The following is a 56464-nucleotide window of genomic DNA, read 5'->3' on the forward strand; positions in this document are numbered from 1 at the left end:
TCCCTGGCCCGGACGAGCTGGAACGGGCCGCTGCGGGCCGGCCGGTCTTCCTGTCCCGCGTCGATGCGCATTCGGCGCTTGTCTCGCCGGCCCTGGCAGCCACGGCACGGCTCGACGAACTCGACGGCTTCGCCGCCAGCGGTCATGTCAAGCGGCAGGCACACGCCGCGGCCCGGCAAGCGGCCCGGAGTCTTCCCGCTGCGGCCCTTCGGGGACATCAGCGGCGTGCATTGAAAGAGGCTGCCGCGAACGGCTATGTCGCACTGGCGGAGATGGGCGCCCCGCACATCGGAAGCGTGCTGGACCTGCAGCTTGCAGCCGGGTGGAATATTGCCGCTGAATCCGACACGCCAATGCCGGAGGTTCTGCCGTATTGGGGGCAGCTGGTCTCATCGAAGGCGGAAGCCGAGGCGCTGCTGGCTGAGCTCGGGGTTCCGGTCCGCGGGCTGGCAGGCGACCTGAACATCGATGGGTCAATCGGCTCTCGCACCGCCTCCCTCCGGGAGCCGTATGCGGATGCACCGGGGGAAAGAGGAACGGCGTACCTCTCCACGGATGAGGCGGCTGCCCATCTGGCGGCCTGTTCCGTTCTGGGGATCCAGGGCGGGTTCCATGTGATCGGCGACGCCGGCCTCGATGCCGCCCTGGACGCGCTGGAGCAGGCCGCCGCGGAGGTAGGAGAACAGCGAATCCGCGCGGCGGGACACCGATTTGAACACGTCGAAATGGCTGACGCGGAGGCAATCGCGAGGCTCGGCAAGTACGCGGTCACAGTGAGCGTCCAGCCCGCCTTCGACGCTGCCTGGGGCGGTCCGGGCAAGCTCTATGAGCAGCGCCTTGGGGCCAGAAGGCGGCATATGAACCCATTCGCGTCCTTCTACTCGGCTGGCGTCCCTGTCTGTTTCGGCAGCGACAGCCCCGTCACCCCGCTGCGGCCCTGGGCCACGGTGAGAGCTTGCCTGGAGCACAACAACCCTGCCGAGCGGATCTCGGCCCGGGCAGCTTTCCTTGGCCACACACGCGCCGGCTGGCGGGCAGCCAGGCACGCCAATCCGATGGCGGGACAGTTAGTGCCAGGCGCACCTGCCACTTTTGCGGTCTGGGATGTCGAGGAGCTCATGGTCCAGGTCGCCGACGGCAGGGTCCAGTCCTGGAGCACCGATCCGCGTGCCCGCACACCCTTGCTTCCGGCCCTCGACACCGGTTCCGATCCGCGCTGCCTCCAGACCGTCCGGGACGGACTGGAACTGCACTCCTCGGCGGGCTTCCGCGGCTGAGGGCTGCAGCGGCGGACGGCACTGCAACAAAGCGCCACGGAGCCGTGAATTTGCGGAGGATTGCCCGCAGTGAAACCGGCCCTGACCTGCGGCTATACATTAAGGGGCAGGTCAGGTGCCGGTTGACAGGGCATCGGCAGTCCGTAGCATTGAGGGTCAACGGACGGATGCATTTGGAGCGGTGTCTGTCTGGCCACCAGCGAGACAAATCGGACGCGCAAGCCACCGGGCGACACGCGGCGGTGGCACCCCGTGGGCGGGTCCATAACGCATCAGAAAACAGTTCCCTTACCGGCAACCGCGTAAACCGGAACTGGCCCGAGGCGTGTGTGGACCTGCCCGTGGCATGTCCGGCACAGGGCGGGCATGGCTGGGCACACTCAGAATAGTTGCAGCGGAGTCCCGGCTGAGGACAAGGTGTGCAGAGAGCGGCGGAAAGACGGTCTGCGTATCGCCCGTATAATGGAGAGTTGCGCTTTGCGAGTCGGCGGCCCCGCCACACTCCACGCGTGCTGACCGCTCCCATCCAGGAAAGGCCTCCCCTGTGCGTGTCCTCACCATCATTCCCACCTACAACGAGCTGGAGTCGCTCCCAATCACCCTGGGACGCCTGCGTGCGGCGGTGCCGGCAGCCGACGTCCTCGTTGTGGACGACAACAGCCCGGACGGCACCGGACAGCTGGCGGACGGTATCGCTGCCGAAGACAACCAGGTCCACGTCCTGCACCGCAAGGGCAAGGAAGGGCTGGGCGCAGCCTACATTGCCGGGTTCAAGTGGGGTCTCGAGGCCGGCTATGACGTCCTGGTCGAAATGGACGCGGACGGATCGCACCAGCCGGAGCAGCTGCCCCTGCTGCTGGACGCTGTGGAACAGGGTGCCGACCTCGCGATGGGCTCACGCTGGGTACGCGGCGGAAGCGTCGTTAACTGGCCGCTGTACCGGCAGGCGATATCCCGCATCGGCAGCACCTATTCCCGGATCATGCTGGGAGTCAAGATCAGGGACGTGACGGGCGGCTACCGCGCCTTCCGACGCACCACCCTGGAGAAGCTGAACCTGGACCAGATCGAGTCTGTGGGCTACGGCTTCCAGGTGGACCTGGCGTGGCGCGTCGCCAAAATGGGCCTGAAAATCGTCGAGTGCCCCATCACGTTCGTGGAGCGTGAACTGGGCGCCTCGAAGATGAGCGGAAACATCGTGGTCGAAGCCATGATCAATGTGACGAAGTGGGGCCTGACGGCCCGCTGGAACAAACTGACGGGAAGGCGGCCGGCGTCCAGCCGGGCATAGCCGCTCCGCCCGGCTGAACCGGCTAAGCTTTCGCCGGCAACACAAAAGGCCGGATCCGCTGCATGTGCGCAGCGGATCCGGCCTTTTGGCGCTTCACTGGGGGCTAGGCTGAGCGCCTTTCGCCCCGCCGTTCACGCAGAATGGTGAGGCGGTCTTCGAGGATCTGCTCAAGTTCGGGAAGCGACCGGCGCTCCAGCAGCATGTCCCAGTGTGTGCGGACAGCCTTTTCATTGCTGGTGTCCGGGCGTTCGCCATCAACGAGCAGCGCTTCTTTGCCGGTTTTGGAAACCCAGACAGGGGGGATCTCGGCTTCGGAGGAGAAGGTTACAAAGACCTGCTCGCCGTCCTCGCACCGGTACTCAACCCGCTGACGCGGAGCCGGCTCCACGCCGGATTCGGTCTCCATGCTTTGGGCGCCAAGACGCATGCCCCGCAGGCTGCGATCGCTCATGATTTCTCCCTCTGGTCGGTTCGCGGAGCGGGCTCCGCGCTAGCCGGAGGTTTCAAAGCTGCCTCCGGACTACGTTGTGCTCTACGTAGCATCACTAATTGAAACGCTCTGCCAAGCAATGTTGTTCCGAACGGAGTGAACCGACCGGACAAATATCCCATTATACGGATTTGCTGCCTCTCCAGCAACGCGGAGGCGGCTCCAAGGGCCTGCCCCCTCTACGCCATGGAAGAGGGAGGCCCGCCCGGCGGCGTGCCTCCCTCGTATTCCGCAATCTAGGATGCAGGCTGTTTGTCGGCGTCGTCACCCGCGCCGAACAGGTCGCCGGAGCGCGGGTCGGGATTGGTGCCGCCCAGCGCGTTGCCGATTCCCTTGAGGGCTTCGCCCACCTCGCTGGGGATGATCCACAGCTTGTTGGAAGAACCTTCGGCGAGTTTGGGAAGCGTCTGCAGGTACTGGTAGGCGAGGAGCTTTTGGTCCGGATTGCCCTTGTGGATGGCATCAAACACCTTTTGGATCGCCTGGGCTTCACCGTCGGCGCGGAGGATGGCCGCCTTGGCGTCACCCTCCGCTTTGAGGATGGCCGCCTGCCGCTGGCCTTCCGCCGTCAGGATGGCCGACTGCTTGGTGCCCTCGGCCGTCAAGATCGCGGCACGGCGGTCACGTTCAGCCCGCATCTGCTTCTCCATCGAATCCTGGATGGAGTGGGGCGGATCGATCGCCTTCAGCTCCACCCGGGAAACCCGGATGCCCCAGCGGCCCGTGGCCTCGTCCAGCACACCGCGGAGCTGGCCGTTGATCTGGTCGCGGGACGTCAGCGCCTCTTCGAGGTTCAGGCCGCCCACCACATTCCGGAGCGTCGTGGTGGTCAGCTGCTCCACAGCCTGGATGTAGTTCGCGATTTCGTACGTTGCAGCGCGGGGGTCCGTCACCTGGAAGTAGACCACGGTGTCGATGGACACCACCAGGTTGTCCTCCGTGATCACGGGCTGGGGCGGGAACGAAACCACCTGCTCGCGAAGATCCAGCAGCGGCAGCAACCGGTCAACGAACGGGATCAGGATGGTCAGGCCAGGGTTCAGGGTCCGCTGGTACTTTCCCAGACGTTCAACAACACCGGCCCGGGCCTGTGGCACGATCCGCACTGAACGAACCAGCACGATGACGACAAAGACGATCAGGACCAGCATCACGATCGTGACGGCGAATCCTCCTGGACTATCCATACTTCTCCTTCATTCCCCAATTTTTCAGTGAAGCTGTACGTTGACGGCTCAGCCGCCATATCTGCTGCCGCCTGCTTGGAAACAGCAGAAATCTTGATGTGTCCGGCGGTTACTGGATGGCGGTTTCCGACTGTGGTGCCACGACCGCCGTCGCGCCTTCAATGGCGGCAACGATCACGCGCTGGCCTTCCGCCAGCACACCGGAGTCGGAGCGTGCACTCCAAATATCGCCGCCGATCTTGACCAGGCCCCCGGTGGAGGACACGGCCTCCATGACAAGCGCCGTCTCGCCGATCAGGCGGTCAATGTTCGTGCGCTGTTCAGCGGGTCCTTTGTGAAGGTGCTTGAGCGTGACCGGCCGGACGAAGGCGATCATCAGCAGGGACACTACGCAGAAGACTACGATTTGAAGCCACAGGTCAGCCCCGGTGAAATCGGCCACAAGCGCGGCCAGGGCGCCTCCGCCAAGCATGATGAAAAACAAATCAAGGGTCAGCATCTCCACGGCTGCGAACGCGAGAAATACCGTGAGCCAGAGTGCCCACCAGTTTTCGCCTAGCCATTCGAACATTCGGTTCCCCCTTGATCCCGGGGGCTGCGGGGCAGACCCTCAGTAACTTTCTTCCATCCTAGATCGAACCGGCAACGCCGGGCAGGTGACCGGCGAGCCCGCGCCAGAACGTGGCCAAGCCGTTATTTATCGGCCGCCCCCGCGGGGAGAAAGACACTGATCCGGAACTTACAGCTGACACCGGTCAGAGCTGGGAAGCGGGCCAGCCGGGCCGCCAATTCGCCGCGGTCGGTGTGGTGGCCGGCAGGGCCCATGAGGGCCAGGTTGGCAACGTCAGCCGGGGAGAGCTCAAGATTTAGGTCGAGGTCCTGCGCGGACAGCAGTTCAAAATGGGCCGCGAGAGCGTCGGCCAGCCGTTCATCCTTTCCAGGCTCTATCCCGAGCATTCCCGTCTGGCTGGCGATTTCGCCGAGGTGCCCACGCCGGGGCGTCACCACAACCAGCCGGCCGGAGGGCTTAAGTACGCGGGAGAATTCAGCGGCGTTGCGCGGCGCAAACACCACCGTCACGACGTCGACGGCGGCGTCCGCCACCGGAAACGGCTGCCACACGTCGCTCACCAGGTTTACGGCCTCGGGGTTGAGCCGTGCCGCGCGCCGGAGCGCGAACTTTGAGATGTCCAGTCCGACGGCGGCAATAGGCACCGCTGTGCCCACGCGGTCGAGTACCGCCCGCAGGTAGTGGCCGGTTCCGGTGCCGGAATCAAGGACTGTTGGTTCCGGGCCGCGCAGGGCAGGTACGGCCGCGGCAGCCACCGAATCTGCAAGCGGCCGATAATGTCCGGCGTCGAGAAAGGCGGTGCGTGCGGCCACCATGTCAGCAGTGTCCGCCTCGAATGCAGTTCCCTTGCCGACCAGCAGGTTGAAGTAGCCCTGTCTGGCGGCGTCGAAGCTGTGGCCGGCTTGGCAGGTGAGGGCACGGGCGAGGGAGGCCGTGCCTCCATCCGCCCCGGCCGGGACGGGAGCGAGGCCGGCGCGGCAGACAGGACACAGCAGGGCAGGCAGGCGGGATGGCATGGGGACAATCCTAGGGCTGTTGACCGGGTGCGCCAGAAGGTAAAGCCGTGGGGAAAGGGAACCGTGAGGTGTTTCACACGCCTCGGCCGAGACGCTAGGCTCACGTGGGTGAAGCCTGAACACCTGCCGCTGCTCAAGTCCGTCTCCGCCCCTGCCGCCCACCCTGACGGCTCACGCGCCGTTGTGTCGGTCACCCGCCCCGACTTCGATGCCGACGCTTACGTGGGCCAACTGTGGAGCGTCCCCCAGGATCCCGAAAAACCGGCGCGCCGAATAACACGCGGCTTCCGGGACACCGCTCCGGCCTTTTCCCCTGACGGCCGGGTCCTAGCCTTCCTGCGGGCCACCCCCGGCGGCAAGCCGCAGCTGCACGTGGTGGAAGCCGCCGGGGGAGAGCCCCAGCTCCTGACGGACAGGCCCCTCGGGGTCTCCTCCTACGCCTGGTCACCGGACTCGCAGCGCATAGTCTTTGGCTCAAGGGAGCCTGACGACGGCCGCTATGGCACCATCGAGGGCGTCAGCGCAGGCGGTGAAGATGCCCGCCTCATCACCGGCTTCAAGTACAGGATGAACGGCGTTGGCTACACGGGCGACAAGCCGTTGCAGCTCTTCATTCTGGATGTTCCGGAACTTGGCGGGGAGCCCGAAATTAGGCCCGCGGGCCGCGCGCTCAGGGACGGTGCGCGCACCGCTGGGGACCGGCCCGGGCAGTCCGCCGGCAACGCAGGAGCGGCCATCGGCCTTCCGGACGCGAGGCAACTCACGACGGCGGCAACGGACCACACCGGTGAATCCTTCAGCAGCGACGGATCATCGGTCTACTTTGTGGCCGAACTGCACGAGGCGAGCGATCAGGACCTGGTCAGCGGCATCTACCGCCTTCCCGCCGGCGGCGGTGATCCGGTGCCGGTCAAGGCCCCAAACGTTGGGCCCCAGACCGTTCTTGACGTCCGCGAGTCGCAGGACGGGAAGTGGCTGTTTTTCACCGCCCAGGACCTTGGCGGCTCCAGCCGGGACTTCGTCGCAAAGAACACCGTTCTCCACGTCATGCCCGCGGCGGGCGGAGAAGCCCGGGCGCTCAGTGACGCCGAAAACATGGACGTTGCCGCCCCTGGTGCTCGGATCGAGCTCCGCGGCAGCGACGCTGCCCTGGCCCTGAACAACGCCCAAGGCACGGTGGAACTGCTTGAGTTCAGCGCCACGGGTAGCCATGCCCTGCTGGTCCACGGCGACAGGGTGGTCACCGGCGCCGGCGCCGCCGGCGCGTCACTGTTCATCAGCTTCACGGACTCCGCCACGGAAGGCGACGTCGCCTTCTTCGGCAACGGCCAGCTGCGGCTACTGACGGATTTCTCGGCCGCCCTGCGGACGGAGGCCGGCATCATCGAGCCCCGGGAGCTGGTCTTCCCGTCGCCGGATGGGTACGAAGTCCACGGCTGGGTGCTGATGCCGCCGGGCAAGGGCCCGCACCCGGTGCTGCTCAACATCCACGGCGGTCCGTTCGCGCAATACACCGTGGCTCTCTTTGACGAAGCGCAGGTCTACGCGGAGGCCGGCTACGCGGTGGTGATGTGCAACCCGCGCGGTTCGGCAGGCTACGGGCAAGCGCACGGCAGGGCCATCAAGGAGCGGATGGGCACTGTGGACATGCAGGACGTTCTCGCCTTCCTGGAGGGTACCCTGGACAAATTCTCCGCGCTGGACGCCAAGGCCCTCGGGATCATGGGAGGTTCCTACGGCGGATATCTCACCGCATGGACCATCAGCCAGGACCACCGCTTCAAGGCCGCGATCGTGGAGCGGGGTTTCCTGGATCCGGTCAGCTTCGCCGGCTCATCCGATATCGGCTGGTTCTTCGGCGGCGAATACACCGGGGAATCACCCGAGCAGGTGGCGGCCCAAAGCCCCATGGCCACGATCGCCGGCGTCCGGACGCCCACCCTGGTCATCCACAGCGAGGACGATCTCCGTTGCCCGGTGGAACAGGGCCAGCGGTATTTCACTGCGTTGAAGCAGCAAGGCGTGGAATCGGCGTTCCTGGTATTCCCCGGCGAAGACCATGAACTGTCCCGGTCCGGCACGCCTCATCACCGCCGTCAGCGCTTTGAGCACATCCTGGCGTGGTGGGCACGGTACCTGCCAACGGAGTCCAACCGTGGTGCGGAAGGCCAAGAGGCGCGGAACGAGGAGGCCGCGGACTAGCGGGTGGGGGACTAGGGGCCGTCCGGGTGGCCCGCACTTGGGAGCCCGGGTATTGAGGAACCCTGCAGAAATCCAAGCTCCTGGCGGGACTTCCCAATGCCCGGTTCGGCCCAGCGCGCCGCGTACTCACTGTTGGTACTGAGCGAGCGGAGCTGGGCCCTGTCGATATACAGCGTTCCGTGGAGGTGGTCAGTCTCGTGCTGGACGATCCTCGCCTGCCAGCCGCTGAAGTCCCGGCTCATCGGATCTCCTGCCGGCGTCAGGTAGTCCAGCCGGACACTTTCCGGCCGTTCCACCACGGCCTGCAGCCCGGAAAGGGACAGGCAGCCTTCGAAAAAGGCAGCAGTCCGGTCTCCCAGCGGCTGGTAGGCCGGGTTGAGGACGGCGAAGAACTCAAGCGGTATCCGGCCCCTCGCTGCCGCCAAGTCGTCATCGACCTCAAACCGGTCTTCGAGAACGGCAAGCTGAAGCGGAATCCCCAGCTGGGGCGCCGCCAGGCCCACACCGGGTGCCGCGTGCATGACCTTCCTCATCACCTCAACCAGCTGATCAAGTTCGGCCGCGCTTAACTGCCCCTCGAACGGAGCGGAGCGTTGCCTCAGGACAGGATGTCCTGCCTGGACTATGGGCGGCAGCGTTTCCAGCGCGAGCAGTTCCTGCACGGTCTCCCGGATGCGGTCAGGGGTGTAGGAGGTTGGCGGAGATGCTTGGTTCATGGGGAAAGCCTAATGGGGCGCGCAGGCCGCCGTGACGAAGTCGTAGATCTTGCCCCTCAAGGCGGTCCCGGCGGCGACTTTCACGAGGCCTGTGCGGTCACCCACGGCAACGCGGAGCGGAACGAGCGTGCCCACCTTGTCCTCGGCAACCGCGTGCGGATCGCAGCGGGCGGGACGGACTCCCAGGTCCAAATTGACGGCCGGGCCGCCGGCTTTCACCATGATGTCCCGAGGCCAGGGTCTGGCGGGATCCTCGGCCAACAGCGTTGTGGTCTCAATGCGCTCGATGACCAGGCTCGTGGCGGCCCCGCCGCGGCCGGGGGCCGGTGCGCCCTCTGCCGGAGAACCGGGAGCCGGCCCGCTGGCGGTTCCGGAGGACTTCGGAACGCCGGGCCGGATGAACAGATGAAGCGCGGCACGCTCGCCGTCGGCGGACACAGTGAGTTCCGGTCCGAGGACGATCCCGGCGACGGCACGTACCTCACTGGCCAGGCACTGCTCCGAATTGTTGCGGGCCAGCACGCCGAAGGGGTCTGTGGCAGGAACGTTCCGCTGTGCGGGGCCCGGCGCAGAGCCGGGCACCAGCGTGACGGTCACGACCGGCAGCGGAATGTCGGCCCCAGGGCTTTTGCTGCCATCCGGAGCAGGGCCGGGGCTGCAGCTGGCAGGCGTCAACTTCGCAGGCAGACTCTTGCCCTGGCCGGGCGGGAGGTCGACTCCGTCCGGGGAGCCGTGCCAGTCAATCCCCGCTGCGAACAACGGGCTGGCGACGCCCGCTGACTGCACCGTCACAGTGTCTTTGCCGTTGTTGGTCAACTGGATCTCGATGATTTGGTTCCCGTAGTTGTCACGGAACTGATTCACCATCGCGGTGAGCGGCGCAGCAGCGGAGGAACCCGCGACTGGGCTCGGTTGCCCGTCGGGCTCAACAGGTTGCGGGGTGCACGCGCCGGCACCGAGCAGCGCAGCAATGGCGAGAACACAGCCGACTGCGGCACTTACCGAGTGGGAAGTCCGGGACATGGGAGCCATGCGGGCGCTCCCCGCCAAGTGGAATTTGTATTGCACGGTCATGGGTCTCTCATTGCATGGTGAACCGTCTGGCCACGTGGGCGTTCAGCGCCGGCGCCGCTCCTATCCGCGCGATCGCGGCGTTCCGCATCCGCAGCAGTCCGTCCGGGAGCGGCCTGCCCAGCGCCATGTTCACCTCGGCCTGGCGTTTCGCCCCTGCGGCGGCCCGGCGCCTCGACGCGTTGAACCGGCGAAGGTCCGCCCCGGATGGCCGGCTGTGCAAGGCGGCCAGGATGACCGGCGCCAGGGATTCCGCGTCCAGCCAGCCAAGGTTCATGCCCTGGCCGCCGATGGGGCTGATCTCGTGGGCGGCATCTCCGATAAGGGCTGTCCTCCCGGCCACCATGCGCGCCGCCAGGCGGGAACGGACGCCGAAGCTGCTGAGCATGCTGTTGCTGCCGGCGTCCAGGGCAATACCGGTTCTGTCGCCCACGAGGCCGGCCAGCAGATGAGGGTCGGGACGGTCCGGCGGCCGGGAAAGCCTGACAACCCAGCGGCGGACTCCGCCCGGCAGCGGAAAGGATTCGACGATCCCGCCGGCCTCGAGAAACAGGGCAGCGTCCTCCCCGTACGGGCTCGAGTCAGGGAAGTCGCCCATCAGATAGTGGTCCGGGTATCGCCGCTCCGCAGCGGGCACGCACAGCAGCCGCCGCACTGTGGAATTTGCGCCGTCCGCCCCCACCGCCAGCGAGGCGGAGAACCTCCGCCGGGTGCCGGCGACCGTGGCGTCGGCAGTGACCCTGCCGCCGTCGTCGTGCATGTCCGTCACCTGCGCTCCGCGAACCAGGGCACCGCCGTCCAATTCCAGGAGCCGGGCCTCGAGGACGGCCTCAGTGACCGGCTGCGGGACGGCCAGGACGAACGGGTAGCGCTCCGACACCGGCGCGAACGGCATGTGCGCGATTTCCTGGCCCAGCCATACGGCGCGTCCACGGCGGATGGGGATCCCCCGGGCGATCAGCGGAGAGGCTGCGCCGATGCGGTCCAGGGCGGACAGGGCCGGGGGATGGATGCCGATGGCCCGTGTATGCGGGTTCCGCCCGGTCCGCTTTTCAAGGATGCGGACGGCCACTCCATGCTGCAGCAGCAGCGCGCCGAGATAGAGGCCCACCGGGCCGCCGCCAACGATCAGGACATCAGTCACGGCCGGCATCCCGCATGTAGGTGAGCAGGCAGTGGAAAGGGGAGTGGGGCTCCGCTGACCACCCAAAAGGCACGACGGCGGCAAGTTCCGTCACGGTGTAGCTGCGCCTGATGGAGGTCAGGCCGTCGCGGCGGATGTACGAGCCGGCCAGTGGCAGCGCGCCCGCCGCAAACAAAGCGTAGGCCAGGGCGCTGCGCCGGAGATCGTTGTGGAGCACGATGCGCCGGGACAGCACCGCGGAATCGCTGAGCAGGTTCTGCAGTTCGGCCGGGGTGAGGTGGTGCAGCACGTGGTTGGAAATGACGATGTCGTAGGCCCTGCCCTCCGCGACGAGCTCGGCACTCGTGGCCTGGCGGAACTGAACCCCCCGCACGGGTTCCCGGCTCGCTGCAAACCGGTAGGCGCGGGCGTCGGGATCTATGCCCGTGATGTTGAGCTGAATCCCGTCCCTGGCCGCCCACTTGGCCAGCATCAGCGCCAGGTCCCCGCCGCCGCAACCGATGTCCAGCAGGGTGGACGGTGCGGCGGGCGTGAGGAGCGGCCGGAGCCTGCTGCGGTACAGGAGGTGCCAGCCCGAGACGGCGCGGTTGACGAGTGCAAACTGGCTGTACGTGCGGTTAAGGCGTTCCGGATCGCAGTCCGGCCGGTCCATGTCCTCGATGGCCTCGGCGTCGCGCGCGCCCAGTAGTCCCATGGCGCGGTCAGGCCAGGGAGGATTCGGCCTCGTCCGCCAGCCGTGGGTCTTGGAGCGGTTGGTTTATCTTCGTGAAAAGTCCGGTTTCGACCGTCAGCCCGGGTCCGAAGGCCATGGAGCAGATGCGTTCGTCGCCTTCCTGCGCCGGAAGATCGAGGATGTGCCTAAGGACGAAGAGCACTGTGGCGCTGCTCATGTTGCCGAAGTTCCGGAGGGTCTCACGGGCCGGGACCAGTTGCTCGTCGGTGAGGTCCAGCCGGGACTGCACCTTGTCCAGGATGCTGCGTCCACCCGGATGGATGGCCCAGTGGGTGATGTCCCGGTAGGGGAGTCCGGTGAGCGAACTTTCGCGGGCCAGCAGCGGTTCCAGGGCGCCCACAATGTGGTCGTCGATGATGTGCGGAACGTAGTTGCCGAGGACCATTTCAAAGCCCTCATCACCGATGTTCCAGGCCATTGAGTCTTCACCTACCGGCGTGAGGACAGTTTCGAAGTGGTCCAGCTGCAGCAGCGGCGTTGATTCGGGTACTTCGCGCGCTGTGACGACGGCGGCTGCCGCGCCGTCCGCAAAGAGAGCTGAGCCCATGATGGCGTCCGGATCGTTGGAGGTGCGGACGTGGAGCGAGCAGAGTTCGGCGCAGACGACGAGGACGACCGCCTCCGGGTCCGCCTCGCAGAAGGACTTCGCGGCCCGGAGCGCCGGGAACGCGGCATAGCAGCCCATAAACCCGAGGTGGTAGCGCTGCACTGCAGGATTGAGACCGAGCGCACGGACGATCTTGTAGTCCGGGCCCGGGTTGAAGAACCCCGTGCACGAAACAGTGATGAGATGAGTTATGTCAACTGGATCGATCCCGGCGCAGCTGGAGACGGCAGCAGAGGCGGCCTCGATGAAGATTTTCGTGGCCTCCCTCGCGAACAGGTCGTTGCGGGCCTTCGTGCTGGGGCTCCGGAGCAGTCCCGTGGCGGGATCGAAAAACTGCGGGTTCTCCGCCTGCGAATCCATGGTCAGTTCCTGGACGGCCGTGTAGCGGGTATCGATGGCGGCTGAGTCGAAGCAGGTGGAAACCAGCCGTGAGCCGAGCCGTGTGAGGCCGGGCTGGGCAGCAAACACGTCGCGTGCTTCCGTCTGGATGAGCAATGTGGGCGGAACAGCTGTTTCGAGTGCTCTCACGTAGACCGTCATTCGTTCATTCTTAGTGAGAGCACGCCTTAAGACAATGGATGGGCCGGCTGGCCGTCGTGCGTCATGGATCAGATGTCCAGACCGGTCAGGAATCGAGAAGCGACGGTCACGTGCCGCGGCTAGACTGAGCCAGATAATCCCGATGCGCGACTTCAGGAGTGACCATGACCGGCTCTTCCACCCAGGGAATCAAGACGGTGCTGCATCCCGTTTCCGACCTGGCGGCTGCCAAAGCGGTGTACTCCGCCCTGCTCGGCGTACCGCCGCAGACCGATGAGTCCTACTACGTCGGGAACGTCCTGGGGCTGCTTCAGGACCGATAAGTGCCGGGCCCCGGAGGGGTGACGCGCCCACGATGGTGAACCGGGCGTACCGCTCGAGGCTGGTTAGATGGAGCCAGTGGACGCCGACGGAGACCGCGAAGGCGGCCCGCTAACAGATGGAGACACGATGATCACGGCCACCCAGACGGACACGCAGTCGCCAGCGCAGCCGATTGCCGACACCCACGACCTGATCCGCGTGCAGGGCGCACGCGAGAACAACCTCAAGGACGTCAGCATCGAGATTCCCAAGCGACGGCTGACGGTGTTTACCGGTGTCTCCGGCTCGGGCAAGAGTTCACTGGTGTTCAGCACCATCGCCGCGGAGTCGCAGCGGATGATCAATGAGACCTACAGCGCGTTCGTGCAGGGCTTCATGCCGAACCTGGCCCGGCCTGACGTCGACCTGCTCGAAGGCCTGACGACGGCGATCATCGTGGACCAGGAGCGGATGGGTGCGAACCCGCGCTCGACGGTGGGCACCGCCACCGACGCCAATGCGATGCTGCGTATTCTCTTCAGCCGGCTCGGGCAGCCGCACGTCGGGCCGCCCACGGCGTTTTCCTTCAACGTCCCGACGCGCAAAGCGAGCGGGGTGATGAGCACCGAGAAAGCCGGTGGCCGGGTCGAGAAGAGTGTGGTGCAGGGTGCCGTGTACCTGGGCGGCATGTGTTCACGCTGCGAGGGCATGGGCTCGGTCTCTGACTTTGACCTCACGGCGCTGTACGACGACAGCAAATCGCTCGCCGGGGGTGCCCTAACGATCCCCGGCTACAGCATGGACGGCTGGTACGGCCGCATCTTCAGCGGGGCCGGCTTCAACATGGACAAGCCCATCGCGAAGTTCACCAAAAAGGAAATGCACGACCTGCTCTACAAGGAGCCGACCAAGATCAAGGTCGAGGGCATCAACCTGACGTACGAGGGGCTGATCCCCAAGATCCAGAAGTCGATGCTCTCCAAGGACGTCGAAGCAATGCAGCCCCACGTCCGGGCCTTCGTGGAGCGCGCCATCACGTTTCAGACCTGCCCCGAGTGCGACGGCACGCGGCTCAGCCCGGAGGCCAGGTCCTCGAAGATCCAGGGCAAGAACATCGCCGAGCTGTGTGAGATGCAGATCAGCGACCTGGCCGCGTGGGTCCGCGGGCTCAACGAGCCTTCGGTCGCGCCGCTCCTCAAAGGCTTGCAGCACCTGCTCGACTCGTTCGCGGAAATCGGGCTGGGTTACCTCTCGCTGGACCGGCCGGCGGGCACGCTGTCCGGGGGAGAGGCCCAGCGCACCAAGATGATCCGACATCTGGGCTCGTCCCTCACGGACATCACCTATGTCTTTGACGAACCGACGATCGGCCTGCACCCGCACGACATCGAGCGGATGAACCAGCTGCTGCTGCAGCTGCGCGACAAGGGCAACACCGTGCTCGTCGTTGAACACAAGCCCGAGACCATCGCCATCGCCGACCACGTGGTCGACCTCGGCCCCGGGGCGGGCACGGCAGGTGGCAGCGTGTGCTTCGAGGGCACCGTCGAGGGCCTGCGCGGGAGCGACACCATCACCGGTCGCCACCTCGACGATCGGGCAAGGCTCAAGGAGTCGGTGCGGACGTTGTCCGGCGCGCTTGAGGTCCGCGGGGCGTCGGCACACAACCTCCGGGGCGTCGACGTCGACATCCCGCTGGGCATGCTCTGTGTGCTCACGGGCGTCGCCGGCTCCGGCAAGAGCTCGCTGATCCAAGGCTCGGTCGCCGGCCGCGACGGTGTCGTGGTGATCGACCAGGGCGCGATCAAGGGTTCGCGTCGGAGCAACCCGGCCACGTACACGGGGCTGCTCGAACCAATCCGCAAGGCGTTCGCCAAGACCAACGGCGTGAAACCCGCACTGTTCAGCTCTAACTCTGAAGGCGCCTGTCCCACATGCAACGGGGCGGGAGTTATCTTCACCGAGCTGGGCGTCATGGCCACCGTCGAATCCACCTGCGAGGACTGCGAGGGCAAGCGGTTCCAGGCGCCGGTGCTGGAGTACACGCTAGGCGGCCGCAACATCGCCGAGGTGCTGGCGATGTCGATGACCGAGGCGGCGGCGTTCTTCGGGGCCGGGGAGGCACGTACTCCGGCCGCCCACAAGATTCTCGACCGGCTCGTGGACGTCGGGCTCGGGTACCTTACCCTTGGCCAGCCGCTCACGACGCTTTCCGGCGGCGAGCGGCAGCGGGTCAAGCTGGCAACCCAAATGGCTGAAAAGGGCGACATCTACGTGCTCGACGAACCGACCACCGGCCTCCACCTCGCCGACGTCGAGAACCTGCTCGGCCTGCTCGACCGGCTCGTCGACTCCGGCAAGTCGGTCATCGTCATCGAGCACCACCAGGCGGTCATGGCGCACGCCGACTGGATCATTGACCTCGGTCCGGGAGCCGGCCACGACGGCGGCCGGATCGTCTTTGAGGGCACACCGGCCGACCTCGTCGCCGCCCGTTCCACCCTGACGGGCGAGCACCTCGCGGCCTACGTCGGCGCGTGAGATACGGGAGATCCACCCGACCCTTGTTGGTTCAGGGTTGGGCCTGGGCCCCGAGGTACTGGCGAAGCCCGGGAATGGCGAAGCCGACGTTGCCGTGGCCGGCTGATTCGATCAGACGGCTGCAATGAGCCGGTTGCGGCACTTGGACACCACGTTGGGCTTGGACTGGATGACGCCATATCAGGTTCGCGCTCAACTCCGGTACAGCCGACGTCGGCAGGTTGGTCACCGGCTGAAGCTAGAGTCGCGCCATCAACGCGTACACGACGCGTGCAACGACGCGACTTGATACTGCGCCGATCAGCCCCTTCCGGCTGATTATAGAAACGCCGATAATCTACATTATGTCAACCTACGGTTCAGAAGGGGCCCGTGGTGCGATGGTCTGGAAGTGCCCGCCGGGGCGGGCCGGCGAAACAGCGAGACCCGCATTGCCTACCCGTGCGATCCCCACTCCTGACGAGGCGCAGACTGAAACCGCACGGGAAACGCATCAATCTTGACTAAGGACGGTTGAAGATCCGAGGAAGGCTCCGGTGCAACTTCACTAGTGCAAAAGTACGGTTTACCTCCGCCAGGATGGAGATAAGCTTCGGGCATGTCAACTCTTGGGGGTAAATGTTGGATCCGCGGTATCGCGATGTTACTGGTTTTAGCCAGTTCTGGAGTGGCTTTATGTTCCTGTGAATACATGAACGAGGAGGCGGCTCCGGCTACCGCACACCCCGGCACCTCCCGGCCAGCACCCCCTCCCCTGCCAAAGGCCGACCCCGACCTCGCCGCCGTCCGGGCAAGAAACCAGGCGCAACTGGAAATCCGCCTGGGCCCTAGACCTGATGGTGTCGTTTTGGGCGGCTCAGGCGGACTGGGCGGCGACGGGTACCGCGCCTCGGTCATTGGCATACCCAAGGGAAGCTACAAGGTAACCGCTGCATGCCTCGGCGTACTCAAGGCATCCCTCACCATCTCGCAGCCCGATCGCCGAGGAGGAACGGGGCACGAGCTGGCCCTCGATTGCGGAAAGGCAAATAGCGTGAATCTGGAGCTTGACGTAGGGCCGGTATCGGCACATGCCTTTCGCATGACCACTGAACCGGGCAGCGCTGCTGTCGCCGGTTTCTGGATGGTCCCCGCCGCCTGACCTGAGTCAGGCCGCGCTACCCGCCGCCCTCACAGTGAGTACCGATAGCGAAGATTACGCCAACCTGAAGTGCTCCGATTGCAGAATCTGCAAGACATGACCTGCTGCCCTCGGCGGCGCCGCATGAACAAGTACGGTAGCTGGACCATGGCGACCACTTCATGCGCCCCAGGGCCGGTATGTCCCCTTCCTGCGCTGTGATCTGCCATGCACTCAGGCGGCTGCTTATTACAGTGGTCGCTCACATGCTCCTTGACACCCCAACCCAACGCGGGATATGTTCTATCTCACACCCACTAACGCGCGTTAGTAACGCGCATCAGTGGATCCAGCTAGACTCTCATCCAAAGTTCAGCCCTAGTTACTAGACATCGGACGGTCAATGAAGACGAACTCACGGCAGGCCAAAGTGACGATGCAGGATGTCGCGGACCATGTCGGGGTCTCCCGGACGACTGTTTCCTTTGTCCTGAATGGTGGAACGGGAAACGGGATTCCACAAGAAACCCGTGACCGCGTCCACCGGGCCGTGACCGAACTGGGCTACCGCCCGAACGCGGGAGCACGAGCGTTGGCGTCCAAGCAGACCAGGCTGTACGGGCTTATTACGGAAATCGTGACCGCGCCTTTTGCCGCCAACATCGTCCGGGGCGCCCAGGAACAGGCCGCGCGGGAGGGTAAGACCCTTCTCATCGCCAGTACTGACTGCAGCATTGACGCCGACCGGCAGGCCATCGAGACGATGCTCGAGCACCGTGTCGAGGGTCTGATCTATGCAACAAGCTGGCATAGGGGTGTGCGGTTGCCTGCTGTTGCGGACGAGGTGCCGACGGTCCTGGTTCACTGTTTTGACGAGGCGGCCAAACTCCATTCCGTCATTCCTGACGAGGCTCAGGGTGGCTACGCCGCCACGATGAGGCTCATCGGGGCCGGACACGACCGGATCGGGCTCATCAACCTTGATCCGGTCATTCCAGCAGCCATCGGCCGCCGGTCCGGTTACATCCGCGCCCTTGAACAGGCAGGTATAGGTCTGGATGAGAAGTTGATCATTAACGAGGACGGCGAGGCAGATCAGGGCTACCGCGCGGCGTCCTCCCTCCTTGACAGCGCTTTGCCGCCTACCGCGATCTTCTGCGCCACTGACCGTATGGCCATGGGCGCTTACGACGCCATCAAAGAACGAGGGCTTCGTATCGGGGACGATATCTCCGTGGTTGGCTTCGACAACCAGGAAATTATCGCCAACTACCTGCGACCGAGCCTGACGACCGTCGCACTGCCGTTCCGGCAAATGGGCGCAACCGGCGTCGCGCTGCTGGCAAAACTGGCAGCGAACCGCGATCTGGCCCCGCTCCAACACGTTATCGAATGCCCTCTGGTGGAGCGTACATCCGCGCGCCTGCCGGTCCCGGCGTCCTGACGTCCACCATCCGCTAACCCCATCTCCATTTCACTGACGAATCGAGTTCCCTCATGCCCAAAATCCATCCCAAAAGGTCGCTGTCGGTTGTTGCAGCCACACTGGCGATCGGCGCGCTGGCTCTGACCGGCTGCAGCGCCGGAAACACATCTGGAGGCGCAGCAAAAGGTGGAGGCTCCTCCAACGGGCTCCTGACAATCCCCCGGGAGGACACCGCAACGTTCACCAGCAACTTCAACCCGTTCTCCCCGAACGCGCTTCCGATGACGCAGCAGTCGGTCTTTGAGCCCCTGCTGATCGTCAACCCTGTCAAGGGCGAACCCGTACCCTGGCTCGGGGCATCGTGGAAAGCAGACAAAGACGGCAAGGGAGTGACATTCACCCTCCGCGACGGGGTTAAGTGGTCAGACGGACAGCCTCTGACCGCCGACGACGTTGTGTACACCTTTGAACTCCAGAAAAAGATCCAAGGCGGATTCGACTACCTGGCCAAGGTCTCCGCCGTCGACGCACACACCGTCCGCTTCGATTTCAATAAGCCCTACGCACCCGGACTTTACGAAGTCGGCCAGCAGGTCATCGCCCCGAAGCATGTCTGGTCCAAGATCGCGGACCCGGCAAAGGCCACCAACGACAACCCGGTGGGCACCGGCCCCTACACACAGGTCTCCCATTTCCAGACACAGTCATTCGAACTTGATAAGAACCCCAATTACTGGCAGCCGGAAAAGCAGCAGCTTACCGGGATCAGGATGCTGGCATTCGCCGGCAACTCCGGGGCCAACCTCGCCCTGCAGAACGGCGACGTGGACTGGAGCGACCAGTTCATCCCCAACGTGCAGAAAACCTTCATCGACAAGGACCAGGCGCACCGCCACTTCTGGTACCCCACCACCGGGGGCACGATCAACTGGCAGCTGAACACCACCAAGGCTCCCTTTAACGATCCAGTCGTACGCAAAGCACTCAGCATGGCCGTGGACCGCGATCAGGTCGCCAGCCTGGGCATGTCAGGCTACACCCACCCGGCCGACTGCACCGGCCTCAGCGACGCCTACAACAGCTGGCGCGACCAGAGCATCGTCGAGAAGTGCGACTGGACGAAGCTGAACGCGGACAAAGCCAACCAGATGCTCGATGCCGCCGGCTACAAAAAGGGAACCGACGGTATCCGCACCCTCAAGGACGGCAAGCCGTTCCAGTTCAAGTTCTCTGTCGGCTCGGCATCTTCGGACTGGCTCTCCGTCGGTCAGATCATCTCCAAGAACATGGAAAAACTCGGTGTGAAGGTCGAGGTCAACTCCCCTGACTGGTCCCAGGTCGTCTCCGGGTACACTGACGGATCCTTCGACAGCGGCATCGTCTGGAGCAACTCCGCCGCGACGCCCTTCGAGTTCTACCGCGGCGTAATGTCACAGAAGGTTGTTGTGCCGGTCGGCAAAAAAGCCAACGAAAACTACCACCGGTTCGGCGACGCGGAAGCGACCGCAACGCTCGACAAGCTGGCGGCAACGGCAGACCCGGCAGCGCAGAAGACCCTCATTGACTCCCTGGAGGCACGCTTCAATGACGTGGCCCCGGTGATCCCGCTGTTTTCCGGTCCGGCGTGGGGCGCCTACACCGACCAGCGATTCACGGGCTGGCCCAGCAACGATAACCCGTATGCAACTCTTTCGGCCCGCTCGGCCACCACAGTGCTGGTTCTGACCTCACTCAAGCCGGCCCAGTAGGCATCACGTGGCTGTTCGGGGCCACCGGCTCCGAACAGCCACCAAAGCCGCTGCACACACGCACCGCACCGTTACCACCTGCCGGACCCGGACCGATCCCCGGGCGGCGCAACAATCATCAAGAAAGAAGCGGAATCATGGTATTCCTCCTCCGCCGCCTGGGGTTCTACGTAATCGCCTTCTGGGCCTGCATCACCCTTAATTTCTTCCTCCCGCGGCTGATGCCCGGGGACCCCGTCAGCAGAATGTTCTCCCAAGTCCAGTCTCAGATGCGCCCGGACCAGGTGGATGCGCTCCGCCGGCTCTTCGGTCTGGACGACCGGCCCCTCTGGGAACAGTACCTCGCCTACATCGGCAACATCTTCCGTGGGGACATGGGCATCTCGCTGTCCCGGTTCCCCTCCCCCGTTTCGGAGGTGATCGGCTCACAGATCGGATGGACCCTCCTGCTCGGCGGCACCTCCCTGGTTATTGCCGTCATTCTGGGCAATTTCCTCGGCGTCCTGGCAGCATGGCGGCGCGGAAAGTTCCTGGATTCCGTCTTTCCTCCGCTGCTGATTTTCGTCGGATCATTTCCCTACTTTTGGCTGGCCATGGCCGCTCTATATCTGTTTGGGATAACCCTGGGCTGGCTGCCTCTGAGCCATGCCTTCTCCACGGGGCTCAGCGCCTCGTTCTCCTTCGAATACATCGGCGACGTAGCCGCTCACCTCATCCTCCCGGCCCTGACCATTGTCCTGGTCTCCATCGGCGGCTGGATGCTGGGGATGCGCAACACGATGATCGCCACCACCGCTGAGGACTACATCACGATGGCTCGGGCCAAGGGACTCCGTCCGGCACGGATCATGTTCCAGTACGCGGCGCGCAACGCCATGCTGCCCTCAGTGACGTCGTTCGGCATGTCCCTTGGCTTCGTCGTCGGCGGCGCTCTCCTCACCGAAACCGTGTTCGCGTACCCGGGCATCGGCTACCAGCTCCTGACCTCCGTCCAGGCGCTGGACTACCCGCTGACCCAAGGCATCTTCCTGACCATCACCGCCGCCGTGCTGGCAGCTAACTTCCTGGTCGACATCATTTACGTACGGCTGGACCCCCGGGTCCGGGTCAGCTAGAAACAGGTCCCCCATGTCACTTACAAACTCAACACCTACCGCCACCACCACGGCCGGCAACCCCACCGTTCAAGTACCGGAACCTCCGGTCCCCGGACGACTTGCCCACGGAGGGTTCGTCCACGGCATCCTCACGAACAAGAAGGCCCTCTTCGGGCTGGCCGTCCTGGTCGTATTTGCCCTCCTGGCACTGCTGGCACCCCTCCTGGCCCCGGGAAACCCCTCCGACTTCGGCCCCGAAGCATCCCTGGCGCCATCCGCGGCCCACCTGCTCGGAACCACCTCCAAAGGCCAGGACGTGCTCGCTTTGACCCTGTGGGGATCGCGAAGCTCACTGACGGTCGGATTCATCGTGGGCATAGCGGCGACCTTCATCGGCTGCCTCGTCGGCATCGCCTCCGCGTACTTCGGCAAGGCCATCGACGAACTACTCTCGCTGCTGACCAACATTTTCCTGCTCATCCCCGGACTTCCACTCCTGGTGGTCCTCGCCGCCTTCCTGCCGCCGGGCCCCGCCACTGTCGTCATCGTCCTGGTCATCACCGGCTGGGCCGGCAGCGCTCGTGTGCTCCGCTCCCAGGCACTGTCTCTGCGCAGCAAGGACTTCGTCGCCGCGGCCGTGGTGACCGGTGAGAAAGCCTGGCGCATCATGTTCCGGGAAATCCTGCCCAACATGGCCTCCATCGTCATGAGCACCCTGCTCGGCTGCGTCATTTACGGCATCGGCGCCCAGGCAGGCCTGGAGTTCCTGGGGCTCGGCGATACCGGCTCGGTCAGCTGGGGAACCAACCTCTATTGGGCAAACAACGACGGCGCCCTGATGACCGGCGACTGGTGGGTGCTCCTGCCCTCGGGCGTAGCCATCGCCGTCGTCGCATTTGCCCTGGCCCTGATCAACTACGCCGTTGATGAAATCACCAACCCCCGCCTGCGCGTGGAAAAGAAAGGCTGACAGATGGAAACCCTAACTGAACAGGACCGGGGAAACATCGGCCGGACCGCCGCCGCTCCCGTGCTGAGCGTGAAAAACCTGCAGGTCCAATACACGGCAGAAATCGGAAACGTTACCGCCGTCGATGGTGTCAGCTTCGACATCGGCGCAGGAGAAGTGTTCGGCCTCGCCGGTGAATCAGGCTGCGGCAAGTCCACCATCGCAAACGCGGTCATGCGGCTCCTGCAGACCCCGGCAAAAATCACAGGCGGCTCCATCGAGCTCAACGGAAAGAATCTCCTGGACCTGGGCGAAGAAGAACTGCGACGCACCCGCTGGCGCGACGTGGCGATGGTCTTCCAAAGCGCGATGAACTCCCTGAACCCCGTCATGACCATCGGAGATCAGATCGTCGACGTCTTCACCACGCATGAAAGGATGCCCAAGAAAGCCGCCCGCGAACGTGCCGCGGAGCTGCTGAAACTTGTCGACATCAGCCCCGACCGCCTCAAGTCCTACCCGCACCAGCTCTCCGGCGGAATGCGCCAGCGGGCAGTGATCGCGATCGCGCTGGCGCTCAAACCCTCCCTTCTCATCATGGACGAACCCACCACGGCCCTGGACGTGGTGGTTCAGCAGGACATCATGCACCAGATCAAAGAACTTCAGCAGCGGCTGGGGTTTTCCATTCTGTTCATCACCCACGACATCTCACTCATGGTCGAGCTCTCCCACCGCATGGCCGTGATGTATGCGGGAAAGCTGGTCGAGGTCGCTCCCTCCAAGGACATGCTGGAGAACCCGCTTCACCCCTACACCAACGCCCTCATGGGAGCGTTTCCGCCGCTGACCGGCCCGAGAGTTGAGTTGACAGGCATCCCGGACGCCCCGCCGAACATGGCCCACCCTCCCACCGGCTGCCGCTTCCACCCCCGGTGCCCGCTCGCTGTCGACGCGTGCCGCACCGTCGCGCCACCGCTCCTTCCAAAAGCCGAAAACCACGACGCAGCGTGCCTACTCCTACCCGAATACGTCGTCCCCCGCGAAAGGTCACGCCGATGAGCCCCGCACACAGCACCTCATCCCGCCCCGAAAGGGCGACCGAGCCCTTGGTCCAGGTACGCAACCTGAGCAAGGACTATCATCTGGGAAGCTTTCCCTTCCGTTCGACCGTACGCGCGGTAAACGACGTCTCCTTTGACATCAACCACGGCGAGATTGTGGCACTTGTCGGGGAATCCGGCAGCGGAAAAAGCACCATCGCCCGCATTCTCGCCCGCCTTGAGCAGCCCACCGGCGGCCAACTCATCATCGACGGACAAGACATCTTTGCCACCGAACGGCGCAAGGCATCAATGAAATACCGGAGCAAGGTCCAGATGGTCTTCCAGGACCCCTTCGGATCCCTCAACCCGGCACACCGCATCGAGCACTTCCTGACACGTCCGCTACAGCTTCACGGAGAAAACGACAGCCCGAAGGCCCTCAAACTCAAATTGCGTGAACTCATGGCAACGGTCGGCCTGGGCGAGCAGATGCTGGACCGCTACCCCCACCAGCTGTCCGGCGGACAACGGCAGCGTGTCGCCATCGCCAGAGCCCTGGCCGTGGAACCGGAAATCATACTGGCCGACGAACCCACCTCAATGCTCGACGTCTCGGTCCGCATCGGAATTCTCAATCTGATGCGCAAACTCCGCGATGAACGGGGCGTGTCCATGCTCTACATCACCCACGACCTCGCATCCGCACGCTACATCGCGGACACAACCCTGGTGATGTGCGCCGGGGATCTGGTCGAGGGCGGTGAGAGCATCGAGCTGATGGCCGCCCCCCATCACCCGTACACACAGTTGCTGCTCTCCGCCGTCCCCGACGCCCGCAGGACCCAGACCGTCCGCCCGCCGAAGAGGGATGCCACGGAACGGAACGCCAACCGGGGAAGCGGCGAACGTGTCACCCTCAGCGAATCCCATTGGGCGCTCAAAGTGCCAGAATCTGCCGCCTGACCGCCCCCAGCCCGCCACCGACCGGCCGCTTTCTCCGCGCAACCAAGACCCAAACAGCTTCGCTGCAGGCTGCCCGAAACCCAGGAAAGAATCCCATGATGAAACCCGCTGCCGCACTCTCCGGCGCACCCGAGGTGATCGTTGTCGGTGAAGCACTCATCGACGCGGTCCACACAGGGGAAGGCGTTACCGAACACCCCGGGGGCTCACCGGCCAATGTGGCCTACGGACCCGCCCGTCTGGATGTTTCGAGCGGGTTCCTGACCTCAACGCGACACGGAAATCAGCGTCCCCTCCGCGTCCGAAGTGCGGGCAAGCCTGGTCAGCTGACCACTAACCACGACTCGGGCCCCAGCACCGCCGCAAACCTGCCGATCACCGCACGATCCAGGCCCTTTCCTTGCCTCATCCCGAACCTGAAACGAGACACCTCCCATGACGGCCGTGACCACCACACACCCTGAAACCTTCCGGCCCGCCCTGCATTACACGGCCCGAAACACCTGGCTCAATGATCCCAACGGGCTGATCCACCATCAAGGCGTGTACCACCTCTACTATCAAAACAATCCCTTCGGAAACACCTGGGGAAACATGTCCTGGGGCCACGCGACCTCGGAAAACCTCTCCGCCTGGACCGAACAGCCTGTCGCGATTGCCTGCGACGAGCAGGAGGACATCTTCTCCGGCAGCATAGTATTCGACAGCCAAAACAGCAGCGGGTTCGGCACCGCAACGGCGCCCCCGCTGGTAGCCGTCTACACCAGCGCCTACAAGAATGCCTCGCCGTTGCACGGCGTCCAGGCGCAGTCACTGGCCTACAGTTTGGACGGCGGCTTCACGTGGGAAAAATACGCGGGCAATCCCGTGCTCACCCGTAACTCGGCCAACTTCCGTGACCCAAAAGTTTTCCGCTACGACGGCGGGGCCGTCTCCTACTGGGTGATGGCGGCCGTCGAAGCCGAAGACTACAAAGTAGTCCTCTACAAGTCCGAGGACCTGAAAACCTGGGAACACCTCAGCGATTTCGGCCCCGCCAACGCCACCGGCGGCATCTGGGAATGTCCGGACCTCTTTGCCCTGCCGGTCGACGGCAATCCACAGGAGCTGAAATGGGTTCTGACGGTGAATCTGAACCCCGGTGGCCCGAACGGCGGTTCAGCCGGGCAGTACTTCACAGGAGACTTCGACGGCGTCACATTCACCTCCGACTCCACCATCACCAGCGGGGCGCAAGACCCCGACCGCCTTCAGGAGTACCACTGGCTGGACTGGGGACGGGACTATTACGCCGCCGTCTCCTTCAGCGACGCCCCCGACGGCAGGCGTATCATGATCGGCTGGATGAACAACTGGGACTATGCCAATCAGATCCCGACGTCACCCTGGCGCAGTCCCATGTCTCTGCCCCGGGAACTCTCCCTGGCCACCGTTGGCGGCCGCACCAGATTAGTCCAGAATGTCGTCGAGGAAGCCGTCTGCCGCGGTGAGGTGCCGGCAGTTCAGTCCGGCCCCATCCATTTGGCCGGGGAAACACGCCCGATCCCCGCCGCCACGGGCACGGTTCAGCTCATCGAAGCCGACTTTACGACCGGGACGGCCGAGGAATTCGGCCTCATCGTTCGTGGGAGCGGCACGGAAGGAACCCGAATCGGCATCAACCCCGCCCAGGGCCGCCTCATCCTTGACCGGACCGCCTCGGGTGACACGGGCTTCCATGATGGATTCCCTTCCGTCGACACCGCGCCCATCAACGCCTTGGACGGCCGATACAGGCTGAAGATCTACGTCGACCACTGCTCTGTTGAGGTCTTCGCCCAACACGGCGAGCTGGTGCTCACCGACCTGATCTTCCCGGACAAAACAAGCACCGGAGTCTCCATCTACGCCCACGGCGGCTCGGCAACACTCGAGAGCCTGACGATCACGCCCTTGATATAGACCCGGCCTGCCGCAGATGGATGACTAGCCGGCCCGAGAATTCACGGTGCCCAGGATTGGAGAAGATCACGGCGATGCCGCGGGTGCCGGAGTAGCTGTACAGGTCGCGCCACCGGCATACGTTTCCTGCCACATCGAGAACAACACTCACGCGCACCGCCACCAGTCGCCCCTGACCTGAACGAGTCCAGTCCCGGTATTGCGTTCCAGTTACGGCGCACCTCAACCGGACGCCAGGTCGGCCAACCAAAGCTGCTCAGAGTAGGGTCTGATTTCTACTTTGCCGCGTTGGACGCCTGGCCGCGGCCGATGCCGTTGAGCGGAATATCGCTGGATCCCTGCAGCCGGCGCTGCGCATTCCTGTCAGTCTGGCCATGGCGGATGAGGGCGAACGTCGTAAGGGTCATGCGGTTCATTCTCGCCTAACAGCCGGCAGGCTCCGGAAACTGCTGTTACGCGAAAGGGCCGATTCGCATCAAACACGGCGTTCTCGCATGAACGACCGTTCCCCAGAGCCAGTCCGCTGAATGGTAACGCCCGATCAGGAGACCTGCGGCTTGGCTTGCCCGCAGATTATGGTCTGCTCGTTCTGCCAACTGCATGCTCACCGGTTCGAGGACGGGCGGTAGACGCCTTTGCTATGCGCATAAGCATGCAACAGGCCATGGCTTAGCGGATGCCGAGGGCGCGACACCTGCCCGAGGGCTGGGCGCCGCTACCCTTGGCTGATGTCGATGCCCGTGATCGGCGCGCCCGCGCGCTCGTATGCGAGCGAGATCGCGCCTTTGGGGAACGCCCGCGGCGGCTGCGCGACGCGGAATGCCGCCGGCACGCCGGTGCCGTCGGCGAACAGCCGCTTACCCGATCCGAAAGTGAGGGGGTAGAGGAAGAGGTTCAGCCGGTCGACGAGGTCGGCCTCGAGCAGCGACCCTGCGAGGCCTCCGCTGCCGATGACGTGGATGTCGTCGAACCGGTCTTTCAGCGCGGCCACCTCCGCGACATCCGACAGCGCTGTGGTTCCGTCCCATGCCGGGTCGGTCAGGGAGCGCGACACGACGAACTTTGGCAAGGCGTTGAACGTCACCGCGATCGGGTCGTCGTTGCCCCGGGTGGGCCAGAACGCCGCGAAGATGTCGTAGGTTTTGCGTCCGAGCAACAGTGCGTCCATGCGGTTGATGCCGGCGACGATCGCCTCGCCGGTCTCGTCGTCGGAATACGCTGCCTGCCAGCCACCGAACTCGAAGCCGCCCTCGCGGTCCTCGTCGGGGCCGCCCGGCGCCTGGTACACGCCGTCGAGGGTGATGAACAGATCGACTGAGAGGATTCCCATGGTGCGCTCCTTCGCGTGAACGGCGACCAGATGCCGCCTCTGCCTGTGCGTCGATCGGGATAGCCCGGAATCGATATCACTGCGTGCCACATTAGCGACGAGCGGACGGCAGGTCGAGAGATGGACGCGGGCGGAGACGCTGAGCAGTCGAAAGCGCGGGGGCACGGAATCCGAACCGTGCGTAGCTATGCCAACAGAAGGGGCGGACACGCCTTCTGTTCATCACAGCTACACTGAACAAAACAAGGCACAGTATGAAAGCATGGCGGACTCAATGATCGAAAAGCTGCACCTCACTCCGGAAGACGAGTTCCCGGAGGATCTGGGCAAGGTCCTGGACCACGAACTACAGGTCCTGGACAGTCAGGTCCAACGCCAGCTCGACCACGAAGTCGTGGTTGACGGCGAACCAGACCCTGAAACGGAATTCCGCCACTACGAACTGGACGAAGAATTCAACGACCGCGACAAGCGCTGACGGCACCGGCTCCCGGTGGACCTCGACTGCGCAAAAGCCCAGGTTGCCGCCGGGGCCATGTGACTTCCAAAAGCGTCCAGAGCCTGTATGACGTGACGAAGCGCGCCAACTTGCTCATGGCTGTATGACCTCGGACCTCGATATGACCCAGGCCCGGATCGGGCCCGTCACGCTGGAAGAACTCCGGACCTGCGCATGGTCTCACCATCTGCCTGCCAGGAAGAGTCTGAGACGAAGCCCAGCCCGAAAATGGAGTCGTTCAGCCAGGAACTCGACTCTTTAGCGACTTTTTTGCACAGGAGCAAAGAGCTCTACGGCCGGCGGTTGGGATATCACATTTACCGCACCGAGAGCTAAGGTCGCGCAAACGACCGCCTTTACCCTTCGCACTCGATGCAGTATGAGTGGCCGTTGCTCTCGCGCGCGAGTTGGGACCGGTGCCGGACCAGGAAACAGGAATAGCAGGTGAACTCGTCCGCGGCCTGAGGAATGACCTGAACGATGAGCTCCTCGGCGACAATCTCTCCGCCCGGGGTCAGGCCCTCGTCCAGTGCATCGGCTTCATCCAGTTCGCTGACGACGCTGCGGGCATCCGGGGCATTCGCGGACTGCAATGCCTCCAGAGAACGGTCCTGAGATTCCTTGACGTCGGAACGGACTTCGTCGTAATCGGTTGCCACTTAAGTGATTCTCATTTCTGACGTTTTCTATGACGTACTTGTCTGACGAGACTGCAACGTATACCACTGCGCCATTGTTCCCGTATCCGGAGGCCCGGATGGATGGAAACGGACGAGGCAGGCCGGCACTTAGTGCACCGATTGGTTCGACAAAGAATATGCCGCGTCGCCAGTAGTAAGTTCGACGGCGCCCGATCTCGACGTGGCGCTCGAGATCGCCGCCGAGGGGTCGAACGCCTGCAACCGTAGGGTCGAGGTGCGGTCGTTCCTGTGAGCGTGGTCGACGTCAGGGAGGCGATCACCCAGGCCCACCGCGACCACGCCCGAGATCGCGCGGGCCTTCCTCGCGCAGGAGAGCACCATGGGGGGCAGCGGATCACCCGCGCGAAGGCCAGGATCCGCCGAGGCGATCCGGCTCACCCGCCTGATCCGCGCCCTCATGCCGGAGGACGGCGAAGTGGCCGGGCTGCTGGCCGTGATGCTCCACCGAGGCCCGCCTTGATTCGATTGCAGAATAGGACACGGAGGCCTCTCCCCGTGCCATGTGTGGCCAGTCGCCTTCGGCGTGCTTGCCTACAATGATCGACGGCACGGAAACCAGCTCGGGATCAGGAGGAAAGGACCCTGCGCCGGACCTCGGCCTTGTCGACGCCCAACTCGCTAAGGAGCGCGGCCGCAGGATCATGTTCTTCGCGGTCCAGAAGTGCCAGCAGAAGATTCGCAGTGGTGATCTGTCGTGACTTCTGCTCGATGGCGTACCGAAGCATGCCCTCCATAACCGACCGCGCACCCGAGCTGAAAGGTGGCTTCTTTCCTCGGCCAGGCGTAATTGCCCGCTCAAAGCCCCGGGCGTCTATTCCGATTGACGCGAGTGCTGCTTGGTCAAGCTTTAAAGCCGCGGCCCTTGCGTCATCGAGAGTAACCCCAAGAATGCCGGCCGGGCCGGAGAACTGAAGCGCTCCCAGCACCAGGTGTTCCGTGCCCAGTCGCTTGTCGCCGCTGGAACGGGCTTCCTCCATTGCAAAGCCAACGATCTGGCGGGCTTCGTCGGCAAACCGTTCAAACATGGTTCATCTCACTCTCGGTATTTGGCGTGTACTGACTGCCGCGAGACGCCCAAGGCGTCACCGATTTGCTCCCAGGTCCACCCCTGTTGTCGGGCAACTCTTACCTGAACGGCTTCGACCTGTTCTGCCAAGCGACGAAGGGCGCCGACGGCGCGTAGTCCGACGACCGGGTCCACTGAATGAATATGAGCGGACAGTTGATCAGCATTCATGCTGTCAGTCTGAATTGACAAGCGTCAGTTGTCAACTCAGACTGACAAGCGCTCGCCGATCTTCCTAACCGCAGCCGATGGTCGGCTCGCCGAGACTCGTGCCGGTTCCTTCCAAGCGCAGGCATTCTCATGCCACGTGGTCACCGCGTTTTCTCAGGAGTGGGCAGCCCTGACCTGCTTCCCCGGTGGGGTCAATTCTGGTTCCGGGCAGCCGGGGGCCTTTTCGGCGACTACCGGGACTGGCCAAGCATGGAGGAGTGGGGCCAGTCCATCGCTCGGGACCTTCACGGTCTGCATCATCGCCACAGATCTGAAGGACCCACCGGCTCCCGGCCCCATGTCATCTGACTTCGCCAACTCCCAGCGCCCGCATTCGCCCTACCAACCGGGCGGCCGCCTTCTGCAGCGATGGATGGTCCGTTCGATGTTTCACCAGCGGCTGGTGAATCTTCTGCTGAGCACCTGCCGGGCTCACCGGCGCCTGTTTACTTCGCCGGGCGGCCAGCTGCGCGAGCTGTTCCAGATCGGTGTGGTGCGGGGCAACATCCCTCTGGGAATCAGCGTGCTTTCCTACTCAGGCCAGCTGAACACCGCCGTTGTCGCCGCCGCGGATGCCATCGCCGACAGCGTATAGTCTCGGGTCCACGGCTGCGAAGTCGGTTCAAGGGCTGAACGTCACATCCTGCGTCTCAGTGACGCCGGCGGTGCGGCCGGGCGCCGTCTGATACTTCCAGTAAAGATTCGTGTGTGCGATGACCTGGTCCGGCGGCGGAGCGCCCCAGGCGCTCTGGTCCTCCGTAGTGTGCGCGTCACCGACCAGCGTCACGTCATAGCCACGCACGAGGGCGCCGTGGATCGTGGACCGGATGCATTCATCCGTCTGCGCACCGGCCACGACCAGGCGGCCGACCCCAGCCTTGGACAACACTTCCTCCAGGTCGGTGTCCTCGAAGGAGTCGCTGAACGTCTTGTGCACCAACGGTTCCGAATCCCGGCGAACCAGTTCAGGAACGCACTCCCAGGCATCACTCCCCTTCGCCAGGTGCTGGTCCGAATGCTGGAGCCACACGATCGTGACGCCCTCCTGGCGGGCCTTGTCTATGAGCGTGCCGATGTTGGCGACTACCGCGTCGCGCTGGTGGGCCTCGGCCACAACGCCCACCTGGACGTCGAGGACCATCAGCGCGGTGTTTGGGCGATCTGACAGCGTTGTCATGGCGATCTCCTGTAGTCGGGCGGCTCCTGCCACGCGAATTATGCTAGGCCGGTCCGCCGCGGATCGCTACTGCTCCCCCGTTTCATGCGCGGCCAACACATCGGAACCAGCTGTCCCGTAAGGTCATGAATTACAGCGCCGCCTGTGGCGAGCGTTACACAAACGAACACTCAGCCGAGAGGAACAGGATGACTCACGCCGAGAACGAGATCACCATCAACCGACCCGCACATGAGGTCTACTCCCTCCTCGCTCGAGTCTGAGGTTGCCCAGCTCCAGAAGCTGATAGAAGTGATCGAAGCGACCTGATGTTTTTTTCTGCCGGTCTGTGCCCACGCCGCGAAGGTGTGTAGCCTCGGCATTATGAACCCGCCGGAGGGCCAGCCTAAAGCCGCAATTGTCGTCGGGGTCGACGGGAGTCCTTCATCCATCCTGGCTTTGCGCTGGGCATCCGCTCTCGCACCCTTGCTCTCGGCCAGGATCGTCGCCGTGGCCGCCTGGCAGTTCCACATTGCCTTCGGAACCTTTGAGCCGATTGTCTGGGAGCCGGATGAGGAAGCGCGGAAGGTCTGTGCGCAGACTGTTACCGAGGCGCTGGGCTCAAAGGCCGCCGTCGATGTTGAAGTGGTGATCAGGCAGGGACCCGCCGCCAAGGTGCTCGCGGAGGAAAGCAGTCGTGCGCAACTGCTCATCCTGGGCAGCCGCGGCCACGGCGGATTTGAAGGCCTCCTGCTCGGCGCCGTCAGCGCCACGGTGGCCGAACACGCAAAGTGCTCGGTGCTGATTGCGCATGGCACGGAACTGCCGCCGGGATTGTTGGCTCAGCCGGCTCCGGCGTCCGGCCCCATCCCTCCAGGGCAAGACGATGCCTAGCACTCAGAGCATCGTGGTCGGCTACGACGGATCCGTTGAAGCAGGCCGGGCCGTGCGCTGGGCTGCACACCAGGCTGACCTGCGCCACTGTGAGCTTCATCTCGTGCATTGTTCCCTGTGGCCACTCCTGACGCATGACCTTGGTCCGGTCGAAGGCATCCCAGACAGCGGGCTGCAGCACTATTCGGAGGCTGTCCTTGCTGAGGGCCTCGATCATGCAACATCTGCCGCCCCGCAGGTGAAGATCCGTACCAGCCTGCTCTACGGCTGGCCCGCGGAGCACCTGCGAAGGGCGGCGGCGGGGGCCACAATGCTGGTGATCGGTAGCCGGGGCATCGGCGGGTTCATGGGACTTCTCGTGGGCTCCGTCAGCCTGGAACTGGCTGCCACTTCAAACTGCCCGGTCGCGGTAATCCGGCCTGAGGACAACCCCGGGGGTCCTGTGGTCGTCGGGGTGGAGCATCCCGGCAACACGGGGGCCCTGGCGGATGCCTGCGCTCTGGCTTCCGCCGCCGGCGTTGGGCTGGTGCTGGTTCATGTGCGCAGAATCCACTTCAGCGTCGGGAAGCCAGGTGGCGCCGCAGGTGAAAGCCTGAGTACATCCAGGGCGTTGCTCGATTCAGCTATTCAGACGGCGCAGGCCCTAGCTCCCGGCTTGGACGTCAGTGACGAACTCGTACAGGACTCGTCCGTTCCGCGCGGTCTGCTCAAAACGGCCACGGATGCGAGCGTTCTGGTGGTGGGAAGCAAGGGCCACGGTCTCATCAGAGGAACCATCGGATCCACAGCGCACGCCGTTCTCCACCACGCCAGGTGTCCGGTGTTTGTTTCGCGGCACGCCGCTGAAGAGCCAAAGGAGGGGCCTGCGCCGCCGCCGTAGACCCCTACCGGGCTTCTCCCTTGCCGGCCGCCCCGCTGCCTGGCAACTGGCTGACAAGTCCCAATGTGTTGCCTTCGCTGTCCCTGATGAAGGCCATCCATTCGTCGGTTCCCGCCGGGCCAAGCCTTGAGTCCCCGTGGCTGAAGATCACCTGCGGAGCAGCAACCACTTCCACTCCCCTGGCCTCCAGTTCGGGCATGAGTGCCCTGATATCGGGGACCTCCAGATAGATCAACGACGGCGGCGCGCCCCTCTCGAGCAGAAGCCGGACGCCACCGAGGTCGAAGAAGAGCAGGCCCGGCGGATCAAAGACCGCCTGCGGCGCGGTGCCGAGCAACACCGAGTAGAACGCAGCCGCCCGGTCAAGGTCCTCGGCGCGCTGCGCGACCTGGATGAGCCTCATTGATCCTCCATATGTAGGTGTTACGCGTTCCTGTCCGCAATCGTCACCGATCGAACCGGCCGGGGCAACACGTTTCCGCGGAACGGCTAGGCTCAAAGGCATGCGTTCCAAAGAAGACCTGACCAAGACCGGGCACTCCGCCCCCGCCGTCATCGCATTCGCGGCAACCGCGGACGCGCTGCTGATCATCACCTTCGCCGCAATCGGCCGCGACGCACACGCACGGGGTGACGTGCTAGCAGGCGCTTTGCTTACAGCATGGCCGTTCCTCGCCGGCGCGGCACTCGCCTGGCTCCTCCTGCGGCTCTGGCACGGCCCGCTGGCACTGTGGCCGGCCGGCGTTGCCGTCTGGCTCGGAACGGTGGGCGTCGGCATGGCATTGCGGGCCCTCACCGGGCAGACAGTGGTGCTGCCGTTCGTCATCGTGGCGCTTATCAGCCTCGCAGTTCTCCTCCTTGGCTACCGCCTGCTCGTCGCCGGATTTCTGCGGTGGCAGAGATCACGGAGGCAAGGCTGATGTACTAGGCTGGCAGCACAGCACGCACCCGCCGGGCACCGCCACGGCACAACAATCCGGAAGGGCTACCAGTGATCACCGCCTTCGTCCTGATCAAGACAGACGCCTCGCGAATACCCGAAACGGCCGAGGAGATTTCTGCCATCCCGGGCATCAGCGAGGTCTACTCCGTCACTGGAGAGTGGGATCTCATCGCCGTTGCCCGCGTATCACAGCACGATGAGCTTGCGGACGTCATTGCGGACAAGCTGTCCAAGGTGCCGGCCGTGGTGCACACCACCACCCATATTGCCTTCCGGGCGTATTCCCAGCACGACCTCGACGCCGCCTTTGCGCTGGGCTTCGAGGAGTAGCCGCTCACCCCGCCAGGACCTACGTGATTAAGAAGCAGTGGCCGGCACAACGGTGCCGGCCACTTCTTTGCTTCTATTTCCTACGCCTGCGTCAGGCTGACCCATTTGTCGAGGACTGCTGCGGCGGATCCTGAATCGATGGACTCGGCGGCGCGGTGCAGGGCCCGGCGCATGCGCTCGGTCAAAGTCCCCTCGGCTTCCAGGTCATAGGCCACCAGGCCGGCGGCGGCATTGAGCAGTACGGCGTCGCGCGCGGGACCGGCTGCACCGGCCAGCACCTGGCGGACGACGGCGGCATTTGCCTGGGCGTCTCCGCCGCGCAGTTCCTCAACAGTCGCCTGACGGATGCCGAGCTCCGCCGGCGAAAAAAGCTGCTCGGTGACCTCGCCGCCGCGGATTTCCCAGACAGTTGACGGACCGGTTGTGGTCAGCTCGTCCAGGCCGTCGCTTCCCCGGAAGACGAGCCCCCGGCTGCCGCGCTTGGCCAGTACCCCGGCCACCAGCGGCGCCATCCGCGCGTTGGCAACTCCAACGGCAGAGGCCTGCACCCGCGCCGGGTTCGTCAGCGGTCCGAGGAAGTTGAACGCCGTCGGGATGGCAAGTTCCCGGCGCGGAACGGCGGTGTGGCGGAACGACGGATGGAAAACTTGGGCAAAGCAGAAAGTGATTCCGGCCTCTTCAGCGTTGCGTGCCACATCCGCGATGGGCAGGTCCAGCCGGACACCAAGGGCTTCCAGCACATCAGCCGAACCCGACGACGACGATGCCGCGCGGTTGCCGTGCTTGACCACTTTCGCCCCGGCTCCGGCGCAGACAAGCGCAGCCATGGTGGAGATGTTCACAGTGTTCAGCTGGTCGCCGCCCGTGCCTACGATGTCGAGCTTCTCGCCCGAGATGGCAATGGGGTTCGCATGGGCGACCATGGCCTCCACCAGGCCGGCAATCTCATCTACCGTCTCCCCTTTGGCACGCAGTGCCACCAGGAATCCGGCGATCTGTGCAGGCGTCGCCTCACCCGACATGATGGTGTCCATGGCCCAGGCCGTGTTGTCCGCAGTCAGGTCGTTGCCGTCCATCAGTGCGGAAATGAGCCGCGGCCAGGTGTTACCTGCCGCCTGTGCCGATACCTGTGAAGTCACCTCCTGATGCTATCGAGGTGCAGGTTCCAAAAACCAATGTGAACCCCTCCGGGAACTTTTCCGCGCGATTTCGCGTCTTTGTAGAAAAAGTCCCCCGAAAAGGCGGTTTGCGTTGGGCAGGACGGAGTTTTACAGACATAATGTCTATGTGACATCTGCGACCCATGCCCCCAGTACCCCGGCGCACCCCACGCTGAACCGCCCCAATATGGTTTCTGTCGGAACCGTAGTTTGGCTGTCCAGCGAGTTGATGTTCTTCGCCGGTCTCTTCGCCATGTACTTCACACTCCGGTCAACTTCCGGACAGATGTGGGCTGAAGAGACGGCCAAGCTCAACTTCCCCTTTGCGCTTGTTAACACGATCGTCCTCGTGGCAAGTTCCTTTACCTGCCAGATGGGCGTCTTCGCCGCAGAACGGCTCCAGCCGCGACGCAGCGGCGGTCCGCTGCAGTTCACCCACTGGGGCATGAACGAGTGGTTCACCCTGACGTTCCTCATGGGCTCGTTCTTCGTGGCCGGCCAGTCGACGGAATACGCGATGCTCGTTTCGGAGCACGTGACCCTTTCGACCAACGCTTACGGTTCGGCCTTCTACATGACCACCGGCTTCCACGGCATGCACGTCATCGGCGGCCTGATCGCCTTCCTCCTCATCATTGGCCGATCCTTCGCCGCGAAGAAGTTTGGTCACTTTGAGGCGACGTCGGCGATTGTCACCTCGTACTACTGGCACTTTGTGGACGTCGTCTGGATTGGCCTCTTCCTGGTCATCTATGTCCTCAAGTAGCCAGGACATGGCTCTTCTTCCACAAGAGACAGAATTTCAAGAAGCGGCTCCTGGAGCCGACGCACGATCGAATAAAGGAACCACCACGTGAAGGCACTCTCGCAGAAGCGACGTCACCCACTGGCAGCCATTGCGCTGTTGTTGATGGGGCTCCTCCTCACTGGTGGGCTGTACGCCGTTGCCACCACCGTCAACCAGGCAAAAGCCAGCACCGCCGAGTTCAGCGCCAGTGATGCGGAGCAAGGCGGAAAGCTCTTCGCCGCCAACTGCGCCACCTGCCATGGCATGGGTGCCAGCGGATCGCAGGCCGGCCCGTCCCTGGTAGGCGTCGGCGCTGCTGCCGTTGACTTCCAGGTAGGCACCGGCCGCATGCCCATGCAGATGAATGGTCCCCAGGCCTACAAGAAGCCCGGCCAGTTCAACGAACAGCAGACCCACCAGCTCGCGGCATACGTCGCCTCACTGGGCCCCGGCCCCTCCATCCCCGAAGCCGGCGTCCTCGACGAGAAGGGTGACGCCGCCAAGGGCGGCGAGCTGTTCCGCACGAACTGTGCGATGTGCCACAACGCTGCTGCAGCAGGCGGCGCCCTGACCCGCGGCAAGTTCGCTCCGGCCCTCGCCGATGTTTCGGGCAAGCACATCTACGAAGCAATGGTCACCGGACCGCAGAACATGCCGGTCTTCAATGACGCGAACATCTCCCCGGAGGGCAAGCGGGACGTCATTACGTTCCTCAAGCAGATCGAGGCCAACGGCTCGCCCGGCGGCGCCGACCTTGGTGCCCTCGGTCCTGTATCGGAAGGCCTGTTCGTCTGGATCGCCGGCCTCGGCGTCATCATCGCCTTCACCATCTGGCTGACGTCCCGCTCGTCCTAGCACGCGCAGATCACAACAAGAATGTCCTGCTGACCGTTCAGCAGGTTTGAAATTGAACATTAACTCGGCATTGCCGAGACGAGAGAAGGATGAGGCGAATCATGGGCAACCATAGTGACGGCAGTCCGAACCACTCGGGCACCGTAGCTACGGCTGGTCAGAATGAGGTGGAGAAATTCCAGGATCCTGGAATTCCCCCGCACCGTTTGCGCCTGGCTGACACGGACCCGAAGGCCGCAAAGCGAGCAGAACGGCAGGTTGCCGTTCTCTTCGGCGCATCGGTCGTAGGCACCGTGATCTTCCTGGTGGCGTACTTCGCTATCGATCTGGGCGATGACTCCTCGATTGCTACCATCAGGCTGCAGAATGCACTGCTCGGCGTAGGTACAGCCTTTGCCATGCTCGGCATCGGCACCGGCATTGTCCACTGGGCCAAGGCCCTCATGCCGGACCACGAAGTCTCCGAGGAACGTCATGCGATCCGCACCGAAGACGACCGCCAGGCCGCGGTGCGCATTGTTGACGACATCGTGGAGGAGACGGGCATCAAGCGCCGTCCCCTGATCCGGAACACCCTGCTCGGCGCCGTTGCTCTCGCACCGCTGCCTGCGCTTGCCGTGTTCGGTGATCTTGGCCCGCGGCCCGATGACAAGCTGTCGCACACGATGTGGGCCCCGCAGGAAGGCAAGCTCAAGCGCCTCACCCGCGACCCCGACGGCACGCCCATCAAGGCGTCGGACGTCACCATCGGATCCGCCTTCCACGTCATCCCGGAAGGCCTGAATGAGCTCCACGAGGGCAAGCTGAACGAGAAGGCCAAGGCCGTCGTCCTGCTCATGCGTCTCGATCCCGCGGCCCTCAACCCTTCTGCGGGCCGCGAGAACTGGGGCTACAACGGCATCGTCGCCTACTCAAAGATCTGCACCCACGTTGGTTGCCCCGTTGCCCTCTATGAGCAGCAGACGCACCACCTGCTGTGCCCGTGCCACCAGTCAACCTTCGACCTGACCCAGGAATGCAAGGTTATCTTTGGCCCGGCCAGCCGTCCTCTCCCCCAGCTGCCCATCGCGGTTGATGACGAGGGCTACCTGGTCGCTACGAGCGACTTCAACGAACCTGTAGGACCAAGTTACTGGGAGCGTGATGAGCATGAGCGCAGCATCAAGAGCTGAAGCCCCCGCCTACGTAGCCACCACCAAGACCGGGCGGTTTACTGATTTTGTCGACGAACGCGTCGGCGGCTCGGGGATTCTCCGTGAGTTTGGCCGCAAGGTCTTCCCGGACCACTGGTCGTTCATGTTCGGCGAAGTGGCGCTGTACTCCTTCGTCATCCTGCTCTTGTCCGGAACGTTCCTGACATTCTTCTTTGACCCCTCCATGGCGGAGACCCATTACGCCGGTTCTTACACTCCGCTGAAGAACGTCGAAATGTCTGTCGCCTACAGTTCGTCGCTGGATATCTCGTTCGACGTCCGCGGCGGCCTCTTCATGCGCCAGGTCCACCACTGGGCGGCGCTGCTGTTCGTGGCCTCCGTGGCCGTGCACATGCTCCGCGTGTTTTTCACGGGTGCCTTCCGCAAGCCCCGTGAAATGAACTGGGTGGTGGGCGGCGTCCTGCTGATCCTGGCCATGGCTGCAGGCTTCACCGGTTACTCGCTTCCCGATGACCTGCTGTCCGGTAACGGCCTGCGGATCATCGACGGCGTCATCAAGTCCATCCCGGTTATCGGCACGTACACCTCCTTCTTCCTTTTCGGCGGCGAGTTCCCCGGAACTGCCATCATCAGCCGCCTGTACACGCTCCACATCCTGCTGGTGCCTGCGCTCATCCTCTTGATGATCGTCCTCCACCTGTTCATGGTGGTTGTGCACAAGCACACCCAGTACCCCGGCCCGGGACGCAACGACCACAACGTTGTCGGCTACCCCCTCGGCCCGGTTTACGCGGCGAAGGCCGGCGGTTTCTTCTTCATCGTCTTCGGTGTGATTGCGCTCATGGCCGGGTTCTTCACCATCAACCCGATCTGGAACTACGGACCCTACGATCCCTCACCCGTGTCCGCAGGCACCCAGCCTGACTGGTACATCGGCTTCGTTGACGGTGCCCTGCGTCTCATGCCTGGTGTCATCGGAAACTTCCATTTCGAGTACATCATCTTCGGCCACGTGCTGACCTTGAACGTCCTGTTGCCTGCGCTTGTTCCGGCAGGCATCATCTTCACCGTGCTGTTCACCTACCCGTGGATCGAGCGCTGGATCACCAAGGACAACCGGGAGCACCACGTGCTGGACCGTCCCCGGAACGCTCCCACGCGCACCGCGATCGGTGTAGCGGGCTTCACCTGGTACTGCGTCATGTGGGCTGCCGCCGGATCGGACCTCATCGCCACGCACTTCCACGTCGCGCTGAACGACGTCACGTACTGGCTGCGGGCGCTGTTCTTCGTCGGCCCGTTCATCGCATTCGCAGTGACGAAGCGTGTCGCCTTGGCGCTGCAGCGCAAGGACCGGGAAATCGCCCTGCACGGGCGTGAAACCGGACGTATTGTGCGCCTGCCGCACGGTGAGTTCATCGAAGTCCACGCTCCTCTCGACGAGTACAAGCGGTTCAAGCTGGTCGGCTTCGAGTCTCTGGCACCGCTCCCCGCGCAGCCTAACGAGCACGGCGTCGTTGACCGCAAGGAAAAGCGCCGCGCGAAGCTTTCGCAGTGGTTCTTCGAGGACCGGGTTGTCCCGGCCACACCGGCTGAGCTGGAAGCCGGCCATGGCCACCACGAGGCCGTCGAAGCAGGCGAGAGCCAGAAGACACTCAGCCACTAGGAGCAATCCCTGCGGTTGGCAGTGAAAGGCCCGGTCCCTTGGGACCGGGCCTTTCTGCATCTGGTGCGGTCCCTTGGGACCGGGCCTTTCTGCATCTGGTGCGGTCGGCGGCAGGGTTGGCGGTGCTGCGTCCGTCCCCTTCCGGCGGGCCTTGCCGGGCGGCCCTGCAAGGGCGGCGTGACTATTGCTGGCGGTACCCAGACGCGTAGTTGCGCGTGGGCCTTACTCCGGGACGCTGCAGCGGCACCCAGAGCTTGTATCTGTCGGCGCGGTAAAAGGACACGGAATAGTCCACCATGGCACGGGCAACGAACGCGTGCCGCTGGATTTTCAGCAGCGGTGACCCGATTTCGACGTTCAGCAGCCGTGCGGTGGACGGCGAGGCGGCGGTGGCCTCGATCATGTCCTCGCCCCACTCCATTACCAGCCCGAACTGTTCGCTCAGAACGTTGTACAGCGAGGTGGGTGGTTCGCCGTCCAGGAGACCGGGCACGCGGTGGGCCGGGATGAAGTTCTCGTCCACGCTCATCGGCTCGTTATCGGCCAGCAGAAGCCGCCGGAAGCGCACCAGGGGCGTGCCTTCCTCCAGCTGGAGTTCGCGCGCGAGGAAGGCACTGGCGGCAATCTGCTCAAAGCTGAGCACCTTGGCGGCCGGCACCATGCCGCGGCGCTGCATTTCCTCGCTGTACGAGGTGAGCTTGACCTGGAGGTCGAGTTTAGGTTTGCGCACGAAGGTACCCAGTCCCACGACGCGCTCAATGACTTCCTCGCCCACAAGCGCATCAATGGCCTGCCGGACGGTCATCCGGGCAAGCCCGAAACGTTCGGCCAGGTCGCGCTCCGACGGGAGGCCGGAGCCTGGCGGGCAGGACGTGGCAATGTACGTCCTGAGGATCTCCCTCAGCTGGACGTAGATAGGGACGCCGCTTTTTCTGTCGATCTCACCGGCGATGCCGGAGGCATTAGCGGCCATGACCGCCGCTCCTAGGATGCATGTTCACATCTCAAGGTTAAGCCCATCCGCCGTCAGGTCTAGACCAGCCACCACCAGCGCTGCCCGGAGCCCTGCCGTACGGATATTCTTAAGGACGAACGTAGAAGACGACGGCGTCATCCGTCCGAATAGAGGAGTCCTGTTGCCAGTTCGTAAGGCAATCGTTTCAGCAGCCATTGGCCTGCATGCCCGCCCTGCCGCGGTATTTGTCCGGGCCGTGACGGAGACCGGTTTGCCGGTGACCATCCGGAAAGACGGCATTGCCGCCGTGGATGCCCGCTCGCTGCTGGAGGTCATGACAGCTGACTTTGACTGTGGCTGCGAAGTGGAACTGGGAGTGACTGAATCCGCGCTGCCAGCAGGCCGCAGCCTCATCGACGCCGAAGACGCCCTCACAGGACTTGCCAGGCTGATTGAGTCGCAGCAGGCCGCTGAGCTCTTGTAGGGCCAAAATGAAAACGAACGACGGCGGGCCCCACCGAGTGGTGGGGCCCGCCGTCGTTAATGGGCTTCTTTACAGCCCGTTACAGAACCTAGTGCGCGTGGTCGCCGCGGCTGTACTCGTAGACCCAGCCGACAAGGGCCACGAGGGCCATGCCGGCCGCGATGAAGACCATCCAGAATCCTACGGCCAGGCCCAGGAAGCCCGTTGCACAGGACAGGCCGAGCACGAGCGGCCACCAGCTCCAGGGGCTGAAGTGCCCCTGCTCGCCGGCGCCCTCGTGGATCTCGGCATCGCTGCGGTCCTCGGGGCGCATGCCAACACGCTTGCCCGTGAATCCTAGGTAGGCGCCGATCATGCCGGCAAGGCCACCCACAAGGAGAATGCCCAGGATGCCTACCCACTCAGACCAGTTGGTGAGGAAACCGTAAATCAGGGACACCGGTACGAAGAAGAAGACTCCGGCTCCAAAAATCCAAGATTCGATCTTCACTGCGCGGTGTCCTTCTGGTCGGCGTTACCGAGCACAGCTGCTGCCGGTGCCGGTGACTCAATGGTGTGTGACTGGGAGAGCTCAGGGTGGTGCAGGTCCAGTGCCGGACGCTCCGAGCGGATGCGCGGCAGGGACGTGAAGTTGTGCCGCGGCGGCGGGCAGGACGTGGCCCACTCCAGTGATGCGCCGAAGCCCCACGGGTCATCGACCATGACTTTTTCGTTGCTGCGGGCGGTGATGTAGACGTTCCAGAAGAACGGGATCAGCGACGCACCGAGCACGAACGAGGAAATGGTGGAGAACTGGTTCATCCAGGTGAAGTTGTCCTGCGGCATGTAGTCCGCGTAGCGCCGGGGCATGCCTTCGACGCCGAGCCAGTGCTGGATCAGGAACGTGCCGTGGAAGCCGAGGAACAGCATCCAGAAGTGGATCTTGCCGAGCCGTTCGTTGAGCATCTTCCCTGTCCACTTCGGCCACCAGAAGTAGAAGCCGGCGAACATCGCGAACACCACGGTGCCGAACACCACGTAGTGGAAGTGCGCCACCACAAAGTAGGAGTCCGAGACGTGGAAGTCCAGCGGCGGCGAGGCCAGGATGATGCCGGTGAGGCCGCCGAAGAGGAACGTGATGAGGAAGCCGATGCTCCACAGCATGGGGGTCTCAAAGGTGATCGATCCGCGCCACATGGTGCCGATCCAGTTGAAGAACTTCACGCCGGTGGGTACCGCGATGAGCATGGTCATGAAGGAGAAGAACGGCAGCAGCACGGAGCCGGTGACGTACATGTGGTGCGCCCACACGGTCACGGAGAGAGCAGCGATGGCGATCGTGGCGTAGACCAAGCCTTTGTAGCCGAAGATCGGTTTGCGGCTGAATACCGGGAAGATCTCGGAGACGATGCCAAAGAACGGCAGCGCGATGATGTACACCTCGGGGTGGCCGAAGAACCAGAACAGGTGCTGCCACAGAACGGCCCCGCCGTTGTCCGGATCGAAGATGTGCGCACCGAACCGGCGGTCGGCGCCGAGGGCGAACAGTGCTGCGGCCAGCGGCGGGAACGCCATCAGAACCAGGATCGCTGTGACCAGCGTGTTCCAGGTGAAGATCGGCATGCGCCACATGGTCATGCCCGGGGCGCGCATGCAGATGATGGTGGTGATGAAGTTGACCGCGCCAAGGATGGTGCCGAAACCGGACAGCGCCAGGCCGAACACCCAGAGGTCCCCGCCGATGCCGGGGCTGAACGTGGTGTTGGACAGCGGTGCGTACGCGAACCAGCCGAAGGACGCCGCGCCCTGCGGGGTGATGAAGCCGGAGACGGCGATGGTGGAGCCGAACAGGAAGAACCAGAAGGCCAGCGCGTTCAGTCGCGGGAACGCGACGTCCGGGGCGCCGATCTGCAGCGGCATGATGACGTTCGCGAACCCGGCAAACAGCGGGGTGGCGAACATCAGCAGCATGACGGTGCCGTGCATCGTGAACAGCTGGTTGTACTGCTCCTTTGTCTGCAGGATCTGCATGCCCGGCTCAAACAGCTCGGCACGGATCAGCAGCGCCATCACGCCGCCGAAGCAGAAGAACACGAAGGACGCGATCAGGTACATGTACCCGATGGTCTTGTGGTCAGTGGAGGTGATCCAGTTGACGACGATTCGTCCCTTGGATTTCGGAACTACGGGAGCCTCGAGGGTCCCGACAGGTGCGGATTGGGTATAAGTAGCCACGTCGCTCCCCTTACTTCGATTCGATCAGGCCGGGGTTGCGGTCGTACTCTTCGCCGAGCAGTCCCGTGTTGCCGTCCTGGCGCAGCTGGTTCATGTGCGCCTGGAATTCGGACTCGGAGACCACCTTTACGCGGAACAGCATTTCGGAGTGGTATTCGCCGCAGAGCTCGGCGCACTTGCCGTCATACGTGCCCTCTTTGGTGGGCGTAAAGCGGATGAAGTTGGTCTTGCCCGGGATCATGTCCCGCTTCTGCAGGAAGGCAGGTACCCAGAAGGAGTGGATAACGTCGCGTGAGTTCAGTTCAAGGTCCACCGACTTGCCGACAGGCAGGTAGAGGGTGGGGAGCTTTTCCTTGTCGACGGCCTCGCCGGTCAGGTGTGCCTGGACACCGGCTTCGTGAAGGTCCTCGGTGACGACGTCGCCCTTTTTGTAGTTGAAGTCCCAGGCCCACTGCTTGCCGCGGACGTCCACTACCACGTCGGCCGGTTTGGAGCGGTCGTCGATGGCCTGCTGGTCGCGGTCGGTGAAGTAGAAGAACACCAGGACCATGAACAGCGGGATGGTGAGGTAGAAGACCTCGAGGGGCAGGTTGAAGCTGGTCTGCCGGGGGAATCCGACAGTGCCCTTGCGGCGGCGGTAGGCCACGATGCACCAGACAATCAGGCCCCAGGTGATAATGCCCACCACGAGTGCGGCAATCCATGAGTTGACCCAGAGGTCCATGATGCGGTCAGTGTTACTGGTGGTGCCACGCTCAGTGGGCAGCCACCCCTTCTCTACCTCTGACGAACATCCAGTCAAAACCAACGCGCCGGCAATTGCCAAGCCAGAGATCGAAGTGATCGTTTTGCGTCGGCTGCCGGTTCGGTTCTGCGAACTCACAGACGGCCCTTCCTACTTGTTGCTGTTGCCAGGGCGGCCTATGGCATCCCGGGCACACTAAAGGTTTTACTACTCGGTGTAGAGCTTACCGCTCCCCGCGCGTTTTCGCCCACATGTCCGCGCAGTGTGGCGGCGCCGGTTATCACCGGCGCCGCCACAGCGTTTTGGACGGGCAAGCGGGCCCGCTAGTGGAATGAATCGCCGCAGGCGCACGATCCGCCTGCGTTGGGGTTATCGATGGTGAAACCCTGCTTGGAGATGGTGTCTTCAAAGTCGATGCTGGCGCCGCTGAGGTACGGCACGCTCATCTTGTCGACAACGACCTCGACGCCGTCGTAGTCGCGCACGGCGTCGCCCTCGAGGAGGCGCTCGTCGAAGTAGAGCTGGTAAATCAGTCCGGAGCAGCCGCCCGGCTGCACGGCAACGCGAAGGCGGAGGTCGGTACGGCCTTCCTGCTCAAGGAGGCTGCGGACCTTGCCTGCGGCAACGTCCGTCAGCTGAACCTCGTGGCTCGCCAGTTCGGCACTGGCCGTGCCGGTGGATTCGGTGCTGTTTTCATTGGTCGTAGTGCTCATTGGCCTACCTTCTAACGACGGTCCTGGCGGCCCCGCATGCACGGTGCCTGCCCCTACGGAAACGGTATGGGCTATAGCTACATGCTACGTCGATCAGACGCGTAGCTCTAACTGCAGGCGTAACCGTGGCCATCCCCGACTTGTTCCCGCAATGGCCGCGCCAGGCAACCGTCAGGACCCGTGAGGTCAGCCGAGACCCTCGCTGTTGAGGCGTGCCAACAGCAGCGCCTCGGCCACGACTGCATTCCGGAAGTCTTCAATATGGAGTGACTCGTTGGCCGAGTGGGCCCGGGAATCTGGGTCTTCCACTCCCGTCACCAGGATCTGGGCCTCCGGGTAGAGGTCCGTCAGGTCAGAAATGAACGGAATGGAACCGCCGATGCCCATTTCCACTGCCGGTACGCCCCACGACTCCCCCAGCGCCCACATGGCGAATGCCGCAGCAGCCGAACTCCGGTCCGTGAGGTAGGCGTTGCCGCTCTCCCCGGGCGTGAAGAGCACCTTGGCACCGAACGGCGCGTGGGTCTCGACGTGGCGGCGGACTGCCTCCATGGCGTCTGCCGGCACTTGGCCGGGGGCCAGCCGGAGGCTGAACTTCGCACGTGCCCTGGGCAGCAGTGTGTTCGAAGCTACGTCAACGGCAGGCGCATCGAAGCCGATGATGGAAAGTGCCGGCTTGGTCCACATCCGCGATGCGATGCTCCCGCTGCCTGCCAGCTTCACGCCGTCGAGCACAGAGGCGTCCGCCCTGAATTCCGCCTCGGTCAGGTCCACGGTGGCTTCGTCGCGGCCCACAAGACCCTCAATGGCCACGCTCCCCTCGGCATCGTGGAGGGTCGCAATGAGGCGGGACAGCAGTGTGGGCGCATCCAGCACGGGTCCGCCGTACATCCCGGAGTGCACTGCATGCTCCAGGACCTGTACGTCGATGGTTCCGTCGATCAGTCCGCGGAGGCTGGTGGTGAGCGCCGGAACCCCCACCCTCCAGTTGCTGGAGTCGGCCACCACTATGACGTCGGCCCGGAGCAGCTCGCGGTGTGTTTCCAGGAACGTCCGGAAGGTCGGTGAGCCCGCTTCTTCCTCGCCTTCGAAGAAAAGCGTCACACCAAGCCCGAATTCTTCGCCGAGCACCTGGGTCACGGCTCCGTAGGCTGCGATGTGGGCCATGATGCCCGCTTTATCGTCAGCGGCCCCGCGACCGTACAGACGGCCGTCGCGTTCGACGGCGGTGAACGGCTCTGACTCCCACAGCGCAGGATCGCCGGGCGGCTGGACGTCGTGGTGGGCATAGAGCAGGATGGTCGGCTTGCCGTCCGCCGCTTCGCGGCGTGCAACCACGGCCGGCCCCCCGGGGGTTCCATCCTCCTTGTCGCAACGAAGTATCCGGACGTCACCCAGGCCGGCGCCCCGCACGAGGGCGGCAACGGCCTCGGCACTGCGGTCAAGGTGCGCGGGATCGAAACTCGGCCAGGCAATACCGGGAATACTGACCAGGTCTTTCAGCTGGGACATGGTGGTCCCAAACGCTGCGCTGACGGCGTTCCGAAGGGCGTCCGTGTCGACGCCGGCCACCGAACCGACAGATTGTTGCGGGGTCGCCGCTGATGGTGAAGTCATGGCCAAAACACTACCTGTGTCACAGACCACAACAAATAACGCCCCGACCCCACGCCGCCCGCGTCACCTGCGGCTCTGCCTGTCCGGCCGCATGACGGGCAGTCCGGCCCTGCAAGGTATTCTGTTTCCGTGTTCGGACGTAAAAAGGAAGCGCCAGCGGCGCAGGATGTAGTAGACCAACAAGCCGCCGAGGCAGCTTCCCGGCAGGCCGAGGCTGCCGGGAAGGGTGTGCCCACGCCCAAGCGCAAGGCCCAGGAGGCAGCCCGCAAGCGGCCGCTGGTGCCCGAGGACCGCAAGGCCTCGAAGGCGGCAGAGCGTGCCGCCATCCAGGACCAGCGTCTGAAGATGCGCCAAGCGCTCGATACCGGCGACGAGAAGTTCCTCCCGATCCGTGACAAAGGGCCGCAGAAACGGTTTGCCCGCGACTACGTGGACGCGCGGTTCAGCCTCGGCGAGTACCTCATGTTCGGCGCACTGGTCTTCGTGATCATCTCCCTGCTGGTGCCGTCCACGAGTGAACAGATGATTTACGTCCTGGGCGGGTTCTGGGTCATGTTCCTGGCCGTCTTCGTGGACGTGTTCATCCTGTCCCGCAAACTGCGTAAGCGGCTCACCGAGAAGTTCGGAGACGTGGAACGCGGCACTGTCTGGTACGGGTCAATGCGCTCCCTGCAGTTCCGGAAGCTGCGCCTCCCCAAGCCCCAGGTCCGGCGCGGCCAGTACCCGTCGTGAACCCCTCCGATTTCTCCGGGCCCTGTTCCCGGCCGTGATTCAGAATGAAGCAGCCCCCGGCGGTATTACCGCCGGGGGCTGCTGCATTCCCGTGACAGCGTTGCTGTTGGTCCCTATCGGACGCCCCGGACGGGGCAGTGTCAGGCCCCGCGCCGGCTTTTTGCCAACTGCCTGTTAATGCGCGCTGCCCAGAAGGGCCCCTCGTAAAGGAAGGCCGTGTACCCCTGGACCAGGGTGGCACCGGCGTCCAGCCTGTCCTGGACATCCCGGGGCGTCTCCACGCCGCCCACGGATACCAGCGTGAGCCGGCCGTCGGTGGCGGCTTTGAGCCGGCGCAATACCTCCAGTGAACGGGCCTTCAGCGGAGCACCCGAGAGGCCGCCCGCGCCGCACGCTTCAATCCTTTCCGGCTCCGCCGTGAGGCCTGTGCGTCCGATGGTCGTATTAGTGGCGATAATGCCGTCCAGGCCCAAATCCAGCGCAAGCCGCGCGACGTCGTCCACATCCTCATCGCTGAGATCCGGGGCGATCTTGACCAGCAGCGGCACGTGGCGTCCGGCCGCCTTGTCGGACTCCTCCCCCACCGCTGCCAGGAGCGGCCGGAGCGTTTCCACGTTCTGCAGGAGCCGCAGGCCCGGCGTATTCGGGGAACTGACGTTCACCACCAGGTAGTCCGCTGCCGGAGCAAGGCTGCGCGCGCTGATCAGGTAGTCCTCCGCGGCGTCCTCAAGTTCCACCACCTTGCTCTTTCCGATGTTCACCCCTATGAGCGGGCGCACCTTGGGATGCCGCCGCTGGAGGGCAGCCCGGGCAGACTTGAGGCGGGGTGCCACCGCCGCGGCGCCGTCGTTGTTGAACCCCATCCGGTTGATGACTGCCCGGTCATCGATAAGCCTAAAAAGCCTCGGCTTTTCGTTGCCAGGCTGGGCGCGGCCGGTGATGGTCCCCACCTCGACGTGGCCGAAACCGAGTTCGGTCAGGGCCTCGATACCGTGGCCCTCCTTGTCAAAGCCGGCGGCCAGCCCGAACGGCGACGGGAACGTCAGCCCAAAAGCGCTCGTCTGCAGGGATGCGGGCGGGGCCGTAAAGCGTGCCAGCAGGCGCCCGGCGCCGGTGGTATGGGCCAGGCGGATGCCCTTGAATCCGATTTTGTGGGCGCGTTCGGCGTCCATCCATGAAAAGGCCAGCCTGAAGAAAGTCGGATATACGCGCATGCCTCTAGTTTTCCGTCTTCGGCGGTGGAGACCAAACCAGCCCCGACACAAGGCTGCGCGCCACGGCGGAGGCGCCTTCTGCCGCCGCGGCTGCGGCCGCGGGGCCTGACCGGAAAGTCTAGGCTGGTGCCATGGAGTGGCAGAGCGATATCCTGGGCAGCGGCTTCGAGTCCTGTGCCTTTGATGCCACCGGCAGTGACGGCGTCACGCGCACCGCAACGCTCGTCCGCTATGCCCCGCAGAAGGACGGCACCGCAGATGTTGGGCCGGCAGCCAAACACCGCGCGGTGCTTTTCCTCCATGGCTGGAGTGATTATTTTTTCAACGCGGAGCTGGCACGTTTCTGGGATGGCCAGGGCTTTGAGTTCTTTGCCTTGGATATGCACAACCACGGCCGCAGCCTGCAGCCCGCTACGCACGGCGGGTACGTTGCCGATCTGGGGAACTATGACGCGGAAATCGACACCGCACTCAGCATGATTTCGGACGTGCGGCCCACGGCGCCCATGTCGCTTGTCCTGATGGGACATTCCACCGGCGGCCTTGTCGCAGCCCTGTGGGTGAGCCGCAACCCGGGCAGGGTTTCGCAGCTTGTCCTGAACAGTCCCTGGCTGGAAATGCACGGCAGCTCGCTGGTCCGCAGGGCCGCCCGGACCATGGTCGAACCCCTCGCCCGGCTGCGGCCGGAAGCTGTGCTCCGGCTGCCCGAGCGTGGCTTCTACTGGCGGAGCATCAGCAGCTCGGCCGAGGGCGAATGGACCCTGGACGACAAGTACCGGCCCCCCATGGCCTTCCCGGTCCGGGCCGGCTGGCTGAGCGCCGTCCTTGCCGGCCACACACAGGTTGCCCGCGGCCTCCGCATCGAGGTTCCCATTCTGGTCGTGATTTCCGGTGCCAGCGCCAACGGTCCGTTCTGGACCGAGGCAATGCGCAGGACCGACGCCGTGCTGGACGTCAACGTCATCGCCGTCCGTGCCCTCTCGCTGGGCCGGAGCGTGACCGTGGAACGCATCGACGGCGCCCTGCACGACGTCTTCCTGTCCCGTACCGAGGTGCGCACGGACGCGTACCGGCGGTTGGCCACGTGGATTCGCGGCTACGCGGCGGAGGACGAAACCTTCGACGGCCGGCTGCCGTGACCGAAGGGGAACGGGTAAACAGGACAGCTCCTCCCCCGTGCCGCTGAAGTCCTACCCCGGCTGGTTGGCGGCGGCCACCGGATTCTTCGCGGCATCCACCGCGCCGCCGTAGCGGCGGTCCCGCTGTGCATAGATTCCCACAGCATCCCAGAGGGTGCGGCGGTCCACGTCCGGCCAGAGCGTGTCCAGGAAAACGAACTCCGCGTACGCAGACTGCCAAAGCATGAAGTTGGACAGCCGCTGCTCGCCGGAACTGCGCAGGAAAAGGTCGACGTCGGGCAGGTCCGGTTCGTCGAGGTACTTCTGGATGGTTTTCTCCGTGATGGCACCCGGCTTAAGCCGGCCGGCGGCGACTTCCTCGGCAATGGCAGAGACTGCGTCCGCTATCTCCGCGCGGCCGCCGTAATTAACACACATGGTTAACGTGCACGTGCTATTTCCGGCGGTGTACGCCTCGGCCTCCTCGAGTTCACGGATGACGGACCCCCACAGCTTGGGCCGCCGGCCGGACCAGCGCACCCGCACGCCCCATTCGTCCAGCTGGTTCCGCTGCCTCCGCAGCACGTCCTTGTTAAATCCCATCAGGAACCGCACTTCCTCCGGGGACCGCCGCCAGTTCTCCGTCGAGAATGCATAGACCGTGACGTACTTGATGCCGAGCTCGATGGCCCCGGCCACGACATCCAGCAGGGCGGGCTCCCCTGCCTTGTGGCCTTCAATGCGGGGCAGCCCCCGCTGGTTGGCCCACCGCCCGTTCCCGTCCATCACGATCGCCACATGCTGCGGCACGAACTCGGCCGGGATCGCCGGAGCAACTGCTCCCGAAAGATGGGGGTAGGGGCGAACCACCGGGGCGGTCCGGCGACGGGCAGGAGTGGTCTTCTTTCCCAAGGACACTGTTAGGTACGCTCCACAAGTTTGAGGGATTTCAGGACACGTTCAAGGTGCCATTGCAGATAACTGGCCACGAGGCCCGCGGCTTCCCGCCGGTGCAGCGGTACCGAGGAATCCGCCGTCGTCCAGTCTCCGGTGAGCAGTGCGCCCAGCAGCGTGACCGTCTCGGCGGCCGGGGCCGGTGAACCCGGCGGCCGGCAGTCGCTGCAGACCATGCCGCCGAGCGGAGCCGAGAACGCGGTGTGGGGCCCGGCCGCACCGCAGCGCGCGCAGTTGGTGAAGCTGGGAGCCCAGCCTCCAGTGGCGAGGGCGCGCAAGAGGTAGGAGTCCAGTATCAGTTCCGGTGTGTGGTCCCCGCGGCTGAGTGACGCCAGGGCGCCGACGAGCAGGTTGTACTGGGCGGTTCCGGCTTCGCCGTCAACGTCTGTCAGCTTTTCGGCGGTCTCCGTCATGGCCGCAGCCACCGTGTACCTGCCGTAGTCGGCTGCGATGTTCCCGCCGTAGGCGCCCTTGGCAACAGCCTGGGTGACAATGTCCAGGGTCTTGCCGGACACGAGCTGTAAGTCCGCCACCATGAACGGCTCCAGGCGGGCGCCAAAGCGGCTGCTGGTGCGCCGGACGCCTTTGGCGACGGCCCTCACCTGCCCGTGATGCTTCGTCAGCAGCGTGATGATGCGGTCCGCCTCGCCGAGCTTGTGGGTGCGCAGCACCACGGCATCATCGCGGTAGGCACGCGCTGCAAATGACTGTTGGACCACGCTTAATCTTCGCACTGTCTGCCGGAAAACCCTGCTTTCCGGGTTGCAGGTGCGCCGCCGGAGGAAAGCGGCGGCGCACCTGTCAGGACTCTCAGGCCTGGGCGTCCCGAACGGCGCGGTTCACGGCCGAGATGACTGCCTTCAGCGAGGACATGCTCGTGTTCGGATCGATGCCGATGCCCCAGAGAACACGCTCGCCGACCGCGCATTCCACGTAGGCGGCGGCGCGGGCGTTTCCGCCTTCCGACAGGGCGTGCTCGCTGTAATCCAGCACCCGGACATCCACGCCGTCCTGGCCGAGGATGTCCAGGAGCGCGGCGATGGGGCCGTTGCCGGTTCCTGTGCGCCGGACCTGGGCGCCGTCCACGGTGAGCGTGGTGTGCAGCGTCATGGAGCCCTCTTCATCGGTCTCAGTCTTGACCGATCCGAGGGAATACCGGCCCCACTGGCGGTCGGCCGAGTCGGATGGCAGGTACTCGTCCTGGAAGAGCTGCCACAGCTGGGCGCCGCTGACTTCGCCGCCCACCGTGTCCGTGCGGCGCTGGATGACGCCGGAGAATTCAATCTGGGCACGGCGCGGCAGGTCGAGACTGTGCTCGTTCTTCAGCAGGTAGGCGACGCCGCCCTTGCCGGACTGCGAGTTGACGCGGATGACGGCCTCGTAGCTTCGGCCCAGGTCCTTCGGGTCGACCGGCAGGTACGGGACCTGCCAGGTGAAATCGCTGACGTCCATGCCTGCTGCGGCTGCGTCCTTTTCCAGGGCTTCGAACCCCTTCTTGATGGCATCCTGGTGGGAACCGGAGAACGCGGTGAAGACGAGGTCTCCGCCGTAGGGCGCCCGCTCCGCCACCGGCAGCTGGTTGCAGTACTCCACGGTGCGCCGGACGTCATCGATGTTGGAGAAATCGATCATCGGGTCGATGCCCTGCACGAACATGTTCAGCCCCAGGGTGACCAGATCAACGTTGCCGGTCCGCTCGCCATTGCCGAACAGGCACCCTTCGATCCTGTCGGCGCCGGCCAGGTAGCCGAGCTCTGCCGCAGCGACGCCTGTGCCGCGGTCGTTGTGCGGGTGCAGGGAGAGAATGATTCCCTCACGCGGGTGCAGGTTCCGGCTCATCCACTCGATGGAATCGGCGTAAACGTTCGGCGTGGCCATCTCCACCGTTGCGGGCAGGTTGATGATGACCTGGCGGTCGGCGGATGCCTCGAAGATGTCCGCGACCGCGTTGCAGACCCTGATGGCGTATTCGAGTTCGGTCCCGGTGAACGATTCCGGCGAGTACTCGTACGTGATGTGCGTGTCCGCCAGCGTTTCCTCGTACTTCTTGCACAAGCGTGCGCCCTGGAGCGCGATGTCCAGGATGCCGTCCTCGTCCTGGTTGAAAACGACACGGCGCTGCAGGACCGACGTCGAGTTGTACAGGTGCACGATGGCCTGCTTCGCGCCGACCAGGGATTCGTAGGTCCGCTCGATCAGGTGCTCGCGGGCCTGGGTCAGCACCTGGATGGTGACGTCATCCGGGATGTGGTTGCCTTCGATGAGCTGCCGGACGAAGTCGAAGTCGGTCTGCGAGGCGGACGGGAAGCCGACCTCGATTTCCTTGTAGCCCATGCGGACCAGCAGTTCGAACATCTTCATCTTGCGGGCCGGGCTCATGGGGTCGATCAACGCCTGGTTGCCGTCGCGCAGATCCACGGCACACCAGCGGGGGGCCTTGGTGATGACCTTGTCCGGCCAGGTGCGGTCCGGCAGTTCGACGGTGATCTGGTCCTGGAACGGTACGTAGCGGTGGACCGGCATTCCTGAGGGCTTCTGTGCGTTTCGCATTACTATCGGGGCCTTTTCTGTGGTTCCTGTTTGAAAGGGTGGCCGGGCAACACAAACTCCGCGACGAGGGTGGGCCTTGCGCTAGATCGCGTCTGAGGCCTCGCCGCGGCAGCTAAGAAGAAGCAGTTCTGCGCGCACCATTTCACAGTAACACGGGTGCGTAAGATGAAGGAGCAACACCTCCAGCAACGTCCACCATGCAGACGCTGCACCGGTGCCAGCGCCGGCCGCAGCCCGTCATCGAAGGAGCTCCTGTGCCACATTCGGGGATCGCCCTGTCCAATATTGACCACAGCGTAAGGCCGCAGGACGACCTGTACCAGCATGTGAACGGGGCATGGCTTAAGAGCACGACGATCCCGGACGACCGTCCCCTGGAAGGAACCTTTACCGCGCTCCGCGACGGGGCAGAGCTGGCCGTCAAGGAAATCATCGAGGAGGCCGCAGGCAAGGGGGCTTCCGCCAGCGGCATCGAGCGAAAGATCGGCGACCTCTACAACAGCTTCATGGATGAGGCCGCCATCGAGGCCAAGGGCATGGACCCGATACGGAACCGGCTGGCCGAAGTGTTCGCCACGTCCACTGTTGGCGAACTGATTGCCCTGGCCGGCCGCCTGTTCCGTGCCGATGTATCCGGCCTGTTCTACATTTACCCGGCCCCGGATGCGGGCAACCCCGAACGCGTTCTGCTGTACACCGGCCAGGGCGGGTTGGGTCTCCCCGACGAGTCCTACTACCGTGAAGAGAAGTTCGCGCCGACAGTCCAGGCCTATCGCGAGTACGTGGGCACGATGTTCGGCATGGCCGGCATCGCCGATCCGGCGGGCGCAGCGGCCCGTGTGGTGGCCCTGGAGACCGCCCTTGCCTCGCACCACTGGGACAACGTCACACTCCGCGACCCGCAAAAGACGTACAACCTGAAGTCCGCTGACCAGGCCAATGAGCTGTTCCCCCTGCTGGACACCTGGTTCGACGCGGCGGACATCGTCCCCGAAAAGCGCCAGGAGCTCGTGGTCAGCACACCGGACTTTTTCGCCGGCGCAGCCGCCCTGCTGGTCTCGGAGTCCCTGCCCATCTGGCAGGAATGGCTGGCGCTTCGGGTCATCAACTCTGCAGCCCCCTACCTGTCCGCCGCCTTCGTGGATGCCAATTTCGCGTTCTACGGGACCAAAATCAGCGGCACACCCCGGAACAAGGACCGCTGGAAGCGGGGAGTCGCCGTCGTGGAGGCGGGACTCGGAGAAGCCGTAGGCCAGATTTATGTTGCCCGGCACTTCCCCGAGAGCCACAAGGCGCGGATGCAGAGCCTCGTCGCCAACCTGATCGAGTCTTACCGCCAGAGCATCACGGATCTGGCGTGGATGGGCGAGGACACCAAAGCCGAGGCACTGCGCAAGCTTGGCGCCTTCCGCGCCAAGATCGGCTACCCCGAGGAGTGGATCGATTACTCGGCTGTCGTGATCGATCCTGCGGACCTGCTCGGCAACGTTGAACGTGCTCACAACGCCGATGTCGACCGCCACCTGGACGAGGTGGGCAAGCCCGTGGACCTGAACAAGTGGCTCATGACCCCGCAGACGGTCAACGCGTATTACCACCCGATGCTGAATGAGATCGTCTTCCCGGCGGCGATCCTCCAGCCGCCGTTCTTCACCGCGGACGCTGACGACGCCGTCAACTACGGGGGCATCGGAGCCGTGATCGGGCATGAGATCGGCCACGGCTTCGACGACCAGGGGTCCCAGTTCGACGGCACCGGGGAACTCCGCAACTGGTGGACCGAGGACGACCGCAAGGCCTTCGAGGCCCTGACCGGCAGGCTCGTGGCCCAATACGATGCGCTGTCTCCTTCTGCGGCGCCGGGGCATACCGTCAACGGAAAGCTGACCCTCGGCGAGAACATCGGCGACCTTGGTGGCCTGACCATCGCCCACAAGGCGTACCGCCTCAGCCTCGACGGCCAGGAACCGCCGGTGCTGGACGGGCTGACGGGCGAGCAGCGCTTTTTTGCCTCCTGGGCTGCCGGCTGGCGGCAGGTGATCCGCCCGGAGGAAGCCATCCGGCGGCTGGCCACGGACCCCCACTCCCCCAACGAGTTCCGCACGAACGCCATTGCCAAAAACCTGGATTCCTTCCATGCCGCCTTCAGCGTCTCCGAAGAGGATGGAATGTGGATGTCCCCGGAGGAACGCGTCAACATCTGGTGAATTCGCAAAAAAGTGCCGGGCCAACCGTTGGTTGGCCCGGCACTTTTAGTTGGGGGCGGTTACGCTCCGCCTCCGCCCAGCGGCGCTACTGAACGATCAGCTCGGGGTTGGCCGTCTGGCAGGTTGCCTCTTTGGCTGTCTGGTTGACGATGTCCTTGGGAACCGTTGTCTTGCCGAACTTGGTGCCCGAGGCGAAGTCCGCACCGAGGTAGATCTGCACTCCGGCGATCCCCGGCGACGGCGCCACCTGGCTGGCAGGGATTCCGAAAAGTGCCGCGACGTCCGCTGCCACGTCGGCAAAGTCGGCCCCGTAGTAGACCATGGTCTTCGCCGTGGGCTCTGCCTCCAACTGGCCCACTTGGGTGAATCCGCCGGCGGCAAGGGCCTCCACGATCTCCTGCGTCCGTGCAGGCACCGCCGACCCGTTGGCCACGGTCACCGGCTGCAGTGTTTTGTCATACGGCGCCGCGGGCTTGGTCGGCTTGGGCGTGGCGGAGGGCGTAGCACTGGTGCTCGGTTTCGGCGTGGCCGACGGCGAGGGGCTCTGCTTCCCCTCGGGATCCGTCAGGTCGACGTCCTTCCGCAGGGCCGCGAACAGCTGGGACGCGGCGGGCTGCGCCGCCTCCAGCCGGTTGGGGTCGTTCGTGGCGGGGACGGTCGGCACAGCGACAAACGCCACCTTGCTGACATCGATGCTCTTGAGCCGGTTGCCGATGGTGATCATCGCAGGAACCGACGAAAGGCCGTTGTCGACGGTGAGGTTCTTGGTCACGACGTCGGCGATGGTCAGCATTTTGACCGGGTCCGACAGGGTGCCGTCGTCCTTGATCTTCCGGGTGAGGGAGGACAGGAAGCCTTGCTGGGCCTTGATGCGGCCAAGGTCGCCGCCGTCGCCGAAGGCGTGACGGGTGCGGAGGTATGCAAGGGCCTGCTCGCCCTTCACCTGGGACTTGCCCTTGGGAAGCCGCAGGCGGGAGTCGGGATCGAAGACGGCGTCGCTGATGCAGACTTCCACTCCGCCCACGGCGTTGGACAGCTCCTTGACGGCGTTGAAGTCGGCCATCATGAAGTGGTCCACCTCCATCCCGGTCAGCTTGTTGACGGTGTCCACGGCGCAGCCGATGCCCGCCTCTTTCATTGCCTCATTGATCATGATGCCGGTGCGGGCCGGGTACTGCTTGCCGGTCTTCTGGTCCGTGCACTTGGGGATGTCGACGAGCAGGTCGCGCGGAAAGCTGATGACGTTGACCCGTTTGTTGTCCTCCGAGATGTCCATGAGCATCATGACGTCGGAATTGCCGTAGCCCGTGGAATCCTCGGTGCTGCCGTAATTCGAATTCTTGCCGTCGCG

At 64.2% G+C, this 56464-nt stretch carries 55 protein-coding genes and 2 pseudogenes (1 of these 57 cut by a window edge); 29 read left to right on the forward strand and 28 right to left on the reverse strand.

Annotated features, from left to right (window positions below):
• A partial coding sequence (locus LQ144_RS14425; protein ID WP_230119393.1) for an amidohydrolase family protein occupies window positions 1-1277 on the forward strand: 1277 nt, incomplete at its 5' end.
• 544 nt (window positions 1278-1821) lie between these two features.
• Window positions 1822-2568, forward strand: a complete 747-nt coding sequence (locus LQ144_RS14430) for a polyprenol monophosphomannose synthase (RefSeq protein ID WP_230119394.1) — start codon at window positions 1822-1824, stop codon at window positions 2566-2568.
• Window positions 2569-2671: 103 nt separating this feature from the next.
• Here LQ144_RS14430 and LQ144_RS14435 read toward each other — a convergent pair whose 3' ends face one another.
• From LQ144_RS14435 to LQ144_RS14450, 4 genes are all read right to left on the reverse strand, one after another.
• Window positions 2672-3019: an RNA polymerase-binding protein RbpA gene (locus tag LQ144_RS14435; RefSeq protein WP_003802221.1), complete on the reverse strand. Its 348-nt coding sequence runs from the start codon at window positions 3017-3019 to the stop codon at window positions 2672-2674.
• A 275-nt stretch (window positions 3020-3294) separates the two neighbouring features.
• Window positions 3295-4245, reverse strand: coding sequence for an SPFH domain-containing protein (locus LQ144_RS14440; protein WP_230119395.1), 951 nt, complete (start codon window positions 4243-4245; stop codon window positions 3295-3297).
• Between the two features lie 109 nt (window positions 4246-4354).
• Window positions 4355-4816 (reverse strand): NfeD family protein, encoded by a 462-nt coding sequence (locus LQ144_RS14445; protein WP_230119396.1) that lies wholly within the window; start codon window positions 4814-4816, stop codon window positions 4355-4357.
• A gap of 122 nt (window positions 4817-4938) precedes the next feature.
• A complete protein-coding gene (locus LQ144_RS14450; protein ID WP_230119397.1) occupies window positions 4939-5832 on the reverse strand; it encodes a methyltransferase domain-containing protein in 894 nt (297 codons plus the stop codon).
• A gap of 108 nt (window positions 5833-5940) precedes the next feature.
• On the opposite strand from LQ144_RS14450, the gene LQ144_RS14455 reads away from it, so the two are divergent.
• Window positions 5941-8034: a S9 family peptidase gene (locus LQ144_RS14455; RefSeq protein WP_230119398.1), complete on the forward strand. Its 2094-nt coding sequence runs from the start codon at window positions 5941-5943 to the stop codon at window positions 8032-8034.
• A gap of 11 nt (window positions 8035-8045) precedes the next feature.
• On the opposite strand, the gene LQ144_RS14460 is transcribed toward LQ144_RS14455, so the two are convergent.
• Genes LQ144_RS14460 through LQ144_RS14480 form a run of 5 tightly spaced genes read right to left on the reverse strand, consistent with a single transcriptional unit; the run spans window position 8046 to window position 12845 of the window.
• Entirely contained in the window at window positions 8046-8750 is a 705-nt protein-coding gene (locus tag LQ144_RS14460) for a peptide deformylase (RefSeq protein ID WP_230119399.1), read from the reverse strand.
• Between the two features lie 9 nt (window positions 8751-8759).
• Window positions 8760-9824, reverse strand: a complete 1065-nt coding sequence (locus LQ144_RS14465) for a hypothetical protein (RefSeq protein ID WP_230119400.1) — start codon at window positions 9822-9824, stop codon at window positions 8760-8762.
• Between the two features lie 7 nt (window positions 9825-9831).
• Window positions 9832-10965, reverse strand: a complete 1134-nt coding sequence (locus LQ144_RS14470; RefSeq protein ID WP_230119401.1) for an NAD(P)/FAD-dependent oxidoreductase — start codon at window positions 10963-10965, stop codon at window positions 9832-9834.
• Window positions 10958-11659, reverse strand: coding sequence for a class I SAM-dependent methyltransferase (locus LQ144_RS14475; RefSeq protein ID WP_230119402.1), 702 nt, complete (start codon window positions 11657-11659; stop codon window positions 10958-10960). Before LQ144_RS14475 ends, LQ144_RS14470 begins: the two co-directional genes overlap by 8 nt.
• 7 nt (window positions 11660-11666) lie before the next feature.
• The gene (locus tag LQ144_RS14480) at window positions 11667-12845 is read right to left on the reverse strand and encodes a type III polyketide synthase (protein ID WP_230119403.1); all 1179 of its coding nucleotides are present in this window, start codon (window positions 12843-12845) and stop codon (window positions 11667-11669) included.
• Between the two features lie 164 nt (window positions 12846-13009).
• Between LQ144_RS14480 and LQ144_RS14485 the strand changes: the two genes are divergently transcribed.
• The 11 genes and pseudogenes from LQ144_RS14485 to LQ144_RS14535 all read left to right on the forward strand — a co-directional run bounded on the left by LQ144_RS14485 (window position 13010) and on the right by LQ144_RS14535 (window position 25979).
• Entirely contained in the window at window positions 13010-13168 is a 159-nt protein-coding gene (locus tag LQ144_RS14485; protein WP_230119404.1) for a hypothetical protein, read from the forward strand.
• 127 nt (window positions 13169-13295) lie between these two features.
• Window positions 13296-15689 (forward strand): excinuclease ABC subunit UvrA, encoded by a 2394-nt coding sequence (locus tag LQ144_RS14490; RefSeq protein ID WP_230119446.1) that lies wholly within the window; start codon window positions 13296-13298, stop codon window positions 15687-15689.
• Window positions 15690-16380: 691 nt separating this feature from the next.
• On the forward strand, window positions 16381-16830 hold the full coding sequence (locus tag LQ144_RS14495; protein WP_230119405.1) for a hypothetical protein: 450 nt from the start codon (window positions 16381-16383) through the stop codon (window positions 16828-16830).
• A 382-nt stretch (window positions 16831-17212) separates the two neighbouring features.
• On the forward strand, window positions 17213-18253 hold the full coding sequence (locus tag LQ144_RS14500; protein WP_230119406.1) for a LacI family DNA-binding transcriptional regulator: 1041 nt from the start codon (window positions 17213-17215) through the stop codon (window positions 18251-18253).
• 53 nt (window positions 18254-18306) lie between these two features.
• On the forward strand, window positions 18307-19983 hold the full coding sequence (locus LQ144_RS14505; RefSeq protein ID WP_230119407.1) for an ABC transporter substrate-binding protein: 1677 nt from the start codon (window positions 18307-18309) through the stop codon (window positions 19981-19983).
• Between the two features lie 137 nt (window positions 19984-20120).
• Window positions 20121-21098, forward strand: a complete 978-nt coding sequence (locus LQ144_RS14510) for an ABC transporter permease (RefSeq protein ID WP_230119408.1) — start codon at window positions 20121-20123, stop codon at window positions 21096-21098.
• A gap of 13 nt (window positions 21099-21111) precedes the next feature.
• Window positions 21112-22050, forward strand: coding sequence for an ABC transporter permease (locus tag LQ144_RS14515; protein ID WP_230119409.1), 939 nt, complete (start codon window positions 21112-21114; stop codon window positions 22048-22050).
• 3 nt (window positions 22051-22053) lie between these two features.
• Window positions 22054-23091 carry an ABC transporter ATP-binding protein gene (locus tag LQ144_RS14520; RefSeq protein ID WP_230119410.1) on the forward strand — a complete coding sequence of 346 codons (1038 nt, stop codon included), beginning with the start codon at window positions 22054-22056 and terminating at the stop codon, window positions 23089-23091.
• Window positions 23088-24038, forward strand: a complete 951-nt coding sequence (locus tag LQ144_RS14525; protein ID WP_230119411.1) for an ATP-binding cassette domain-containing protein — start codon at window positions 23088-23090, stop codon at window positions 24036-24038. The genes LQ144_RS14520 and LQ144_RS14525 overlap by 4 nt, the downstream gene beginning before the upstream one ends.
• Before the next feature lie 95 nt (window positions 24039-24133).
• Window positions 24134-24304: pseudogene (locus tag LQ144_RS14530) on the forward strand (carbohydrate kinase); the annotation flags it as partial.
• A gap of 169 nt (window positions 24305-24473) precedes the next feature.
• Complete coding sequence (locus LQ144_RS14535) at window positions 24474-25979, forward strand: glycoside hydrolase family 32 protein (protein WP_230119412.1); 1506 nt, start codon at window positions 24474-24476, stop codon at window positions 25977-25979.
• Between the two features lie 284 nt (window positions 25980-26263).
• Here the strand turns inward: LQ144_RS14535 and LQ144_RS14540 are convergent.
• Together LQ144_RS14540 and LQ144_RS14545 are read right to left on the reverse strand one after the other, a co-directional pair.
• Window positions 26264-26395: pseudogene (locus tag LQ144_RS14540) on the reverse strand (histidine phosphatase family protein); the annotation flags it as partial.
• A 299-nt stretch (window positions 26396-26694) separates the two neighbouring features.
• Entirely contained in the window at window positions 26695-27309 is a 615-nt protein-coding gene (locus LQ144_RS14545; RefSeq protein WP_230119413.1) for a dihydrofolate reductase family protein, read from the reverse strand.
• A 262-nt stretch (window positions 27310-27571) separates the two neighbouring features.
• Between LQ144_RS14545 and LQ144_RS14550 the strand changes: the two genes are divergently transcribed.
• Window positions 27572-27787, forward strand: coding sequence for a hypothetical protein (locus LQ144_RS14550; RefSeq protein ID WP_230119414.1), 216 nt, complete (start codon window positions 27572-27574; stop codon window positions 27785-27787).
• Between the two features lie 377 nt (window positions 27788-28164).
• On the opposite strand, the gene LQ144_RS14555 is transcribed toward LQ144_RS14550, so the two are convergent.
• Window positions 28165-28467, reverse strand: a complete 303-nt coding sequence (locus tag LQ144_RS14555) for a DUF4193 domain-containing protein (RefSeq protein ID WP_230119415.1) — start codon at window positions 28465-28467, stop codon at window positions 28165-28167.
• A gap of 361 nt (window positions 28468-28828) precedes the next feature.
• Here LQ144_RS14555 and LQ144_RS14560 point away from each other — a divergent pair, with 361 nt between their 5' ends.
• Window positions 28829-28969, forward strand: coding sequence for a DUF6596 domain-containing protein (locus LQ144_RS14560; protein ID WP_230119416.1), 141 nt, complete (start codon window positions 28829-28831; stop codon window positions 28967-28969).
• 106 nt (window positions 28970-29075) lie between these two features.
• Here LQ144_RS14560 and LQ144_RS14565 read toward each other — a convergent pair whose 3' ends face one another.
• Both LQ144_RS14565 and LQ144_RS14570 read right to left on the reverse strand, forming a co-directional pair.
• A complete protein-coding gene (locus tag LQ144_RS14565) occupies window positions 29076-29534 on the reverse strand; it encodes a Clp protease N-terminal domain-containing protein (protein ID WP_230119417.1) in 459 nt (152 codons plus the stop codon).
• Window positions 29535-29542: 8 nt separating this feature from the next.
• Window positions 29543-29746, reverse strand: coding sequence for a helix-turn-helix domain-containing protein (locus LQ144_RS14570; RefSeq protein WP_230119418.1), 204 nt, complete (start codon window positions 29744-29746; stop codon window positions 29543-29545).
• Window positions 29747-30170: 424 nt separating this feature from the next.
• On the opposite strand from LQ144_RS14570, the gene LQ144_RS14575 reads away from it, so the two are divergent.
• Window positions 30171-30380, forward strand: a complete 210-nt coding sequence (locus LQ144_RS14575) for a hypothetical protein (RefSeq protein ID WP_230119419.1) — start codon at window positions 30171-30173, stop codon at window positions 30378-30380.
• A 27-nt stretch (window positions 30381-30407) separates the two neighbouring features.
• On the opposite strand, the gene LQ144_RS14580 is transcribed toward LQ144_RS14575, so the two are convergent.
• Complete coding sequence (locus LQ144_RS14580; protein ID WP_230119420.1) at window positions 30408-30962, reverse strand: isochorismatase family protein; 555 nt, start codon at window positions 30960-30962, stop codon at window positions 30408-30410.
• Between the two features lie 363 nt (window positions 30963-31325).
• On the opposite strand from LQ144_RS14580, the gene LQ144_RS14585 reads away from it, so the two are divergent.
• Window positions 31326-31835 carry a universal stress protein gene (locus LQ144_RS14585; protein ID WP_230119421.1) on the forward strand — a complete coding sequence of 170 codons (510 nt, stop codon included), beginning with the start codon at window positions 31326-31328 and terminating at the stop codon, window positions 31833-31835.
• Window positions 31828-32715, forward strand: coding sequence for a universal stress protein (locus LQ144_RS14590; RefSeq protein ID WP_230119422.1), 888 nt, complete (start codon window positions 31828-31830; stop codon window positions 32713-32715). Before LQ144_RS14585 ends, LQ144_RS14590 begins: the two co-directional genes overlap by 8 nt.
• 4 nt (window positions 32716-32719) lie before the next feature.
• On the opposite strand, the gene LQ144_RS14595 is transcribed toward LQ144_RS14590, so the two are convergent.
• Window positions 32720-33118, reverse strand: a complete 399-nt coding sequence (locus LQ144_RS14595; RefSeq protein WP_230119423.1) for a VOC family protein — start codon at window positions 33116-33118, stop codon at window positions 32720-32722.
• Between the two features lie 100 nt (window positions 33119-33218).
• Between LQ144_RS14595 and LQ144_RS14600 the strand changes: the two genes are divergently transcribed.
• Entirely contained in the window at window positions 33219-33635 is a 417-nt protein-coding gene (locus tag LQ144_RS14600) for a DUF3054 domain-containing protein (protein WP_230119424.1), read from the forward strand.
• 71 nt (window positions 33636-33706) lie between these two features.
• On the forward strand, window positions 33707-33988 hold the full coding sequence (locus tag LQ144_RS14605; protein WP_230119425.1) for an Lrp/AsnC ligand binding domain-containing protein: 282 nt from the start codon (window positions 33707-33709) through the stop codon (window positions 33986-33988).
• An 80-nt stretch (window positions 33989-34068) separates the two neighbouring features.
• Here the strand turns inward: LQ144_RS14605 and trpD are convergent, their stop codons facing one another.
• The gene (gene trpD, locus LQ144_RS14610) at window positions 34069-35127 is read right to left on the reverse strand and encodes an anthranilate phosphoribosyltransferase (protein WP_230119426.1); all 1059 of its coding nucleotides are present in this window, start codon (window positions 35125-35127) and stop codon (window positions 34069-34071) included.
• 148 nt (window positions 35128-35275) lie between these two features.
• On the opposite strand from trpD, the gene LQ144_RS14615 reads away from it, so the two are divergent.
• From LQ144_RS14615 to LQ144_RS14630, 4 genes are all read left to right on the forward strand, one after another.
• The gene (locus LQ144_RS14615; protein WP_230119427.1) at window positions 35276-35914 is read left to right on the forward strand and encodes a heme-copper oxidase subunit III; all 639 of its coding nucleotides are present in this window, start codon (window positions 35276-35278) and stop codon (window positions 35912-35914) included.
• Window positions 35915-36001: 87 nt separating this feature from the next.
• Window positions 36002-36790 carry a cytochrome c gene (locus LQ144_RS14620; RefSeq protein ID WP_230119428.1) on the forward strand — a complete coding sequence of 263 codons (789 nt, stop codon included), beginning with the start codon at window positions 36002-36004 and terminating at the stop codon, window positions 36788-36790.
• 101 nt (window positions 36791-36891) lie between these two features.
• Complete coding sequence (locus tag LQ144_RS14625) at window positions 36892-37962, forward strand: Rieske 2Fe-2S domain-containing protein (RefSeq protein WP_230119429.1); 1071 nt, start codon at window positions 36892-36894, stop codon at window positions 37960-37962.
• Window positions 37940-39610 carry a ubiquinol-cytochrome c reductase cytochrome b subunit gene (locus LQ144_RS14630; RefSeq protein WP_230119430.1) on the forward strand — a complete coding sequence of 557 codons (1671 nt, stop codon included), beginning with the start codon at window positions 37940-37942 and terminating at the stop codon, window positions 39608-39610. Before LQ144_RS14625 ends, LQ144_RS14630 begins: the two co-directional genes overlap by 23 nt.
• Window positions 39611-39791: 181 nt before the next feature.
• Here LQ144_RS14630 and LQ144_RS14635 read toward each other — a convergent pair whose 3' ends face one another.
• Entirely contained in the window at window positions 39792-40583 is a 792-nt protein-coding gene (locus LQ144_RS14635) for a GntR family transcriptional regulator (RefSeq protein ID WP_230119431.1), read from the reverse strand.
• Between the two features lie 163 nt (window positions 40584-40746).
• Between LQ144_RS14635 and LQ144_RS14640 the strand changes: the two genes are divergently transcribed.
• Window positions 40747-41049 (forward strand): HPr family phosphocarrier protein, encoded by a 303-nt coding sequence (locus tag LQ144_RS14640; RefSeq protein ID WP_230119432.1) that lies wholly within the window; start codon window positions 40747-40749, stop codon window positions 41047-41049.
• An 88-nt stretch (window positions 41050-41137) separates the two neighbouring features.
• Here the strand turns inward: LQ144_RS14640 and LQ144_RS14645 are convergent, their stop codons facing one another.
• From LQ144_RS14645 to LQ144_RS14665, 5 genes are all read right to left on the reverse strand, one after another.
• Complete coding sequence (locus LQ144_RS14645) at window positions 41138-41539, reverse strand: cytochrome c oxidase subunit 4 (protein WP_230119433.1); 402 nt, start codon at window positions 41537-41539, stop codon at window positions 41138-41140.
• Window positions 41536-43263: a cytochrome c oxidase subunit I gene (gene ctaD, locus LQ144_RS14650; RefSeq protein WP_230119434.1), complete on the reverse strand. Its 1728-nt coding sequence runs from the start codon at window positions 43261-43263 to the stop codon at window positions 41536-41538. The genes LQ144_RS14645 and ctaD overlap by 4 nt, the downstream gene beginning before the upstream one ends.
• A gap of 10 nt (window positions 43264-43273) precedes the next feature.
• On the reverse strand, window positions 43274-44146 hold the full coding sequence (gene coxB / locus LQ144_RS14655) for a cytochrome c oxidase subunit II (RefSeq protein ID WP_230119435.1): 873 nt from the start codon (window positions 44144-44146) through the stop codon (window positions 43274-43276).
• Between the two features lie 185 nt (window positions 44147-44331).
• Window positions 44332-44721 carry an iron-sulfur cluster assembly accessory protein gene (locus LQ144_RS14660; protein ID WP_230119436.1) on the reverse strand — a complete coding sequence of 130 codons (390 nt, stop codon included), beginning with the start codon at window positions 44719-44721 and terminating at the stop codon, window positions 44332-44334.
• Between the two features lie 186 nt (window positions 44722-44907).
• Window positions 44908-46338 (reverse strand): dipeptidase, encoded by a 1431-nt coding sequence (locus LQ144_RS14665; protein WP_230119437.1) that lies wholly within the window; start codon window positions 46336-46338, stop codon window positions 44908-44910.
• A gap of 129 nt (window positions 46339-46467) precedes the next feature.
• On the opposite strand from LQ144_RS14665, the gene LQ144_RS14670 reads away from it, so the two are divergent.
• Complete coding sequence (locus tag LQ144_RS14670) at window positions 46468-47070, forward strand: DUF3043 domain-containing protein (RefSeq protein WP_230119438.1); 603 nt, start codon at window positions 46468-46470, stop codon at window positions 47068-47070.
• Window positions 47071-47210: 140 nt separating this feature from the next.
• On the opposite strand, the gene LQ144_RS14675 is transcribed toward LQ144_RS14670, so the two are convergent.
• A complete protein-coding gene (locus LQ144_RS14675) occupies window positions 47211-48284 on the reverse strand; it encodes a quinone-dependent dihydroorotate dehydrogenase (RefSeq protein ID WP_230119439.1) in 1074 nt (357 codons plus the stop codon).
• A 131-nt stretch (window positions 48285-48415) separates the two neighbouring features.
• On the opposite strand from LQ144_RS14675, the gene LQ144_RS14680 reads away from it, so the two are divergent.
• Window positions 48416-49423 carry an alpha/beta hydrolase gene (locus tag LQ144_RS14680; protein WP_230119440.1) on the forward strand — a complete coding sequence of 336 codons (1008 nt, stop codon included), beginning with the start codon at window positions 48416-48418 and terminating at the stop codon, window positions 49421-49423.
• Window positions 49424-49474: 51 nt separating this feature from the next.
• On the opposite strand, the gene LQ144_RS14685 is transcribed toward LQ144_RS14680, so the two are convergent.
• The 3 genes from LQ144_RS14685 to leuA form a co-directional block, all read right to left on the reverse strand.
• Complete coding sequence (locus LQ144_RS14685) at window positions 49475-50320, reverse strand: isoprenyl transferase (RefSeq protein ID WP_230119441.1); 846 nt, start codon at window positions 50318-50320, stop codon at window positions 49475-49477.
• Between the two features lie 2 nt (window positions 50321-50322).
• Window positions 50323-51075 carry a DNA repair protein RecO gene (recO, locus tag LQ144_RS14690; RefSeq protein WP_230119442.1) on the reverse strand — a complete coding sequence of 251 codons (753 nt, stop codon included), beginning with the start codon at window positions 51073-51075 and terminating at the stop codon, window positions 50323-50325.
• 91 nt (window positions 51076-51166) lie between these two features.
• Window positions 51167-52906: a 2-isopropylmalate synthase gene (gene leuA, locus LQ144_RS14695; protein ID WP_230119443.1), complete on the reverse strand. Its 1740-nt coding sequence runs from the start codon at window positions 52904-52906 to the stop codon at window positions 51167-51169.
• 254 nt (window positions 52907-53160) lie between these two features.
• Between leuA and LQ144_RS14700 the strand changes: the two genes are divergently transcribed.
• Window positions 53161-55113, forward strand: coding sequence for a M13-type metalloendopeptidase (locus tag LQ144_RS14700; protein WP_290369775.1), 1953 nt, complete (start codon window positions 53161-53163; stop codon window positions 55111-55113).
• 85 nt (window positions 55114-55198) lie between these two features.
• Here LQ144_RS14700 and LQ144_RS14705 read toward each other — a convergent pair whose 3' ends face one another.
• On the reverse strand, window positions 55199-56464 hold the 3' portion of the coding sequence (locus LQ144_RS14705) for an LCP family protein (RefSeq protein ID WP_230119445.1). 195 nt of this gene lie beyond the right edge of the window; the window shows 1266 of its 1461 coding nt (coding positions 196-1461); its start codon lies off the right edge, out of view; its stop codon occupies window positions 55199-55201.

It is taken from the genome of Arthrobacter sp. Bi83 (genome assembly GCF_918698095.1).
Lineage (GTDB): Bacteria > Actinomycetota > Actinomycetes > Actinomycetales > Micrococcaceae > Arthrobacter.

What these genes read in the sequence shown, in the direction of transcription:
- LQ144_RS14460 (WP_230119399.1), bottom strand. Translation starts at nt 8,750, where the DNA reads ATGAACCAAGCATCTCCGCCAACCTCCTACACCCCTGACCGCATCCGG.
- LQ144_RS14480 (WP_230119403.1), bottom strand. Translation starts at nt 12,845, where the DNA reads ATGACGGTCTACGTGAGAGCACTCGAAACAGCTGTTCCGCCCACATTG.
- LQ144_RS14560 (WP_230119416.1), top strand. Translation starts at nt 28,829, where the DNA reads ATGGGGGGCAGCGGATCACCCGCGCGAAGGCCAGGATCCGCCGAGGCG.
- LQ144_RS14585 (WP_230119421.1), top strand. Translation starts at nt 31,326, where the DNA reads ATGAACCCGCCGGAGGGCCAGCCTAAAGCCGCAATTGTCGTCGGGGTC.
- LQ144_RS14680 (WP_230119440.1), top strand. Translation starts at nt 48,416, where the DNA reads ATGGAGTGGCAGAGCGATATCCTGGGCAGCGGCTTCGAGTCCTGTGCC.
- LQ144_RS14595 (WP_230119423.1), bottom strand. Translation starts at nt 33,118, where the DNA reads ATGAGGCTCATCCAGGTCGCGCAGCGCGCCGAGGACCTTGACCGGGCG.
- LQ144_RS14485 (WP_230119404.1), top strand. Translation starts at nt 13,010, where the DNA reads ATGACCGGCTCTTCCACCCAGGGAATCAAGACGGTGCTGCATCCCGTT.
- LQ144_RS14590 (WP_230119422.1), top strand. Translation starts at nt 31,828, where the DNA reads ATGCCTAGCACTCAGAGCATCGTGGTCGGCTACGACGGATCCGTTGAA.
- leuA (WP_230119443.1), bottom strand. Translation starts at nt 52,906, where the DNA reads ATGCGAAACGCACAGAAGCCCTCAGGAATGCCGGTCCACCGCTACGTA.
- LQ144_RS14475 (WP_230119402.1), bottom strand. Translation starts at nt 11,659, where the DNA reads ATGGGACTACTGGGCGCGCGCGACGCCGAGGCCATCGAGGACATGGAC.
- LQ144_RS14675 (WP_230119439.1), bottom strand. Translation starts at nt 48,284, where the DNA reads ATGCGCGTATATCCGACTTTCTTCAGGCTGGCCTTTTCATGGATGGAC.
- LQ144_RS14440 (WP_230119395.1), bottom strand. Translation starts at nt 4,245, where the DNA reads ATGGATAGTCCAGGAGGATTCGCCGTCACGATCGTGATGCTGGTCCTG.
- LQ144_RS14445 (WP_230119396.1), bottom strand. Translation starts at nt 4,816, where the DNA reads ATGTTCGAATGGCTAGGCGAAAACTGGTGGGCACTCTGGCTCACGGTA.
- LQ144_RS14635 (WP_230119431.1), bottom strand. Translation starts at nt 40,583, where the DNA reads ATGGCCGCTAATGCCTCCGGCATCGCCGGTGAGATCGACAGAAAAAGC.
- LQ144_RS14435 (WP_003802221.1), bottom strand. Translation starts at nt 3,019, where the DNA reads ATGAGCGATCGCAGCCTGCGGGGCATGCGTCTTGGCGCCCAAAGCATG.
- LQ144_RS14520 (WP_230119410.1), top strand. Translation starts at nt 22,054, where the DNA reads ATGGAAACCCTAACTGAACAGGACCGGGGAAACATCGGCCGGACCGCC.
- LQ144_RS14665 (WP_230119437.1), bottom strand. Translation starts at nt 46,338, where the DNA reads ATGACTTCACCATCAGCGGCGACCCCGCAACAATCTGTCGGTTCGGTG.
- LQ144_RS14510 (WP_230119408.1), top strand. Translation starts at nt 20,121, where the DNA reads ATGGTATTCCTCCTCCGCCGCCTGGGGTTCTACGTAATCGCCTTCTGG.
- LQ144_RS14525 (WP_230119411.1), top strand. Translation starts at nt 23,088, where the DNA reads ATGAGCCCCGCACACAGCACCTCATCCCGCCCCGAAAGGGCGACCGAG.
- LQ144_RS14500 (WP_230119406.1), top strand. Translation starts at nt 17,213, where the DNA reads ATGAAGACGAACTCACGGCAGGCCAAAGTGACGATGCAGGATGTCGCG.
- LQ144_RS14600 (WP_230119424.1), top strand. Translation starts at nt 33,219, where the DNA reads ATGCGTTCCAAAGAAGACCTGACCAAGACCGGGCACTCCGCCCCCGCC.
- LQ144_RS14450 (WP_230119397.1), bottom strand. Translation starts at nt 5,832, where the DNA reads ATGCCATCCCGCCTGCCTGCCCTGCTGTGTCCTGTCTGCCGCGCCGGC.
- LQ144_RS14505 (WP_230119407.1), top strand. Translation starts at nt 18,307, where the DNA reads ATGCCCAAAATCCATCCCAAAAGGTCGCTGTCGGTTGTTGCAGCCACA.
- LQ144_RS14535 (WP_230119412.1), top strand. Translation starts at nt 24,474, where the DNA reads ATGACGGCCGTGACCACCACACACCCTGAAACCTTCCGGCCCGCCCTG.
- LQ144_RS14580 (WP_230119420.1), bottom strand. Translation starts at nt 30,962, where the DNA reads ATGACAACGCTGTCAGATCGCCCAAACACCGCGCTGATGGTCCTCGAC.
- LQ144_RS14495 (WP_230119405.1), top strand. Translation starts at nt 16,381, where the DNA reads ATGAACGAGGAGGCGGCTCCGGCTACCGCACACCCCGGCACCTCCCGG.
- LQ144_RS14545 (WP_230119413.1), bottom strand. Translation starts at nt 27,309, where the DNA reads ATGGGAATCCTCTCAGTCGATCTGTTCATCACCCTCGACGGCGTGTAC.
- LQ144_RS14515 (WP_230119409.1), top strand. Translation starts at nt 21,112, where the DNA reads ATGTCACTTACAAACTCAACACCTACCGCCACCACCACGGCCGGCAAC.
- LQ144_RS14660 (WP_230119436.1), bottom strand. Translation starts at nt 44,721, where the DNA reads ATGAGCACTACGACCAATGAAAACAGCACCGAATCCACCGGCACGGCC.
- LQ144_RS14465 (WP_230119400.1), bottom strand. Translation starts at nt 9,824, where the DNA reads ATGACCGTGCAATACAAATTCCACTTGGCGGGGAGCGCCCGCATGGCT.
- LQ144_RS14490 (WP_230119446.1), top strand. Translation starts at nt 13,296, where the DNA reads ATGATCACGGCCACCCAGACGGACACGCAGTCGCCAGCGCAGCCGATT.
- LQ144_RS14565 (WP_230119417.1), bottom strand. Translation starts at nt 29,534, where the DNA reads ATGTTTGAACGGTTTGCCGACGAAGCCCGCCAGATCGTTGGCTTTGCA.
- LQ144_RS14630 (WP_230119430.1), top strand. Translation starts at nt 37,940, where the DNA reads ATGAGCGCAGCATCAAGAGCTGAAGCCCCCGCCTACGTAGCCACCACC.
- LQ144_RS14575 (WP_230119419.1), top strand. Translation starts at nt 30,171, where the DNA reads ATGTTTCACCAGCGGCTGGTGAATCTTCTGCTGAGCACCTGCCGGGCT.
- LQ144_RS14550 (WP_230119414.1), top strand. Translation starts at nt 27,572, where the DNA reads ATGGCGGACTCAATGATCGAAAAGCTGCACCTCACTCCGGAAGACGAG.
- LQ144_RS14625 (WP_230119429.1), top strand. Translation starts at nt 36,892, where the DNA reads ATGGGCAACCATAGTGACGGCAGTCCGAACCACTCGGGCACCGTAGCT.
- LQ144_RS14570 (WP_230119418.1), bottom strand. Translation starts at nt 29,746, where the DNA reads ATGAATGCTGATCAACTGTCCGCTCATATTCATTCAGTGGACCCGGTC.